General features: G+C 44.8%; 55 protein-coding genes, 1 riboswitch and 1 other annotated feature (2 of these 57 running past the window's edge). Of the genes, 40 read left to right on the top strand and 15 right to left on the bottom strand.

Annotated elements, in window-relative coordinates; all coding sequences use genetic code 11:
- Positions 1–508, bottom strand: the 5' portion of a protein-coding gene (locus tag ACTHPA_RS02250; protein ID WP_440498430.1) for a class I SAM-dependent methyltransferase. It extends 242 nt beyond the left edge of the window; only the first 508 of its 750 coding nucleotides appear in the window; its start codon is at positions 506–508; the stop codon falls past the left edge of the window.
- Positions 509–631: 123 nt separating this feature from the next.
- On the opposite strand from ACTHPA_RS02250, the gene ACTHPA_RS02245 reads away from it, so the two are divergent.
- From ACTHPA_RS02245 to ACTHPA_RS02235, 3 genes are read left to right on the top strand one after another with little or no spacing between them, the layout of a single operon-like run.
- Positions 632–1132: a GNAT family N-acetyltransferase gene (locus ACTHPA_RS02245; protein ID WP_440498429.1), complete on the top strand. Its 501-nt coding sequence runs from the start codon at positions 632–634 to the stop codon at positions 1130–1132.
- A gap of 1 nt (position 1133) precedes the next feature.
- Entirely contained in the window at positions 1134–2003 is an 870-nt protein-coding gene (locus ACTHPA_RS02240) for a phosphotransferase (RefSeq protein ID WP_440498428.1), read from the top strand.
- Positions 1993–2196 carry a hypothetical protein gene (locus ACTHPA_RS02235; protein ID WP_440498427.1) on the top strand — a complete coding sequence of 68 codons (204 nt, stop codon included), beginning with the start codon at positions 1993–1995 and terminating at the stop codon, positions 2194–2196. Before ACTHPA_RS02240 ends, ACTHPA_RS02235 begins: the two co-directional genes overlap by 11 nt.
- Positions 2197–2199: 3 nt before the next feature.
- Here the strand turns inward: ACTHPA_RS02235 and ACTHPA_RS02230 are convergent, their stop codons facing one another.
- A complete protein-coding gene (locus ACTHPA_RS02230; RefSeq protein ID WP_440498426.1) occupies positions 2200–2406 on the bottom strand; it encodes a hypothetical protein in 207 nt (68 codons plus the stop codon).
- Positions 2407–2748: 342 nt separating this feature from the next.
- Between ACTHPA_RS02230 and ACTHPA_RS02225 the strand changes: the two genes are divergently transcribed.
- From ACTHPA_RS02225 to ACTHPA_RS02190, 8 genes are all read left to right on the top strand, one after another.
- Complete coding sequence (locus tag ACTHPA_RS02225) at positions 2749–3726, top strand: phosphotransferase enzyme family protein (protein WP_440498425.1); 978 nt, start codon at positions 2749–2751, stop codon at positions 3724–3726.
- Positions 3727–3800: 74 nt separating this feature from the next.
- Entirely contained in the window at positions 3801–4262 is a 462-nt protein-coding gene (locus ACTHPA_RS02220) for a DinB family protein (protein ID WP_440498586.1), read from the top strand.
- 87 nt (positions 4263–4349) lie between these two features.
- Positions 4350–4763 carry a cytidine deaminase gene (locus tag ACTHPA_RS02215; RefSeq protein WP_440498424.1) on the top strand — a complete coding sequence of 138 codons (414 nt, stop codon included), beginning with the start codon at positions 4350–4352 and terminating at the stop codon, positions 4761–4763.
- 23 nt (positions 4764–4786) lie between these two features.
- Positions 4787–5101: a hypothetical protein gene (locus ACTHPA_RS02210; protein ID WP_440498423.1), complete on the top strand. Its 315-nt coding sequence runs from the start codon at positions 4787–4789 to the stop codon at positions 5099–5101.
- A gap of 13 nt (positions 5102–5114) precedes the next feature.
- A complete protein-coding gene (locus ACTHPA_RS02205) occupies positions 5115–5639 on the top strand; it encodes a GrpB family protein (protein ID WP_440498422.1) in 525 nt (174 codons plus the stop codon).
- Between the two features lie 5 nt (positions 5640–5644).
- Positions 5645–6148, top strand: a complete 504-nt coding sequence (locus tag ACTHPA_RS02200) for a hypothetical protein (protein WP_440498421.1) — start codon at positions 5645–5647, stop codon at positions 6146–6148.
- Between the two features lie 217 nt (positions 6149–6365).
- Positions 6366–6716 (top strand): isochorismatase family protein, encoded by a 351-nt coding sequence (locus tag ACTHPA_RS02195; RefSeq protein ID WP_440498420.1) that lies wholly within the window; start codon positions 6366–6368, stop codon positions 6714–6716.
- A gap of 64 nt (positions 6717–6780) precedes the next feature.
- Complete coding sequence (locus ACTHPA_RS02190; protein ID WP_440498419.1) at positions 6781–7551, top strand: class I SAM-dependent methyltransferase; 771 nt, start codon at positions 6781–6783, stop codon at positions 7549–7551.
- 243 nt (positions 7552–7794) lie between these two features.
- Here the strand turns inward: ACTHPA_RS02190 and ACTHPA_RS02185 are convergent, their stop codons facing one another.
- Complete coding sequence (locus tag ACTHPA_RS02185) at positions 7795–7971, bottom strand: hypothetical protein (protein ID WP_440498418.1); 177 nt, start codon at positions 7969–7971, stop codon at positions 7795–7797.
- 274 nt (positions 7972–8245) lie between these two features.
- Here ACTHPA_RS02185 and ACTHPA_RS02180 point away from each other — a divergent pair, with 274 nt between their 5' ends.
- Entirely contained in the window at positions 8246–9259 is a 1014-nt protein-coding gene (locus ACTHPA_RS02180; protein WP_440498417.1) for an NADP-dependent oxidoreductase, read from the top strand.
- 93 nt (positions 9260–9352) lie between these two features.
- Here ACTHPA_RS02180 and ACTHPA_RS02175 read toward each other — a convergent pair whose 3' ends face one another.
- Both ACTHPA_RS02175 and ACTHPA_RS02170 read right to left on the bottom strand, forming a co-directional pair.
- A complete protein-coding gene (locus ACTHPA_RS02175) occupies positions 9353–10873 on the bottom strand; it encodes a CoA-acylating methylmalonate-semialdehyde dehydrogenase (RefSeq protein WP_440498416.1) in 1521 nt (506 codons plus the stop codon).
- A complete protein-coding gene (locus tag ACTHPA_RS02170; RefSeq protein ID WP_440498415.1) occupies positions 10874–12244 on the bottom strand; it encodes an aspartate aminotransferase family protein in 1371 nt (456 codons plus the stop codon).
- 221 nt (positions 12245–12465) lie between these two features.
- Here ACTHPA_RS02170 and ACTHPA_RS02165 point away from each other — a divergent pair, with 221 nt between their 5' ends.
- From ACTHPA_RS02165 to ACTHPA_RS02140, 6 genes are all read left to right on the top strand, one after another.
- Positions 12466–13713, top strand: a complete 1248-nt coding sequence (locus ACTHPA_RS02165) for a Zn-dependent hydrolase (protein WP_440498414.1) — start codon at positions 12466–12468, stop codon at positions 13711–13713.
- A 78-nt stretch (positions 13714–13791) separates the two neighbouring features.
- Complete coding sequence (gene hydA / locus ACTHPA_RS02160; RefSeq protein ID WP_440498413.1) at positions 13792–15195, top strand: dihydropyrimidinase; 1404 nt, start codon at positions 13792–13794, stop codon at positions 15193–15195.
- A 28-nt stretch (positions 15196–15223) separates the two neighbouring features.
- Positions 15224–16567, top strand: coding sequence for an NAD(P)-dependent oxidoreductase (locus ACTHPA_RS02155; RefSeq protein WP_440498412.1), 1344 nt, complete (start codon positions 15224–15226; stop codon positions 16565–16567).
- A 13-nt stretch (positions 16568–16580) separates the two neighbouring features.
- Positions 16581–17843: an NAD-dependent dihydropyrimidine dehydrogenase subunit PreA gene (gene preA / locus ACTHPA_RS02150; protein WP_440498411.1), complete on the top strand. Its 1263-nt coding sequence runs from the start codon at positions 16581–16583 to the stop codon at positions 17841–17843.
- Positions 17844–17928: 85 nt separating this feature from the next.
- Positions 17929–19386 (top strand): NCS1 family transporter, encoded by a 1458-nt coding sequence (locus ACTHPA_RS02145; protein WP_440498410.1) that lies wholly within the window; start codon positions 17929–17931, stop codon positions 19384–19386.
- A 17-nt stretch (positions 19387–19403) separates the two neighbouring features.
- Positions 19404–19607 carry a hypothetical protein gene (locus ACTHPA_RS02140; RefSeq protein ID WP_440498409.1) on the top strand — a complete coding sequence of 68 codons (204 nt, stop codon included), beginning with the start codon at positions 19404–19406 and terminating at the stop codon, positions 19605–19607.
- Between the two features lie 136 nt (positions 19608–19743).
- Here the strand turns inward: ACTHPA_RS02140 and ACTHPA_RS02135 are convergent, their stop codons facing one another.
- Positions 19744–20313, bottom strand: a complete 570-nt coding sequence (locus ACTHPA_RS02135; RefSeq protein WP_440498408.1) for a uracil-DNA glycosylase — start codon at positions 20311–20313, stop codon at positions 19744–19746.
- Positions 20314–20445: 132 nt separating this feature from the next.
- On the opposite strand from ACTHPA_RS02135, the gene ACTHPA_RS02130 reads away from it, so the two are divergent.
- The 4 genes from ACTHPA_RS02130 (at position 20446) to ACTHPA_RS02115 (ending at position 23148) form a co-directional block, all read left to right on the top strand.
- On the top strand, positions 20446–20973 hold the full coding sequence (locus ACTHPA_RS02130) for a cysteine hydrolase family protein (RefSeq protein WP_440498407.1): 528 nt from the start codon (positions 20446–20448) through the stop codon (positions 20971–20973).
- Positions 20973–21764, top strand: coding sequence for a nucleotidyltransferase domain-containing protein (locus ACTHPA_RS02125; protein WP_440498406.1), 792 nt, complete (start codon positions 20973–20975; stop codon positions 21762–21764). The genes ACTHPA_RS02130 and ACTHPA_RS02125 overlap by 1 nt, the downstream gene beginning before the upstream one ends.
- Positions 21761–22114 carry a VOC family protein gene (locus ACTHPA_RS02120; protein ID WP_440498405.1) on the top strand — a complete coding sequence of 118 codons (354 nt, stop codon included), beginning with the start codon at positions 21761–21763 and terminating at the stop codon, positions 22112–22114. The genes ACTHPA_RS02125 and ACTHPA_RS02120 overlap by 4 nt, the downstream gene beginning before the upstream one ends.
- A gap of 125 nt (positions 22115–22239) precedes the next feature.
- Positions 22240–23148 (top strand): nuclease-related domain-containing protein, encoded by a 909-nt coding sequence (locus tag ACTHPA_RS02115; RefSeq protein WP_440498404.1) that lies wholly within the window; start codon positions 22240–22242, stop codon positions 23146–23148.
- Between the two features lie 429 nt (positions 23149–23577).
- Here the strand turns inward: ACTHPA_RS02115 and ACTHPA_RS02110 are convergent, their stop codons facing one another.
- The 3 genes from ACTHPA_RS02110 to ACTHPA_RS02100 are packed head-to-tail and all read right to left on the bottom strand — an operon-like array spanning position 23578 to position 26254.
- Positions 23578–24468, bottom strand: coding sequence for a glycine betaine ABC transporter substrate-binding protein (locus tag ACTHPA_RS02110; protein ID WP_440498403.1), 891 nt, complete (start codon positions 24466–24468; stop codon positions 23578–23580).
- Entirely contained in the window at positions 24465–25124 is a 660-nt protein-coding gene (locus ACTHPA_RS02105; protein WP_440498402.1) for an ABC transporter permease, read from the bottom strand. Before ACTHPA_RS02105 ends, ACTHPA_RS02110 begins: the two co-directional genes overlap by 4 nt.
- Positions 25121–26254 carry a betaine/proline/choline family ABC transporter ATP-binding protein gene (locus ACTHPA_RS02100; protein ID WP_440498401.1) on the bottom strand — a complete coding sequence of 378 codons (1134 nt, stop codon included), beginning with the start codon at positions 26252–26254 and terminating at the stop codon, positions 25121–25123. The genes ACTHPA_RS02105 and ACTHPA_RS02100 overlap by 4 nt, the downstream gene beginning before the upstream one ends.
- Before the next feature lie 444 nt (positions 26255–26698).
- Here ACTHPA_RS02100 and ACTHPA_RS02095 point away from each other — a divergent pair, with 444 nt between their 5' ends.
- From ACTHPA_RS02095 to ACTHPA_RS02070, 6 genes are all read left to right on the top strand, one after another.
- Entirely contained in the window at positions 26699–27385 is a 687-nt protein-coding gene (locus ACTHPA_RS02095; protein ID WP_440498400.1) for a response regulator, read from the top strand.
- Positions 27386–27395: 10 nt separating this feature from the next.
- Positions 27396–28418 carry a sensor histidine kinase gene (locus ACTHPA_RS02090; RefSeq protein WP_440498399.1) on the top strand — a complete coding sequence of 341 codons (1023 nt, stop codon included), beginning with the start codon at positions 27396–27398 and terminating at the stop codon, positions 28416–28418.
- Between the two features lie 101 nt (positions 28419–28519).
- Entirely contained in the window at positions 28520–29296 is a 777-nt protein-coding gene (locus tag ACTHPA_RS02085; protein ID WP_429918641.1) for an ABC transporter ATP-binding protein, read from the top strand.
- Complete coding sequence (locus ACTHPA_RS02080; protein ID WP_440498398.1) at positions 29274–31214, top strand: FtsX-like permease family protein; 1941 nt, start codon at positions 29274–29276, stop codon at positions 31212–31214. Before ACTHPA_RS02085 ends, ACTHPA_RS02080 begins: the two co-directional genes overlap by 23 nt.
- Before the next feature lie 340 nt (positions 31215–31554).
- Positions 31555–32940, top strand: a complete 1386-nt coding sequence (locus tag ACTHPA_RS02075; protein ID WP_440498397.1) for an alanine/glycine:cation symporter family protein — start codon at positions 31555–31557, stop codon at positions 32938–32940.
- Between the two features lie 157 nt (positions 32941–33097).
- Positions 33098–35200, top strand: a complete 2103-nt coding sequence (locus ACTHPA_RS02070; RefSeq protein WP_440498396.1) for a methyl-accepting chemotaxis protein — start codon at positions 33098–33100, stop codon at positions 35198–35200.
- Between the two features lie 51 nt (positions 35201–35251).
- Here ACTHPA_RS02070 and argS read toward each other — a convergent pair whose 3' ends face one another.
- On the bottom strand, positions 35252–36916 hold the full coding sequence (gene argS, locus ACTHPA_RS02065) for an arginine--tRNA ligase (protein WP_440498395.1): 1665 nt from the start codon (positions 36914–36916) through the stop codon (positions 35252–35254).
- Positions 36917–36963: 47 nt separating this feature from the next.
- Positions 36964–37180, bottom strand: a binding site (T-box leader).
- 94 nt (positions 37181–37274) lie between these two features.
- Between argS and ACTHPA_RS02060 the strand changes: the two genes are divergently transcribed.
- The 5 genes from ACTHPA_RS02060 (at position 37275) to ACTHPA_RS02040 (ending at position 44172) form a co-directional block, all read left to right on the top strand.
- Entirely contained in the window at positions 37275–38426 is a 1152-nt protein-coding gene (locus ACTHPA_RS02060) for a DUF3221 domain-containing protein (protein WP_440498394.1), read from the top strand.
- Positions 38427–38801: 375 nt separating this feature from the next.
- Complete coding sequence (locus ACTHPA_RS02055; RefSeq protein WP_440498393.1) at positions 38802–40058, top strand: erythromycin esterase family protein; 1257 nt, start codon at positions 38802–38804, stop codon at positions 40056–40058.
- Between the two features lie 114 nt (positions 40059–40172).
- A riboswitch (cobalamin riboswitch) is annotated at positions 40173–40353 on the top strand.
- A 164-nt stretch (positions 40354–40517) separates the two neighbouring features.
- Positions 40518–42731: a ribonucleoside-diphosphate reductase subunit alpha gene (locus ACTHPA_RS02050; protein WP_440498392.1), complete on the top strand. Its 2214-nt coding sequence runs from the start codon at positions 40518–40520 to the stop codon at positions 42729–42731.
- Positions 42716–43165, top strand: a complete 450-nt coding sequence (locus tag ACTHPA_RS02045; protein ID WP_440498391.1) for a flavodoxin — start codon at positions 42716–42718, stop codon at positions 43163–43165. Before ACTHPA_RS02050 ends, ACTHPA_RS02045 begins: the two co-directional genes overlap by 16 nt.
- Positions 43111–44172 carry a ribonucleotide-diphosphate reductase subunit beta gene (locus tag ACTHPA_RS02040; RefSeq protein ID WP_440498390.1) on the top strand — a complete coding sequence of 354 codons (1062 nt, stop codon included), beginning with the start codon at positions 43111–43113 and terminating at the stop codon, positions 44170–44172. Before ACTHPA_RS02045 ends, ACTHPA_RS02040 begins: the two co-directional genes overlap by 55 nt.
- A 50-nt stretch (positions 44173–44222) precedes the next feature.
- On the opposite strand, the gene ACTHPA_RS02035 is transcribed toward ACTHPA_RS02040, so the two are convergent.
- From ACTHPA_RS02035 to ACTHPA_RS02015, 5 genes are all read right to left on the bottom strand, one after another.
- The gene (locus ACTHPA_RS02035) at positions 44223–44906 is read right to left on the bottom strand and encodes an MOSC domain-containing protein (RefSeq protein ID WP_440498389.1); all 684 of its coding nucleotides are present in this window, start codon (positions 44904–44906) and stop codon (positions 44223–44225) included.
- 27 nt (positions 44907–44933) lie between these two features.
- Complete coding sequence (locus tag ACTHPA_RS02030) at positions 44934–46061, bottom strand: M50 family metallopeptidase (protein ID WP_440498388.1); 1128 nt, start codon at positions 46059–46061, stop codon at positions 44934–44936.
- Positions 46062–46159: 98 nt separating this feature from the next.
- A complete protein-coding gene (locus tag ACTHPA_RS02025; protein ID WP_440498387.1) occupies positions 46160–46867 on the bottom strand; it encodes an ABC transporter permease in 708 nt (235 codons plus the stop codon).
- Complete coding sequence (locus ACTHPA_RS02020) at positions 46864–47712, bottom strand: ATP-binding cassette domain-containing protein (protein WP_440498386.1); 849 nt, start codon at positions 47710–47712, stop codon at positions 46864–46866. Before ACTHPA_RS02020 ends, ACTHPA_RS02025 begins: the two co-directional genes overlap by 4 nt.
- A 246-nt stretch (positions 47713–47958) precedes the next feature.
- Positions 47959–48975, bottom strand: coding sequence for a LytTR family transcriptional regulator DNA-binding domain-containing protein (locus tag ACTHPA_RS02015; protein WP_440498385.1), 1017 nt, complete (start codon positions 48973–48975; stop codon positions 47959–47961).
- Between the two features lie 249 nt (positions 48976–49224).
- Between ACTHPA_RS02015 and ric the strand changes: the two genes are divergently transcribed.
- The 7 genes from ric to ACTHPA_RS01980 all read left to right on the top strand — a co-directional run.
- On the top strand, positions 49225–49923 hold the full coding sequence (ric, locus tag ACTHPA_RS02010) for an iron-sulfur cluster repair di-iron protein (RefSeq protein WP_440498384.1): 699 nt from the start codon (positions 49225–49227) through the stop codon (positions 49921–49923).
- A gap of 187 nt (positions 49924–50110) precedes the next feature.
- Positions 50111–53782, top strand: a complete 3672-nt coding sequence (locus ACTHPA_RS02005; protein WP_440498585.1) for a nitrate reductase subunit alpha — start codon at positions 50111–50113, stop codon at positions 53780–53782.
- On the top strand, positions 53772–55370 hold the full coding sequence (gene narH, locus ACTHPA_RS02000; RefSeq protein WP_440498383.1) for a nitrate reductase subunit beta: 1599 nt from the start codon (positions 53772–53774) through the stop codon (positions 55368–55370). Before ACTHPA_RS02005 ends, narH begins: the two co-directional genes overlap by 11 nt.
- Positions 55363–55932: a nitrate reductase molybdenum cofactor assembly chaperone gene (gene narJ / locus ACTHPA_RS01995; RefSeq protein ID WP_440498382.1), complete on the top strand. Its 570-nt coding sequence runs from the start codon at positions 55363–55365 to the stop codon at positions 55930–55932. Before narH ends, narJ begins: the two co-directional genes overlap by 8 nt.
- A complete protein-coding gene (gene narI, locus ACTHPA_RS01990) occupies positions 55925–56617 on the top strand; it encodes a respiratory nitrate reductase subunit gamma (RefSeq protein WP_440498381.1) in 693 nt (230 codons plus the stop codon). Before narJ ends, narI begins: the two co-directional genes overlap by 8 nt.
- A 26-nt stretch (positions 56618–56643) precedes the next feature.
- Positions 56644–57120, top strand: a complete 477-nt coding sequence (locus ACTHPA_RS01985) for a GAF domain-containing protein (RefSeq protein WP_440498380.1) — start codon at positions 56644–56646, stop codon at positions 57118–57120.
- Positions 57104–57671, top strand: partial view of a sensor histidine kinase gene (locus tag ACTHPA_RS01980; protein ID WP_440498379.1) — the 5' portion only. The gene runs 500 nt beyond the window's last position; the window shows 568 of its 1068 coding nt (coding positions 1–568); the start codon lies at positions 57104–57106; the stop codon falls past the right edge of the window. Before ACTHPA_RS01985 ends, ACTHPA_RS01980 begins: the two co-directional genes overlap by 17 nt.

The raw sequence follows: 57671 nt of genomic DNA, 5'->3' as shown, positions 1-57671 counted from the left end.
ATTTATTGAAGTGAAGTTCTTCATCTCTCAAGCTTGCCCGGCTGTGCAATGGATGCTCCCAGCTGAAAACGAAAATACCGCCCGGTTTCAAATAGTCGTGTACATTAGTGAGCGTCTGGCGTAAATCGGTCGTCCAACCTAGTGCATAAATAGAATAGACAATATCAAAGTATGCATGAGGCAGTCCGGGATTTTCTTCCATTGGAGATTCGAATAAATGAACTGGAGCCTTGCTGTCCATCAGCAACTCTTTTGCCGTTTCGATCTGTGTCTTTGAAAGGTCCACTCCCCAAAGTTCCTCGACACCTCGAGAATCCATATATTGCAAAGAATGCCCGCTACCGCAACCTATATCCAACACCTTCGCACCAGTGACGTCTCCAAGTAAATTTAAATTCTCTTCCCGTGGCGCAAGCGGTCCGTACTCTGGCAACGGATTCCGCCCGAAAAACCGAGGCGCTACCTCATCCCAACTTTTTTTATTCAACACTAGTGATTCATTTCCCATGTTCATCCCTCCAAAAATCGCATGCGAATATACATTCGACAACGGAACCTTTTTCTCCTTCAATTTATAAAAAGGAATTTACCGTCTACATAACGAATGAATAATTAGAATGGGGGAGATAAAATGAATACTTATCAAATTCGAAAGGCAGACGAGAAGGAAGCCGCACTAATCATTGAGTTACTAAAAGAAGTTGCTGCTTGGCTGCAAAATAATAACATCAACCAATGGGGATTTTTATTGGAAGGCGGAGAGGATGAGGAGATAACAGAAGCGGTTATCAATGGAGATACTTATGTCGCCTGTCAGGACGATGAAATCATTGCGACTGTTACGCTCTACTCGCAGAAGAGTGAGTGGGATCAGCATGTTTGGGGAAATGAAGACAATCCTGAAGTCCTCTATCTCCATCGGTTGGCTGTCCGGCCTCAATATATGAAAAACGGGATTGGAAAAGAAATTATAAATTGGGTAGATGAAAATATAAAAAACACAATTCGGCTTGATTGTGTAGCGCATAATTCTAAGTTGTGTGCGTACTACGAAAAGAATGGATATTCACTGACCGGAACGACAGCGGATGGACATTGTAAATTTCAGAAGGTGTTTGGGGAAGGAATGTAACATGTATCAAACAATTATTGATTTACAAAACAAAGGACTCGTCGGAGACCAAGCAGAAATCAAGCAACTGACGAGTGGAACAACCGATGGGCAAGTGTATGTAGTAGAAGAAAGTAACAATCCTTCTAGCATTCTAAAATACGATCACCCTATAAATATTGGAGCCGCCGAGCAATTCTTTAAAACGTATAAAGATATTGAGCTTTTGCCTTACGTTTATTATGTTGATCCTGAAAAGAGATTTTTTCTCTATGAATATGTTGAAGGAACAACTCATGTCAATCGCGGAAATAAGGCGGATTGGATGAAGCTTCTCGTTGAAAGACTGTTCAATCATTATGAAAAATACGATTCACAAGCTCCGTGGGGTCGATTAGGGGGAACGCCTCGGCAAAACTGGGTTGAGTTCAACAGAATTAGCTTGGAATATGCTTATGAAAATATCGGGGATTTGTTGCCGCATGAGGATTATTTACTAATGAATAAGACGGTTGAACGACTTGCAGAGTATGAAAGACAGCCGGATAAGTATTTACTCCATGGCGATACGGGTGTACATAACTTCGTTTTTCATCAGAATCAACTTGTCGGTGTAATTGATCCAGATCCAATGGTGGGACCGGTAATCTATGATTTTACATACGCGTTTTGTTCTTCACCGGATGACTTGAATATGGAGACATTGCTAGATGCATTTGATTTATTGAACAAGGTGGAGATGGATACGCCGCGTCTAGTCGAAGAAGTTGTTTTTCAGTTATATACCCGGATCGGCATTTGTAAGAAAGTGCATCCCCATGATTTAGATGAGTATTTGAAGGCATGGGAGTATTGGAAACATAAATTGAAGGAGTATGAGGATGCGTTCTAATGATAAGTTTAGTACATTTCTAGAGATTGCAAAGGATTTAAATGCGATCAATATCATTCCGTTATTAATGGGGTCGGTTGGATTAGAAGTTGTCACGAAAAGAAGTTGGGATGCAAGTGATTATCAAGCTTCTTCTAAAGATAGTTATAGGGCAGAAAATAATAACTTCAAGGACTTTGAAAAGATTCATTAAGAATTAGCCTTTAGTCAATTTTCTCCTTCTTTTATGAAATAGAAACCAAGCACCAAAAATTGCCCAAGAACCTGTTGAATAGGTTAAAGAAATATAAGATCCAGGGATGTTAGTTAAAAATAAAAGAAGCGTCGCAAGAATGAAAGAAGGCACCATGATGATTACCCATGCACGAAGTACAGGATTTTTAAAGCTTACTTCAAACTCCATGTCCATCCTCCTAGTGATAGTCGTTTGATTATTATAACAATAACAGTCAAACGATACAAAGAAGTAAAAGTCTATTTACTATTGTCTGAATGTCTAGTAGAATTTAAGTAGTTGGGAAATTCGTGTAAAAAGGAAGGTGATATCATGAGTCGGCTTAAAATTCATACGAGAACAATAAGATTCACGATGTCCAATTATGTGCCTTCCTTTGGTGATGAGATATGACTTTACTTCATCCAAGACTATCGTAGATGATAGTCTTTTTTTCATCCACAGAAGGCTGTTGAATGGACTCGTTATCCTGACATCTTTGTTCTTGCAATTATAGGAGGAAGAGAAAAGATGATGAAGTTGTCCATTATGAGAGATTTTCTTGAGTCGGATGAAAGCAAGGCCCTCGTTCATGGTTTGTTAGAAAAATGGGGATTTGATCATGATTCAGTCCAGTTTTTAAGGGCAAGCAGTAATTTCGTTTTTGTATTTGAAAGAAACGGCGAAAAGCATATTTTAAGGATAACTCCTAACGGTGATCGAAATAAGCTGATGGAGGAAGTTTCGTTTTTATCTTTTCTATCAACAAATGGAGTTAGCGTAAACATTCCTGAACGATCGAAGAATGGCAATATGGTTGAGGAAGCGAAGAATGACTTGGGTATTTTCCAGGCTGTTGTATTCCGCTTTCTATCGGGGGTTCATTACGAAATTGAGGAACTATCGGATAGGCGATTTTACTTGTGGGGAGAAGCTTTAGGGCATCTTCATAATTGCTCAAAGCAGTTTGTGAAAATGGATAGTACGAGTAATGATTATGTTCAACAACTTGCCGAGCTGGATAGTTTTTTGCCTCAAAGTGAAAGCTTGGCGCGTAAGGAGCTTGAAACAATCAAGGCATTGTTAATGACCCTTGAAATAAATGAAGACAATTATGGAATCATTCATTTTGATTTCGAACTCGATAATCTGATTTGGGATGACGACAATGTCCAAATGATCGATTTTGAAAGCAATTTGGAACATTGGTACACGGCAGATATCGCATTTGCCTTGCGAGATTTATTTAATGGGGATGTTGATTTGTCGAACAGTTCATTTCAACTATTTCTTGAAGGTTATAGAAGTAAAATGCATGTGAAAGATGAGGAAATCGATACAATCCCAATGTTTTTAAGGTTCCATAACTTGATTACTTTTGCCGATCTGCTTCGCACAGTAGATGTTGAAAAAGATTTGCATAATCCTCAATGGATTGAGGGGTTGCGTAAGAAGCTGGATTCCAAATTAGACGAATATCGAGATGGATTTACACGCAGGGGGGAATAACAATGGGAAGCGAAGGATTATATGTAATCGATTAAAAAGATGGCTTGAGTCTGGAGTTTAGCAAATTGGCAACCATGATGGAATATACAAGGGTGACAACATTGGCGGAAGTGAAAGATCTAACAGTGGACCAATTGGATTTCCTCATTAACGACGAGGCCAATTCCATCGGCATGCTGCTCGCCCATATGGTGTCAGTTGAAAAAGCATATCAAATCGATACATTTGAAAATCGGGATTTCACGGAAGAGGATATCCAACTGCTGAATCCAGCATTGGAACTTGGCGAAGCAGCACGGGAACAAATTAAAGGGAATCCAATTGAATACTACCTTGAAGAGCTGGAGCAAACGAGTAAAAAGACAATCGACACTTTCCAGACATTGCCCGATTCATGGCTATTCGAAACAGCCCCTTATTGGGGAGGAGAGCCTATGAATAAGTATTTTAAATGGTTCCATGTGTTTGAGGATGAATTGAATCACCGTGGGCAAATTCGGTTGATTAAGAAACTGATGCGTGCTTCGGAAAAATAAGTATGAGGCAATGGAAGGGCTAACAATTATGAAATCTGTTAGCCCTTTTTCTATGAAGGTTATATTGAATTGATAGGTGGAGTGTATATGGGCTTTGAAAAAGCGTTATATGATGCAGCTGTTGAATTGATTAAGAAACGATATCCTACAGGCTGGGGCGGGGCAGCCGCTATGGGCTTGGAAGATGGCACGATTTTAACAAGTGTTGCCCCAGAAGTTATTAATGCATCGACGGAATTGTGCATGGAAACGGGTTCGATTTTGGAGGCACATAAGTTGAATAAAAGGGTTACTCACTCCATATGCGTCGTCCGGGACGATGAAACTTCCGATTTCAAGGTGCTTTCACCATGTGGAGTCTGCCAAGAGCGGCTGTTTTATTGGGGGCCTAGTGTGAAAGTGGCAGTCACTTTGCCGGGGCAGGAATTAACGTTCAAAAAGCTGTCCGATGTACAGCCATATCATTGGACTGCAGCTTATAAGGAGTACGAGGGGAATTGAGTAGATAGGTGGGTGGATTTATTATGAATTCAATTGTAATCGTCATCTTGTTATCCACTTTGATAGTATCTACATATCTATGCCTAGTGATGCCTAAGAAATGGGGTAGGGCAAGGGTAGTCGTTTTTTCTTTCTTACTAAATACGGTTGTACTGAGTTCGGCGTTTTTCATACTACACAAAATTGATGCCCGTACATTCCTTAAAGATGATCAAGGTTTATTTGGAAGTTTAGGGATTACAGTGATATTCATTTTCATTCCAATCATTACGTGGATGAATATGATTATTGTTCAAATAAGGAATTATGGATTGAAAAGGTCGGACATGCGTAAATAACTGGGGGTGCGTTATGCGGAAAGTAGAAGTAATACCTTTTTCTGAAATATGGAGCGTTGATTTCGAAAAGGAAACAGCTGTATTACAGAAGATATTTGACGCGGAAGTAATCGAATTCCACCATATCGGCAGCACATCCATACACGGTTTGTCCGCAAAGCCTATCATTGACATTATGCCTGTCGTGAAAGATATTACGCAAATCGATCAGTATGACGGAAAAATGGCCGCCATTGGGTACGAAGCAAAGGGTGAAAATGGAATCGTGGGGCGCCGTTATTTTCAAAAAGGTGGGGATGAGCGGACGCATCATGTCCATTTTTATGAGAAAGGCTCTTCGGAAATCCATCGCCATCTTGCATTCCGTGACTTCCTGCGAGAGCATCCCGAGAAGGCGAAGGCATATGGGGATTTGAAAGAGAAGCTAGCGCAGCAATTTCCTTATGATATTGAATCATACATAAAAGGGAAAGAGCAGCTTGCAGCAGAGATTGAAAGGGAAGCGATGGAATGGTATGAGAAGCGTAAATGGGGGTGAGGAGAATGAAAATCTTCATCATGGGCATTGTTGCAAGTGGGAAAACGACATACGCAAAAGAATTGTCGAAGGAAATGGGTTTGCCCTTCGTTGAACTGGATGCGGTTGTTTATTATAACGTGGATGGCGAGCGGATCAAGAGGAAGCCTGAGGAACAAGTAAAGATCATTCGTCAAATGGATGCAAGAGGAAGTTGGATCGCAGAAGGAGTATATCGCCCGTCCTATCATCTTCTTTTGGACATGGCTGACATTGTCATATGGCTGGACCCGCCATTATGGAAACGGAAAATCAGGATTTTGAGTAGACATGTGAAGCAAATGATCGGCGTGGAAGAATGTGCGTATAAACCGGATTTTCAAATGCTTCGCAATATGTATAAATGGACAAAGCAGTTTGAAGGAGAACGAGCAGACCTTGATGAGATCCTTCAACCATATGTGGATAAGTTGATCATTGTTCGGGGTGACCCGGCCAATAATCGAGCACTTTCGAAGATTATTTACTAATAGATTCAAAATATAGTAACGATAATATTACGGAATGTGGGTGTATTATGAGGAATGGTTTACTAATCATTGATGTGCAAAAAGGGATGTTTCAAGAGGGAGATACTGTGTTTAAGGGAGATGAGCTGATTTCCACTTTACAAGGAGTGATAAAGAGAGCACGAGCATCCAACACCCCTATATTTACATACAGCATAATGCTCCAGTGGGAAAACCTTTGGAATATGGTAGCGAAGGCTGGGAGATACACGCTGAAATAGAGCCTCACCTAAACGATGTGATCATCCAAAAAGCAACTCCTGACTCATTCTTGAATACAACATTGGAAGAAGAACTGTATAAGAAAGGGATAAAAAATATTTATATTTCGGGCATCCAAACGGAAGCATGTGTTGATACGACTTGTCGCAGGGCGTTTAGTATGGGTTATAAGGTAACTTTGCTATCGGACGCTCACAGTACATGGAACTCCAGTGAAATTTCAGCTCAACAAATTATTAACCATCATAATGGCGTGTTACGGTGGTTTGCGGATGTTTATCCATCTGAAGAAGTAGAATTCAGATAAAAAGAAGAATTATATCGTATGACAGCAATAAATTGTTAGAATAAAAAAGGAATGAGAAGTATTTATGAACCAAAACATATTTGAAAAAAACCTCGAAAAATACGCTGATCCTGAAATGTACGATCATTTATATGACAAGTATCAGAAGGACTTAGGCATCATTCTGAAATGGGCTAATCAGGATCATCCTATATTGGAACTAGCTTGCGGAACAGGCAGATTGACGATTCCAATGGCACAGCGTGGATTCCAAATGGTTGGAGTAGACCTTCATGAAGGCATGTTGGAAAGGGCTCGACGGAAAGCCGAACAAACGGAAGTGATGATTGAATTTATGCAACAAGATTGCACGAATTTGAATCTTCCCGTCAGAAGTTCGCTAGCTTTCATGACGGGAAATTCCTTTCAACACTTTCTAACGAATGAAGCACAGGACGCTCTATTCCAATCTGTCCGCCGGCATTTGGTGGATGGAGGCATCTTTATTTATGACACACGGAATCCAGTATTGAAGGAACTTTCTGCTGTCGATGAGTACGAGGAAAAATACGTCGATAAAAATGGCGATCGGGTGATTGAAAGCCATCGTGATGTGTACGATCATTTAACACAGATCTTAGATTGCCGGACACATCGTCGAATTTATCGAGATAATACGTTAATTGCTGAGGAGCAGGACGGCATTTCCCTTCGCTATTCATTCCCGCAAGAAATGGAAAGGCTGGTAGCCGCAAATGGGTTTGAGATTGTGCAAGTGTACGGCGATTGGGATGAAAATGAATTACATGCGGAGAGCATTTCAATGGTGTATATATGTAGAGTGAAAACGGAATAAGTCAATAAGATGCAGATCATTAGGCGCTTCAAGTGTGCAAAAAGTTTTGCTCGGATTTGAATAAGAAATGCTTGAGTTAAGGTTCATTTTGTTCAAGTTCTGACAGGTTTTACTCGATTTTGACGTAGTTAAGGCACAATCTCCGTCAATTATGCTCGACTCGTGACTTTAGAATCACCTCGTTACACAATAAAGGGCTTTCCATAAAGTCGGTTTGACTTTCTGGAAAGCCTCTTTATATACTTATCCTTTGTATTTATCTCTCTCGGCCGTTTCCCGATGATTCGGCGTCATCTTCTCATGGTTTGGTTGAAGATTGCCGAGTTCAGCCAATTCCATCGAAATTTCTTCTTTAACTTCCTTGCGATTTCCTGGTGTCTTCGGATTGGAATATAAATTGCTGTGCGCTCCTTGTTTCATTATGCAACCTCCCATATTGTAATTACATTTTTAATATGGTCTGTTTTATTCGTTTTAATCTATAGCGTTAGACCTTTTCTCTATCTTCTTCAATTATCTCGCCCGATTACGATAGTGGGTTATGGAAACTGTTTATACTTATTGTATACTAAGAAAATTACAGGGTATTCTATTTTTTGACATGGAAAATGGTAATACTATACGTTGAACAGTTGTTCAAAATGAATATTGTACTTTAAGATGGATAATCCGTTTTCAGGATGGAGGAGGAATAATGAATCAAATGCAAAAGCAAATTAAGCTTGCAAAACGTCCTATCGGGACACCTGTGATGGAGGATTTTGCTTTTATTGATGCACCAATCGGAACGCCTGCGGATGGTGAAGTGTTGATTCGTGCTATATATGTTTCGGTTGATCCGTATTTACGTGGAAGGATGCAGGATACAAAATCCTATATTCCTCCATTTCAAATAAACGAGGTTATTACAAGTGGGATAATTGGCCAAGTAGTCGAAACAAAATCGGAGCATTTTACGAAAGGCGATATCGTACTCGGTACGCTTGGCTGGCAGGAATATTCAGTTGTGAATGAGAAGGGAATTCGAAAAATTGATCCGAAGAGTGCTCCCGTAACAGCACATCTAGGTATTATTGGAATGACGGGATTAACAGCATATTTCGGCTTGCTTGATATCGGGAAGCCAAAAGCAGGGGAAACGGTTGTCGTGTCCGGAGCTGCTGGTGCAGTTGGATCTGCCGTTGGACAAATTGCCAAAATTAATGGAGCCCGCGCTGTGGGAATAGCCGGGACAGATGAAAAATGCCAGTATCTATTAAATGAACTCGGGTTTGACGCAGCGATCAATTATAAAAAGGAAGATGTTCCAAGAGCACTAGAAATAGCATGTCCAGACGGAATTGATATCTATTTTGATAATGTCGGCGGCTCTATTTCTGATGCTGTATTCCCACTTCTTAATAAGTTTGCCCGCATTCCGGTTTGCGGTGCAATTTCTTCCTATAACAGTGTTGAACTGGATATGGGTCCTCGTGTTCAAACGGCACTGATCAAAACAAGTGCCCTTATGAAAGGATTCACGCTTGGGGATTATGCAAGTCGCCTTGAAGAAGGCAACATTGCACTCGCTGCGTGGTTAAATGAAGGAAAACTTAAATATGAAGAAACGATTACGGAAGGTTTCGACCATATTATTGACGCCTTCCTTGATCTTTTTACAGGAGCAAATGTAGGTAAATCACTCGTCAAAGTGGCAGATATTATTTAAACTTTGGTGGGCCAAGGCTTTGTATGGCAAAAGATTCGAAAGAAAAAACAGACCCTAGGCATCGAGCCTAATGGGTCTGTTTATACGGTTTCCTTAGCCCTCATTACTCGGGAAAGCAAAGGTTGACGCGGATTCGCTGTTTTCTTCAAACCACTTTTCTGAAATGGTTTTGGTTTTGGTGAAGAAGCGAACATGCTCGGGCCCGAACATATGCCCCTCGCCGAATCTGGACCGTTTCCACCCGGCAAAGTTATGGTAACCGACAGGAATGGGAATCGGCACATTAATCCCGACCATCCCGACGTCAATTTCCATTGAAAATTTGCGTGCGGCTGCCCCGTTATTCGTGAAAATTGTCACGCCGTTTCCAAGTTCATGTGCATTGATCAGTTCGATTGCTTCCTCTAAAGAATTGACCCGGACGACATTGCGGGCAGGACCAAATACTTCTTGCTCATAAACTTCCATGCCGGGTTTGACATTGTCCAGCAGAGTAGGGCCGAGATAGAAACCGTTGGAGTTTTTAGCGATGTCCGGGTTACGGCCATCACATACAAGCGTAGCACCTTCCTCCACGCTGCGGTCGATATAGCCGATGATTGTATCCTTTGACTGCTTAGTTATAACGGGCCCGAAGTCGACATCTGCATCTGTGTATGGTCCCACTTTTAACTTTGCAATTTTTTCAGCTAGTATGCCTACAAGCTTGTTCGCTGTTTCTTCGCCAACAGGAATGATTGTCGAAATGGCCATACAGCGTTGGGAAGCGGCCCCATAAGCAGCGCCTAAAAATGCGTTTGCCGCCTGTTCTAAATCCGCATCGGGCATGACGATCATATTGTTTTTACCGCCGCCTAAAGCCGTAACGCGCTTTCCAAATTTAGAACCGGTTTTGTAAATATACTCGGCGACTGGCGTGGATCCGACAAACGAAACGGCTTCAATAGCAGGGTTTTCCAATAGTTCGTTGACCGCATCCTTGTCGCCATTGATGACTGTCCAAACACCATCGGGCAAACCCGCTTCTTTCCACAGTTCCGAAAAGAATAATGCAGAGCAGGGTACACGTTCGGAAGGCTTTAAAATGACGGAATTACCGACTGCGACCGCCATACTTGTCATGGCTAGCGGCACCATCACGGGAAAGTTGAAAGGGGAAATCGCAGCCACGACGCCGAGTGGAACTTTTGCCGAATAAGCATTAATATTCCCGCCGACATTAACGGAGTACTCGCCCTTTAATAAGTGAGGGGCGTTTATGGCTAAATCTACAGATTCTAATCCGCGTGTAATTTCACCCCTCGCATCGTCGACTGTTTTCCCGCTTTCAGTACATATGGTTTCGATGAGCTCATCCATACGTTCGGTCATCAATTGACGGAACTTCATGACAATCTCAACACGTTTGCTAACTGACAGAGCGCGCCATGCTGGAAAGGCAGCTTGAGCAGTTGCAATGGCTTCCCGCACTTCCTCTTTTGACGCAATAGGGACATGTGCGATTACTGCACCTGTACTTGGATTGAAAACATCTGAGAATTGACCACTTTTGCCAGCTACGATTTCACCATTAATAAAGTGCCCCAGTTCTTTTACTTCTGTATTCGTCACCATTCATTCATTTCCCCTTTGTGGCAGTAGTTCTTGCAATGCGCGAGTGAGTTTGTCAACAATAAAATCTTTTTCTGCCATCGAAATAATTAGTGGTGGTGCGATTGTTAAAACGTTGTTGAAACCTGCAACCGTGACTCCATTTTTCCCGATGATTAGCCCTTTTTCTTTACATAAAGCAATGACTTTGTTGACAGCAGTTACATCAAGTGGAGCTCTGCTGTTTTTGTCACTTACAAGCTCAATGCCGATTAGTAAGCCTTTTCCGCGGATGTTGCCGACATTTGGATGTTCCTTTAAGCTTTCTTGCAGTTCCGCATGGAGAACAGCTCCCATTTCTTCTGAGCGGGAGAATAAGTTTTCACTTTCCATGATTTCAATATTTTTAAGGGCTACTGCACAAGCCGCTGGAGAACCGCCGAATGTGTTGACATGTCGGAAAAAGTCGTACTCCTCGCTTCCAATAAAGGCTTCATAGATTTCTCGGCGCACTGCAGTAGCAGATAACGGCATATATGCGCTAGTTAAGCCTTTTGCCATTGTGACAATATCAGGCTGAATGCCGTAGTTCTGGAAGCCGAATGCTTTACCGGTACGTCCGAAGCCACAAATGACTTCATCGGCAATGAGCAATGCCCCATGCTTTTCACAAACGGCCTTTACCCCGCGTAAATAGTCCTCGTGCGGCATAATCACGCCGCCGCCCGTAATTATGGGCTCGAGAATAACGCCAGCAATCGTATCGGACATTTCCCACGTCATGACATTATCAATCGCCTGAACGGACGGCAAGGCAGTCGGCTCTGTAATATGATCTTCATTTGCACGGTAGGTATCCGGCGGTGCGACATGAATGAAGTTGGGTGCTAACGGTTCGTATTTATATTTACGCTGGGCTTGCCCTGTTGCCGCCAACGCCCCCATTGTACTGCCGTGGTAGGCCCGGTAGCGGGAGATAAATTTCGTGCGATTGGTATGACCTTTCTGTTGATGGTACTGGCGTGCGATCTTGAAGGCGGCTTCATTCGCCTCCGAGCCGCTGTTGGAGTAGAAGACAACATAATCATCACCTAATAATTCGCTGATCTTTTCGCTTAGTTGGATGGCAGGGACGTGTCCTATGGATAGGGGTGTATAGGCGTTTTCCAGTAACTGGTCGTAAGCGGCTTTGGCGAGTTCCTCCCGACCGTAGCCGACGTTCACGCACCACAAACCGGACATGGCATCCAAGTACCGTTTCCCGTCAATGTCCGTTATCCAAGCGCCTTCCGATTTCTGAATAATTGACGTAGCATTCGGGTTGTACGGCTTCATGGCATGCCATACATACTGCTCATCTTTTACTTGCCAATTTTGACTTGTCAAGTTCGTCATGGAAATCATCACTCCTTCATTTATCTTATGCCAATAAATCCACTATTCAACTCCCATAAAAAACAGCGTTATACACACAGCCCCTTATTATATAAACAACTTCCCTAAAATATGCGCTTGCCCCTATTTTGTAGTCTTATATCCTCCCCCTCCGAATACACTTACTCTATAGTTTTTTAATTAGTAGATAGTTCAATAACTATGAAAGAGAGGACTTGCATATGTATGCATGTAATAGGAGTCGATTGCAGGCATTAGTTGAACGGTTCAGTCAGTTCGGTGCCACTGCCAATGGGGGGGTAACCCGTCTGTCCCTGTCAAAAGAGGATATTTTGGCAAGAGATTGTTTTATTGAAATATGCAAAGAGCTAGGCATGGATAGTAAAACAGATGATATGGGCAATGTCTATGCAACATTGCCGGGGAAAAAAGATTGTCCGCCAATCGTAATCGGATCGCATCTGGATTCTGTTGAAAAAGGCGGCAAGTTTGATGGTGTGTTAGGTATTTTAACAGGAATAGAAGCGATACAGACGTTAAAGGAGAACGACATTGAGCCTGAGATTCCAATCATGCTTGTGAATTTTACGAATGAAGAGGGTGCGCGCTTCGATCCGGCGATGATGAGTTCCGGTGTCCTTGCTTCCAAGTTCAGTAGAGAAAAAATGCTGAGTTCTTCCGATAAAAACGGTATTACTTTTCAAGAAGCACTACAGGCGAGTGGCTACGCAGGGGAGCAAGGAAATCGATTAACAGAGGCCCTTGCGTATATTGAGCTGCATATTGAACAAGGACCGGTGTTAGCTGCTAAGCATTGTGATATTGGAGTGGTCGAAGGCGTTTTAGGCATGGTGTGCTATGAAATTACTGTAACAGGTGAATCAAATCACGCAGGTACAACGCCGATGCAGATGCGTAAAGATCCGATGATTGTGGCATCTCGATTAATTTCGTCATTGCACGAGCAGTTGGGCAAGATCGACGAAAAGCTAGTTTTCACTTTTGGACGTATGCATGTGACGCCTAATATCCATACAGTTATTCCAAATGAAGTAGTGTTTACGATCGATTCACGTCATCAATCTCCAGAGGTGATGCATCAAGTGGAGGAGCTATTGACGGGAATAGTTACAGAAGAAAACGACTGCCGTATTCAACCAGTGAAGCTATGGGGACGGGAGACAGTATTATTTGACGAAGCTATTTGCGATGAAGTGGAAAGATCGTGTGCTGACTTCGGTTATTCCCACCATAGGATGTTCAGCGGGGCGGGACACGATGCACAATATATTGCGAGTTTCATACCTTCTGCAATGATTTTTGTGCCAAGCATTGGCGGGAAAAGTCATTGCGAAGAAGAAGAAACGACATTTGAAGACTGTGCAAAGGGAGCAGACGTATTATTGGAAACCGTATTGGCACTGCAAACGAAATTCAGCATGAGCGATCGATACACACTAAACCAATGATGAATGAGGTACTTCGTCGTAATGAACATGGGGCAAATCTAAAAAACTTACAGTCATTAATGGAAAGGTGAGGTTAATATGAAAAAAATGATTACAGGCGGACTCATCGCGACAGCTTCAGATTTGTATGAGGCAGATATCTTAATCGAAAATGGCAAGATTGTGCAAATCGGCAAAAACTTATCGGCTGATGGAGCGGAAATTGTGGATGCAGCGGGCAAATACGTTTTCCCTGGCGGAATTGATCCGCATACGCATTTGGATATGCCGTTCAACAACACGGTAACAGATGATGATTGGAAGTCGGGTACAATTGCCGCTGCCTTTGGCGGGACAACGACCATTTTAGATTTCTGCTTAACTGCGGGTGAAGAAAAACTAGCGCCTGCCGTGGAAAAGTGGCATGAAAAAGCAAATGGAAATTCAGTCATTGATTATGGCTTCCATTTAATGATCACCGATTTAACGCCCGAAACGGAGGCCGAGTTGCCTTTGTTGCTTGAGCGTGAAGGGATTACGTCTATTAAAGTGTTCATGGCATACGCGAAAGAATTCCAGGCGTCGGATCGTACGCTGTTTAAAGCCTTTAAAATCGCAAAAGACATGGACGCTGTAGTCATGGTGCACTGTGAAAACGGCTCAGTTATCGACGAATTAGTAGAGGAGGCGAGGCAAGCCGGCCAGACGGCGCCAATCTATCACGCACTGACGCGTCCTGCGGAAGTGGAAGGTGAGGCGACGAAACGGGCAATTGAACTGGCGCATATCGCAGGCGCGAAGCTTTACGTTGTCCATGTGACGTGTAAAGAGGCATTAGATGAAATTATCAATGCGCGTGAAAAAGGCTATGACGTATATGGGGAAACATGTCCACCTTATTTAACGCTCGATCAATCAGCGTTAGCGCAGCCAGGCTTCGAAGGGGCGAAATATGTTTGGTCACCGCCACTTCGGCCGAAATACCATCAAGAGCACTTATGGAATGCGTTAAAAGCCAAGCAGTTGCAAACAATCGGATCGGATCAATGTTCATTCAGTTTTAACGGAAAAAAGCGATTAGGGATAAATGACTTTTCAAAAATTCCAAATGGTGGACCGTTCATCGAAGATCGTTTTAGCATTTTATATTCTGAAGGTGTGGCGAAAGGACGGATTTCCATTCATGACTTCGTCGATATGATTTCGACGAGTGCTGCAAAGATTTTCGGCCTTTATCCGCAAAAAGGAACGATTGCGATTGGTTCTGACGCGGATATCGTGATTTTCGATCCTGCAGTAAAACGTGAAATTTCTGCGGACACCCACCATATGAATGTCGATTACAACCCGTACGAAGGATGGGAAGTGACGGGGGAGCCCATCAGTGTACTTGTCCGTGGTGAATATGTCATTAAAAACAGACAATTTGTAGGCGCACTAGGCAGTGGCCGTTATATTAGGCGTGCCGTACAGCCGGCAACTGCAGAACAGATCAACGTCTGAACATCAATTCATTAGGGGGAATGATTAAATGAGTTCTCAACTCAAACGTAATTTTGCGGAAATGACGGTCAGAATGACGAAAAATGAAGCAATGGAAGAAGCTAATCGCTGTCTGTACTGTTATGACGCACCCTGCATTACCGCTTGTCCGACAAGTATTCAAATTCCGAACTTCATCAAAAAAATAGCTACTAGCAATATGAAAGGTTCGGCCATGACGATCATGGATGCCAATCCGATCGGTGCAAGCTGTGCGCGTGTATGCCCAACCGAGATATTGTGTGAAGGGGCATGTGTGCTGAATTCATCGACCAAACCTATTAAGATAGGACAATTACAACGTTATGCAACAGACTGGGCGATGGAAACAGACGTCGAACTATTTAACAAAGGTGAAGCAAATGGAAAAAGGATCGCGATTGTGGGGTCTGGTCCAGCTGGCTTATCGGCAGCGCGTGAGCTTAGTCGCTTCGGGTATAGTGTCACAATTTTCGAAGCGGAGGCGAAGGCGGGTGGCTTGGGTGCTTATGGCATCGTGTCCTTCAGATTGCCGAATGAAGTAGTGGATTGGGAAGTGGCTCAAGTTGAAAAGCTTGGTGTAGAAATTAAAACAAACACTAGAGTAGGCGTAGATATTTCTGTTGAGGACATTCTAACGCAATATGACAGTGTTATTTTAGCGGCTGGAATGGGATCTGTACCTGACCTAGGCATTGAAGGTGAGGAACTAGAAGGCGTCCATGATGCCATTGAGTTTGTCAAGCGTACAAAAGTAGGTGAACTGACAGAAGACTTAATCGGGAAACGTGTTGCAGTCATCGGTGCTGGCAATACAGCCATAGATGGAGCGACTTGTGCTGTACGGCTAGGTGCGGATCAAGTTGACATTCTTTATAGAAGAACGGAAAAAGAGATGACTGCCTATCAATATGAATATGAATTTGCCAAGCAGGACGGTGTTGGATTCAAGTGGCTGACAGCACCGAAGCGAATTATTGGTGATGAGGCAGGGAAAGTGGTAGGCCTTGAATGCATCAAGATGAAGCTTGGAGAGGCTGGAGCAGACGGTAGGCAAAGACCTGAAGCAATAGAGGGATCTGAGTTTGTCATAGAGGTAGACGCGGTTATTAAAGCAATTGGGCAAACGCGTTTTGTCCCGCTCATTGAAGCGTTTGGTTTGCAGCATACGAACGGAGTCGTAGACATTGACGAAACGACTATGCAAACGTCGAATGATAAAGTGTTTGCCTGCGGGGATGTCGTTTTCGGCAACGGCCAAGGTGAAGCTATGGTCGTAACAGCTGCACAGCAAGGAAAAGATGCTGCTTACATCATTCATGAGCGTTTTAGAAAACAGAGCGGGATTGCATAAGGGGGGATAACACATGGCAGACTTACGAATTGACTTAGCGGGGATTAAATCACCGAATCCATTTTGGTTAGCATCAGCACCACCGACTAATTCAGGTTATCAAGTGCAACGGGCATTTGAAGCAGGGTGGGGCGGTGCAGTATGGAAAACGTTGGGCGAACCTATTTTAAATGTTTCATCGCGCTTTGCGGCCGTCAACTTCAACGGACAAAGAGTAGCGGGGTTCAATAATATTGAATTGATTACGGACCGTCCATTGGAGGTTAATCTGAAAGAAATTGTTGAAACGAAAAAAAGATTTCCCAATCACGCTATTATCGCTTCCTTAATGGTAGAGCCAAAGCAGGAAAAGTGGCATGAGATTGTAAAAAAAGTAGAAGCTGTTGGAGTTGATGGACTGGAGCTGAATTTCGGTTGTCCACATGGAATGGCAGAACGGGGAATGGGATCCGCCTCTGGTCAAGTCCCTGAATTGGTTGAAAAGCAGACATATTGGGTGAAGGAAGCTGCACGCACACCAGTCATCGTCAAGCTGACGCCGAACATAACGGATATTACGATGACAGCAGAAGCGGCAGTGCGTGGCGGGGCAGATGCCGTCAGTATGATCAATACGATTAACAGCTTGGCAGGTGTCGATCTGGATACATGGAATACCGTCCCACATGTTGGCGGGAAAGGGGCACATGGCGGTTATTGCGGGCCGGCAGTCAAGCCGATCGCCCTGAATATGGTCGCGGAATGTGCGCGAAATCCGCTCGTCAATGTCCCAATATCAGGGATTGGCGGGATCTCAAACTGGCAGGATGCTGCGGAATTCATGCTAATGGGTGCAACAGGCGTACAAGTTTGTACAGCAGCGATGCACCACGGATTCAGTATTGTCGAAGATATGATAGATGGGCTAAATAATTATTTGGACGGGAAGGGCATTGCCTCAGTGATGGATTTAGTCGGTCAGTCCGTGCCGCGCTATTCTAACTGGGGTGACTTGGACTTGAACTACAATATTGTTGCTCAAATTAATAATGATGTATGCATTAACTGCAATAAATGTCACATCGCGTGTGAAGATACGTCACATCAATGCATTGACCTGTACACAGAGAATGGTCGCCCGATGCTGAAAGTACGTGAACAGGATTGTGTTGGTTGTAATTTATGTGCAATTGTATGCCCAGTTGACGGTGCGATTTCGATGATCGAAAGAAAGTCTACGATTCCGCCGATGACCTGGAACGAACGTCAATCACTTATCAGCAATTTTACACGATAAATAAGCAGACCAAATTTGGTGCTAAGTGAAAAGCAAAGAGTTAGTTGTGTATTAACTGGAAATCTACTAAAAAGGAGAGACATGTATGGCGAATGGCGGAGATTATTTAAAATCCCCAGATTTACTTCCAGTGACACATCAAAATAGAAGCGTTGGCACATTTGGTTTTGCAGTGATTTGGATAGGGATGGCGATCGTCTTAGCCGCATTTGCTATTGGCGGTTCGGCTATTATGAGTTTGTCATTGCCGATGGTAATTCTAGCGACGTTAGCCGGTTCTGTATTAATCGGCGTATTCATGACGTTGATCGGTGATATTGGCGTTGAGCATGGCTTGTCCTTCCCCGTGTATATGCGTGCCCCGTTCGGCACAATCGGCACACATATACCTTCGCTCGTCCGCGGAGTGACAGCAGCTTGCTGGTTCGGACTTAACACCTATTTTGGTGCGATGGCCATCAACGGGATTTTGAATTTATTATTCGACTTCAATAATTGGTTTTTATGTTTCCTAGTGTTTGCGGCATTACAGTTATTCAACACAGCGCGCGGCATTAAATCCATTGAGCGCTTTGCGGATTTTGCAGCGCCGGTAATTATTTTAATATCGTGCTGGATGTACGTTACGCTTGCCGATAAAGCGACGGTTCAAGGGAAAGATGTGTGGACTTGGGTAGAATCCCCGACAACAGGGATAGCGGCTTTTACAGCTTTCATGGTTGTAATGATGGCGAATATGGGGTTCTGGGCGACATTGGCAGCTGATATGCCGACACTGTCACGTTTCTTTAAAGCACCAAAAAATGAACGCAATTGGTTCAAACGTAATAAAACACAATTAGTCGGCTCTTTGATCGTGATGCCGATTACGAATACATTTATCGTAACGATAGGGGCAGTGGCTTACATGGCAGTGGCCTCTGCTGATCCGATAAATGCTTTGATGCAAAGTGCAAGTGGAATTGTGCTGGGGGTTTTATTGCTAATGATCGTGTTGGCGCAATGGTCAACAAACACATCCGCAAACGTTATTCCTGCAGCAACGATTTTCTCGAACATCGGTGGACCGAAAGTGCCATTCTGGGCAGCTGTCATCATTGCGGGAGTAATCGGGGTTTTGGCACAGCCATGGAGTCTGTTTGGCGTGTTGGTAGAGGCGCTATTAATCATTGGCGGTATATTAACGGCAATTGTGGGGATTCTGTTCGCCGATTATTATTTAATCCGTAAACGTCGTGTGAACGTAAAAGATCTGTATGAGTTAGACGGCCAATATGAGTATATGAAAGGCTTTAACTTAGCAGGGCTATTTGCTTGGGTCATTGGTGGAGTGTTAGCGAATATGTTCCCGACTTATTCTTCATTGGTCGGCTTCGTCGTTGGGGCGGTTGTCTACTATGTGCTAGCAAAATATTGGTGGTTTAAGAAGTATCCGCAAGCAGAACTGGTTAATCCGAGTGATGCGGAATATTTAGGAATTACAGCCGGTCACGACTGGGATGATATCGTCACGCAGGAGATGGAAGAAAAAGTTGCTAAGTAGAAAAGCGGGGTGTTTGTATGTCGGATTACTTGTTAGGTTTGGATGAAATGAATCAAGTTGATGGCTATTTAGCCAGTGGCTTTAAGGTCCATTCTGTTCGTGAAAACTTGAGTGGCATGTTCGTTGAGTTTAAACGGCAGGAAGAAGAAGTTTGTTTGCAGATTACGACTGCCGAAGCTCGCAAATATTTTTCGGCAAAGCTCTTGGAACAAACGCTGTAGCTAGAAATAATGGGAAGTGGTATAGACTCTATTCTGGTACGTACTAGAATAGAGTCTTTGCTATGAAGCTTGATTGGCCTGATACACGTATTCTCCTTCTCTCTTGGCAGCACAGATGAAGCAGATCCCCGAATTGTTATTGAATCGCAGCTTTTACGATTGCTAAATCCTCCACTAATAATCGATACAAATTCGGCCGACGCCTGACAGCAAGCGGGTGGTAGGCGACTGTTGTCGGATACCCTTGAACGTCGTGCCAGCTGCCGCGCAACCCTTTCACGTCCGCATCTGGATTTTGAAAGAAGGCTTGTACAGCTACATTTCCTAGACATAAGATAAGTCGGGGTTTTTGGAGCTGCAGCTGTTCTTCCAAATGGCGACGCATGCAGATTTCACGGGTCCGTTCTTTATCGTATTTTCGGATGGGTCTCCTCTTTAAGATATATGTAACGTAAATAAGTTCTTTATTCAGCCCAACGTCATGAACGGCTTGCTGCAATGTATGCCGCGTTCCGCAAACAAACGGGTTTCCTTCACGATCCTCACGGGCGCCCGGATTATCAAGAACGACCATGATAGGTGCGTTCGGATTCCCTTCTCCCCATACCATCCTTGTGCCTTGTTTATAAAGTCCGCACTCCTCGCAGTTGATCTGACTCATCGGTGTCGGGTCCTCCGGCCAACTTTCTGGGCAAAACGGTTTCATGTTCATCACCCTCCTAACAGTTTAGAATACCCCTTATTGAATAAAGCATGCGGTTCTTCCATTCTATTTTTTCAATTAATAAAGGAGAAACGGCCGTTGGTATAGAACATAATTTTGAAAAGGGGTGTGAGTATGGAAGCTTTGTTAGTAATTGATGTGCAAAATGGGATTGTTGATTCTGGTGATTTCAATGCTGAATTAAACTTGATTACAAATATAATCGGAGACTTTACAGGGAAAGGGAAGCCGGTTATTTTTATCCGGCATTTTGATGATATAGAGGAAAGTCCACTTTACAGGGGTTCTGTAGGTTCAGAACTACATCCATCCATTAAAAGGTTTGCGGAAGTTGTTGTTGAAAAGCAAACACCAAGTTCATTTTTTAAAACCAAATTGGCGGGTTTGTTAGAAGAGTTGGAAGTGGATCATGTATTCATTACTGGCTTCAATACTGAGTTTTGCTGTTTGTTTACGGCAATTTCCGCTTTTGACCGTGGTTTTAAGGTGACATTCATTGAGGATGCAACAGGAACTGCGAATACAGATGAAACGTACGAAATGCCAGGACTGGATATTCGGGATTTTGTTGGGACGGTGCTGCATTGGTCAGAGGTAATCGAAGTGCTGGATTATGAGGAGTACGTGGAGGCGTATAAGTAATGTTGCCGCAAGAGTTGGCTGTTGAAAAGATTGCTGCGAGTTTGAAGGGTGACCCGCTTGTACAGGCGATTTTTCTGAAAGGATCGATGGGGAGGGGAGAGCATGATGCGCATTCTGATGTTGACCTTTATTGCTTGGTGAAAAAGAAGGATCAGAAGGGGTTTCTTGCCGGTCGGATGGAACATTTGCGAGCGTATCGTGACATTATATTGGTCGATGATATTTTCATTGTCGCTCCCCAAATTATTGCGGTGTTTGATGATCTGTTGCATATCGATTTATTCACTGTGACGAAGGAATCGTTCGTTGGCGGTGACCATTTCAAGGTGCTGTATGATCCGCATCGGTTATTGGATGAATTTATGGAGACGCAAGGGTTGGCGCTGTCCGAGAATGAATATCGGGATGATGTAATGGATGTGGGTTGGTTTTTATTCCAACACTCGAAGACGGCTGCACGAGGAAATGACATTTGGGCGGTTAAGATGCTGACGAATGTTGTGCACCATTTAGGGAGGGTGCTGCTTTATCGATATGCGCCGGAACGCGCGAAGTTAGGTTTGAAGACGATTGAACGGTCGTTGCCGGATTCCGTTGTAGCGGAGCTGACGGAAATTCTTGAGGCCATTACGCCTGGAAACCATGCGCAGGCGGTTATTCTGATAAGCCGATTGCTTGAACGGGAGTATGAATGGATTCAACTGCAAATTAATGTGGAAGATCAATCGATGAGATTTTTACGAAAAATGATTGATATGTACATAGGGGAAAGGGAGGGGGAAGAGGTATGACACAAGTTTGTGTAATTAGCATTTATGTACCGGATATGAAAGTTGCGGTTGAATTTTACACCGGAGTGTTAGGGTTTCAGGTGAATAAAGAATACAGTCCTAAAATTGTAACGCTTGTCCATGGGGAGCTGCCGATCGTGTTAGAGGAAATGGAGAATGCGGGATATGATAAAACGTCTTCAGGGGTTGTGCTCACGTTGAAAAGCGATGATATCCATCAATCACTTGCGGTGCTTAAAGAACACCATGTGGAATTAATCATCGGAGAGCCTGCCGACTGTCCGCCGGGAAAATATATTAGTTTCCGCGATCCGTTTGGAAATGTGTGGGAGTATTTGGAGTTTGATTGAATAATTAGACTAACATGCTAAACTAGTAAATAGCGGAATAAATAGAAGAGGAGCTGAGACTATTCATTCATAAAGAAAGACAAGCACCACTATTGTTAGAAGGGCTGGAGGCGGCGATTAAGCGATTGCCAGTTCACCATGAAGCGATTCCTGTTTTGCGCTCGAAGTATGCGGCCGTACAGGCCGGATTTGGCGGAGAGCAGGAATTGGACAAAGTGTTTGAGAGCTATGCTTTTTCGATGAAGCATGGCATTTTCCACGATTTATCGCTAGCCTCCAGTACAAATTTTCAAGTGGACACGCTATTCATCACTCCTTGGTATGCGGTTTTGTTTGAAGTGAAAAACATTGCGGGTGAATTGACGGTGACGGAAAACCCGCCACAAATGATCCGCGTGCTCGATTCAGGTCAAGTGAGCGGCTTCAAAAGTCCAATTGCCCAATTGGAAAGCAACTGTGAATTGTTTCAAGACTGGCTGTACAGCCGAGATCTATCATTGCCGGTATACGGAGCAGTTGTGCTCGCCTATGCCAGCCAACGCATCGAAGTATTCGATACGAAAATCCCTGTTTTATTTCCAAGTGCGGTCCCCACATTCATCCGCAAACTCCCAACAACCTCCCCATTGTTGGATGACGAAACGTTTGCCACCCTTTTAGCGCAGCTTAACAGCGGCCATCGTTTTTTTATTCCATCTCCAATTTGTGAAACTTATTCGATCAGACGCAGCGACATCCGCACGGGCGTGATCTGCCCGGGGTGTGGGTTTATTGGCATGGAAAAATATATGGGAGGGTGGCGCTGTCTGTCTTGTGAAGGGAGAAGCAGGGATGCGCATCAGCAAGCGATTCGTGACTGGTTTTTATTATTTGGCGGAGGAATGAGGAATAAGGATTGTCGAGAGTTTCTCAGGGTCGACCGCCAGCAGACCGCGCATCGGCTTTTGGCGTCTATGGATTTAGAAGTAGAAGGGGCTAAGCGAAACAGGTCGTACACTCTAAAATTTCATATGGAAAGCAAAAAGCGCACATAATTTGTGCGCTTTTTTGCTGGGAAAATGTCCAGTCGGTGATAAAGTGCTAAGAGTCGGTGATAACTCCCTAAAGGTCGATGATAAATAAATTCACCTATGAAAAGGGTGCTTGTGATCGGCGCTGTTTGTTGAAAAATGGAGAGTCGGTGATAAAGTGCTAAGAGTCGGTGATAAACTCGCTCAAGTCGGTGATAACGGATCGAGAGTCGGTGATAAACCTATCTGAGTCGGTGATAACTCCCTAAAGGTAGATGATAAATAAATTCATCTATGAAAAGGGTGCTTGTGATCGGCGCTGTTTGTTGAAAAATGGAGAGGTGGTGATAAAGTGCTAAGAGTCGGTGATAAACTCTCTCAAGTCGGTGATAACGCATTGAGAGTCGGTGATAAACCTTTCTGAGTCGGTGATAACCGGCTCAGCTCACTCAATCATTCCACCTCAATCAACCCACTCTCCACCAAAAACTCCTTCGCGACCTTTTCGACCATCATGCCGTCGTTGTCGACTTTGGCATTCATTTTTTGCATGGCTTCTTCGTCAATCATGCCTTCGAGCTGCTTTAGGACTTCTTCGATTTCAGGATATTCCTCAAGCGTTTCTTCCCGCACTAACGGGAGCGCGTGGTACGGTGGGAAGTACGATTTGTCGTCTTCCAAGACGCGTAAGTCGAATTCCTGCAATTGGCCATCTGTCGTGTAGGAGTTAATGACGTCTACTTCGCCTGCATTGATCGAACGGTACATGATGCCGTGATCCATGCCTTTTACAGCATCGAACTTCAGCCCATATTCATTCTGAAAACCAGGCAGGCCATCTGGGCGGTCGATGAATTCAAAGACAGCGCCTAATGTGAAGTCTTCCGAGTAGGCAGCAAAGTCGCTGAATGTGACAACGCCGAGTTCTTCGGCTTTTGATTCATCTAATGCGAGCGTGTACGTATTGTTGAAGCCGAATGTGTTAAAAGCGACAATGCCGTCTTCAGCAACGAGACGCCTTGTCGCTTCCAACGTTTCATCGGCTGTCCCCGGCTCTTCATGATAATACGTCACGACAATCGTCCCCGTGTAATCGGGAATGACGTCAAGATTACCGTTCAGCATTGCATTCCACACCACATTAGATCCGCCGAGATTCTCTTTATAGATCACTTTTATGTCTGTTTTATTCTCAATCAACTGCCCCATGACGTGCGACAGGATGATGCTTTCTGTGTTGTTCCGTGAACCGAGCGTCAACGAATCTGTTTCAATTAAAATGCAGGCCGATAGCATACTTGCAACAACTGCAATAAGCAGCAATGAAGTGAGTTTCTTCCTCATTCCGCTTTCAATCCTTTCGGTGTCGTCCAGCGCTCAACCGAGCCGAAGAACACTTCCAAAATAATAGCTAGTAGTGCAGCAGGGATTGCGCCAAGTAGGATCAGTCCGTCGATACCACGCGTGATTCCTAGGAAAATGAAATCGCCAAGGCCACCTGCGCCGATGAATGCGGCAAGAGTAGCGTTACCGACGTTAATGACAGCGGCAGTTCGAATTCCGGCCATGATGACGGGAATCGCGAGTGGTAATTCCACTTTGAAAAGAATTTGCATGCTCGTCATTCCCATTCCCTTTGCAGCTTCCCGCGTAGCCGGGTCGACGTCGTTGATGCCCGTGTACGTGTTTCGGATAATCGGCAATAAGGAGTATAGGAAAAGTGCTGCAATCGCTGTTTTAACGCCGATACCGAAAATTGGGATCATAAAGCCAAGTAACGCAAGGCTAGGAATTGTCTGCATGACGCCACTGCCGCCAAGTACGAGTGTCGCAAGTTTAGGCACCCGCGTGACAAGAATGCCGAGAGATACACCGAGAACGATGGCGATCAACATGGAAAAGAATACAAGCTGGATATGGATGGATGTCGCTTCGAGAACTTCTCTCCACCGCATCTGTGATTGTTCAGTCAATTGTTGCCAGATGGATAAGTTATTCATATGGCGACCACCTCAGTTTCTGTCCACTGAGCCGACAATGCGGATAGCAACGAGCCGCGTGTTACGAGTCCGACAACCTTGTTCGCTCCATCGACAATAGGAATCATGCCGAACGGCGTTTCGTCCATCATAATGATAGCGTCTTTTGCGGAAGCGGAATCACGTAAATAGTGCCCGATTGGTTGCATGATTTCTGCAATCGTCCGGATGCTGTTTACACTCTTGATCACATCATAGGCAGACACTATACCTAACAAAGCTTTTGATTCATCCACAATAATGAGATCTGTGATTTTCCTCTGGCGGATAAGTGAGATTGCCTTTTCGGGAGAACTTTGAGGAAGTGAAGTGACGACAGATTCTGACATAATGTCAATGACAGGCATCAGTTCAGGGTTTTGAATGATTCGATGCTTGCCAATGAATTCTTCGACAAAACCGTGGGCGGGTTCATGAAGTAACTTCTCGGGAGTGTCCAGTTGTAGTAGTTTGCCGTCTTTCATAATTGCGATACGGTCACCCATTTTGAGTGCTTCGTCCATATCATGAGTTACAAAAATGATTGTCTTATTCAATTTTTTCTGCAGTGAAATGAGTTCACCTTGCAATTGTTCTCGTGTAATTGGATCCAATGCGCTGAACGGTTCATCCATTAAGATGATTTCAGGATCGGATGCAAGTGCGCGAGCGATACCGACCCGCTGCTGCTGTCCACCGGAAAGTTCTTTCGGATAGCGATTTGCGTAGATTTTTGGATCCAGTCCGACCAATTCCAGTAGTTCGTGGACTCGTGGTTTGATTTTATCTGGGCTCCATCCGTTTAACTGGGGAACAATGGCGATGTTTTTTTCGATTGTATAGTGGGGGAATAGCCCAATCTGTTGAATGACATAGCCGATGCCTCTTCGCAGCTCGGAAGCGACATATGAGTTATTGTCCTTTCCGTTTATCGAAATTTTCCCGCTTGTATGCGGTTCCATCCGATTAATCATTTTCATCGTTGTCGATTTACCAGAACCACTCGGCCCGATGAGAACGAGCAGCTCTCCTCTTGGAATCTCAAAGCTGATAGAGTCAACAGCCTTGAACCCATCTTCATACACTTTACTTACGTTTTCAAACTTAAGCATACGTACCTCCTATTGTTTTTTTACAACATTGTATTCCGTAAAAAATCGAATGAAAAAATAAAACAACGGTAAAAAAAAGAAAGCGATTTGCCGCCTGAATTTGGTCAGGAGCAAAGCCTCTGTGAGATAGTATAACATACTTCGAGAATTGAAACATCAAGAATTCGATTTTTCTGTTGATTGCAATCGTTTACACGGAGGGAAATGATTGTTGTGAGAGCTTGCGAGGTAAGGGATATAACCCTTTGAGAAATAGTTTTCTGGCCAGCTTAAATTATTGAAAATTAGCGAGTCGGTGATAACGAGTCCAGAGTCGGTGATAAACTCTTTTAAGTCGGTGATAACACACCGAGAGTCGGTGATAAACTCACTCAAGTCGGTGATAATCTTTTCCAAGTCAACCTCACACCATTATAATGAGGAAAGAAAGGGTGTGCAGCGGATATGGATATGAATATTTTCATCGTGGAGGATGATTCTGCGATTTACAATTCACTTAAAGAGCGACTTGGCCAGTGGTCGCTTCATGTGTCAGGTCCAATAGATTTTCATGATGTGATGAAGTCTTTCATCCAGGAAAAGCCTCATCTTGTCATACTCGACATTCAACTTCCTGCGTTTGACGGGTTCCATTGGTGCCGGGAAATCCGGGCGGTTTCAAAAGTGCCAATCATTTTCTTGTCGTCGCGGGATCATCCGATGGATATGGTGATGGCGATGAATATGGGGGCGGATGATTATATTCAGAAGCCGTTCCATACGGATGTGCTTCTTGCAAAGATCCAGGCGACGCTTCGCCGAACGTATGCGTATACGGCGGATGAGGCGGCGGATGTGCTTGAATGGAATGGCGCGATGATCGATATGAAGCGCGGCATCATTCGGCTCGATGGCCATGAGGTGGAGTTGACGAAAAATGAGTTTTTCATTTTGGCGGTGCTCGTCCAAGCGAAGGATGAAATCGTGTCACGTGATGAGCTGATTCGCAAATTATGGGATGATGAGCGGTTCGTCAACGACAATACATTAACGGTCAATGTGACGCGGCTGCGCCAAAAGCTTGCGGACATCGGACTTGGTGACGCGATTCTTACAAAAAAAGGTATGGGATATATGGCGGTCAGCCTATAGGGGGAATTCGATGTTCATTCAATATGTAAAGGATATGAAAAGCTGGATACTCCTCTTTGCCGCTTCACTCGTATTGACAGATTCACTTATTTGGATTGATAAAGGTCTTGCGATGAGGTTGAGTTCTCTTGTTTACCTCAACATGCTTCTAATTGCTATTTTCATGTTATTCCTCATCTGGCGTTATAAAAAAGAGACGCATTTCATGAGAGAACTTCTTCGTATTTCCGAAGATCCTTCAAGGGATTGGCAGGAGGGGTTGCCGGAGCCGCTTTTCACGAGGGACCAGACGACGAATGATCTGTTGCGGCAAGTGGCAAATGATCATTTGAAAAAGCTGTCGGAAATGAAAGCTGTAAACCTTATGGAAAGCGATTATACTGCGGCATGGGTGCATGAAGTGAAGGCGCCGCTCACCTCGATGAAAATGACGATTGATGCGAATCGGCAAGATACGGCCATCCGGAAAATCGAGTCGGATTGGCTGCGAGTACACTTGCTTATCGACCGGCAGCTCTATATTTCACGATTACCGTCGCTCGGAACGGATTATGTGTTGGAGAAGATTAAAGTACATCAGCTCATTACACCCGAAATACGTGAGCTTCGATCATGGTGCATCGAGAAAAACATTGCTGTGGATATTCAAGGCGAGGAAATGGAAGTGCTCACGGACAGCAAGTGGTGTCGCTTCATCATCCGGCAATTGCTGACGAATGCGGTGAAATACAGTCCGGACGGGGGCACCATTTGTATTGCGGCACACCGTTCGCCAGGGGGACATCCGGTTTTATCAATTAAAGACGAAGGTCTGGGAATCCCGGCTCACGATCTTCCCCGTGTTTTCGACAAAGGGTTCACCGGGGGCACGGGAAGACTGCATAATGCAGCGACAGGGCTCGGTTTGTATCTCGCCCAGCAAGTATCTGAGAAAATCGGGATTTCCTTATTAGCCCACTCCGAAATAAACAAAGGAACGACGATGAACATGACGTTTTCTACAGAAAATGAGTTTGACGCAACACGAACGTGACAACATTGTCACATTGACCGACCTGTTTGTCATCTAAATCAAACGACCAAAAGAAGTTCGCACATTAAGATAAGGATATAGCAAACAGGGAGGGTACAATGATGGACCAACATAAAACAGTTTTACATGCCCAAAACATCCGGAAATCGTACGGAACGCGGGGCAATGTGCAACAAGTATTGAAAGGGATCGACTTGCGAGTGATGGAAGGGGAGTTCGTCGGAATTATGGGGGCTTCTGGAGCAGGGAAAACAACGTTATTGAACGTTCTTGCGACGATTGACCGCACGACGGAAGGCTCGATCCTTATTGGAGATGCTGATATTTCGAAGATGAAAGACCGTGAGCTGTCTGCATTCAGACGTGATAAATTAGGATTCATCTTCCAGGATTATAATCTTCTTGACACGCTGACGGTGAAAGAAAATATTCTATTGCCAGTGTCGCTAGGCAAAATGAAAAAGCGGGTGGCGGAGGATCAGTTCAAGTCAATAGCTGATATATTAGGCATTAAAGAGCTCGCCGATAAATATCCACATGAAATTTCAGGCGGTCAAAAACAAAGGACATCTGCTGCGCGCGCACTCATCAACAAGCCATCGATGGTATTCGCAGATGAACCAACAGGCGCGCTTGACTCCAAATCGGCGTCTTCCTTGCTTGGAACGTTGGAGGATGTCAATAAACAGCGTGGCGTCACGATCATGATGGTCACACATGACCCTGTCGCGTCGAGCTATTGCAGCCGGGTCGTCTTCTTGAAAGACGGTAATATTTATTCGGAGCTGTACCGGGGCGACAAAACGAGACAAGCCTTCTTCCAGGAAATCCTGAAAGTCCAAGGTGTCCTCGGGGGTGACAGCGTTGACGCTCTTTGATTTCGTCATCCGCAGCATGCGGAAAAACATTAAGCATTATTATTTATACTTTTTCGCGCTTATTTTAAGTGTCGTCCTGTACTTCGTCTTCGCGACGTTGCAGCATGATCCTGCAGTAGTGGCGCGTTCAGGTGGCAGCATGGGTGCGGCGTTTAAAGTGGCTGGGTTTTTATTATTATTCATTGCGGGCATTTTCGTCGTCTATGCAAATGCGATTTTCCTGAAAAGAAGAAGCCGTGAAATCGGGCTGTATCAATTGATTGGCCTGACGAAAGGCTCCGTCTCGCGTCTGTTGATTATCGAAAACTCCTTGCTTAGCGCCGGGGCGTTGGCCATTGGGATCGGCGTAGGAATTCTCGTATCACGCGTATTTTTATTGTTGCTAATGAAGCTAATCGGCTTTGATGGGTTTATCGAAGTGGAGTTTTCGACGGCCGCAGTCATCCAGACAGTGATTGTATTCATTGGAATCATCATCCTCACATCGATTCAAATGATCGTCTCCGTTTACCGAAATACATTGCTTGGATTATTCAATGCGGAAAAGAAGGGCGAGCATCCGAAAAAGCCGAAAGCATTCAGATCAGCATTCCTTGCCATTTTAGGAATGGCGCTTATCGCCTTTGGATATTGGCTATCCGCTCATATGATGAATGCTTTGCTATTCATTAATATGATCGTCGTTTTGGCTACGACCATTTTAGGAACTTATCTTGTCTTCCGCGTGACGATCAGCTGGTTATTTTACCAAATCCGCAAAACGAAACAAGGTCATCTCGGGTTAAATAACAGTTTGTCGATTGCGCCAATCATGCATCGGATGAAGGGCAACGCAAATTCACTGACAATCATTACGGTATTATCCGCAATGACATTGACGATGTTGGCGGGTGCGTATTCCCTCTACTATTCGACCGAAAAGGAACTTCGCCTAGTATATCCTTTTGATTTTTCTTTTGATAATTTTTGGTACGATGATAGTCAAAAAGCGTCCGCGCAATTTGTCAGTGAGCTGGATAAGCATAATATAACGTATACGTATTCAACAGTTGAAACCTTGCAAGTCGAGGGCGAATTTGAAGACGGAAGTGCGCCAGAAATGATACCTACATCGTTTGGAGCAAATATTATAAGCGACAAACAATTGCAGGAAGCAGGTGCGGACATTAAAATTCCTGATTCCGATGCCGCTTACCTTTATGATGCAGGCATTTACTGGTTATTGAAATCGATTGATGTCCCATTCAATGTTGAGTTATCAAATAGTGAAATAACATCTAACATGAAAGTTGTGAAAGTGAGCGAAGGAAATGCATTAAACTCTTCGGCGGCAACACAACTTGTTGTGAAAGATGCGTTCTATCAACAATTAAAAGATCAATTTGCGAATGATGGGAACGGTTGGCGAATTTCAAACACCTATGCCATCAATGTGCCGGATCAAGATCAGCTTATTGAGGCTTCTGATATCTTTAAGCGCATTAATGAGGAAAATGATCTGCATGGATTTGATTACTATTCGCAATATGTTCGTTCTATGGAAAACAACGGATTGCTCATTTTTATCTCTGGCTTTTTAGGTCTTGTGTTCCTCATTTCGACAGGCAGTATTTTGTATTTCAAGCAAATGACGGAGGCGGAACAGGAAAGAAGCAGCTATGCAACATTGCGTCAATTGGGCTTTACAGTGCAAGAGATTATGCGAGGCATCGTTCGTAAGCAAGTGTTCGTCTTCGGCTTACCATTGTTGATTGGCTTGTTGCATTCGATTTTCGCGATAAAAGCAGCATCGTTCATGTTCATGTCTGATATTACGTTGCCCGCTTCTTTCGCAATGGGCATTTATGCATTGATTTACCTCGTGTTCGCTTTCCTGACGGTCGGATATTATCGGAAGACGGTGAAAGCTGCGCTTTGATTGGCGAATTGCATGCGAAAAAGGGCGGGTCGGTGATAAAGTGCTGAGAGTCGGTGATAAGCTACCGAGAGTCGGTGATAAATCGCCTCAAGTCGGTGATAACCAATACTTTCCGGCAATATTCGATACTTTTTTTCGAAAATAGGTTGAAAAATACGGAGTCGATGATAAAATATTCAAATCAGAATAAATATGAAGATGAAGCACTTTCACGAAAGCTTCTATACCGTCTGAGCCCATGTTGGCTCAGCGGTTTTTCATTTTTCAAAACGTGAGTTTTTTTAGCATGACAGGGTAAAGATAGTAAGAGAGTTACTATGATAAAGAGGGAGTGAACAGTGTGGGAGTATTAGAGTGGCTCGTCGGACCGGCGAATGATTTTATTTGGACATACATACTGATCGGGCTTTTATTGCTCATTGGTCTTTACTTTACGATTCGGACGAAATTTGTACAGTTCCGTTTGTTTGGAGAGATGTTCAGACTTATTTTTGAGAAAAAAGAAGGCGACCATGGCGTTTCAGCATTCCAGGCGTTTACAATCAGTGCGGCTTCGCGAGTCGGTACGGGGAACGTAACTGGCGTTGCGCTGGCAATTGGAATTGGCGGACCGGGCGCTGTCTTCTGGATGTGGGTCATCGCCGTTATCGGCATGGCGACAGCGTTCATCGAAAGTGCACTTGCGCAAGTATATAAGGTGCGCGATGGCAATACATTCCGCGGAGGGCCAGCATATTACATGGAGAAGGCGTTAGGCCTTCGGAAGTTAGGAATCGTGTTCGCAATTTTACTGACATTGTGCTTTGGTTTTATATTCAACTCTGTCCAATCAAACACGATCAGCCAATCGTTCCATGATGTTTTCAATCTTCCGTATTGGGTTGTCGGACTAGTTCTTGTCGTACTTACAGGGATAATCATTTTCGGCGGCGTACAGCGGATTGTCAAAGTAACGCAATCCATCGTTCCGATCATGGCGGTATTCTATTTGCTTATAGCGCTTTACGTTGTTGCCATTAACATTACGGAAGTTCCTGCAATGATTGCCCTTATTTTTGAGCATGCTTTTGGTATTAAAGAAATGGCTGGCGGCGGTATTGGTGCTGCCATGATGCAAGGGATTAGACGTGGTTTATTCTCAAACGAGGCGGGTATGGGGAGTGTGCCGAACGCTGCAGCGACGGCGACTTCTTCGCATCCGGCGAAACAAGGGCTTGTTCAAAGTCTTGGTGTATTTTTCGATACGATCATCATTTGTTCTGCGACGGCTTTCATCATTATCCTTGCTGGGCTATATGATAAAGGGGAAGAGAGCGGCATTTTGCTGACACAAAGTTCGATGGCTGTTCACGTCGGTTCTTGGGCGCCTTATTTTGTCGCAATTGCAATCTTGTTCTTCGCGTTCAGCTCGATTGTTGGAAATTACTACTACGGTGAAACGAATATCGAATTCATTAACGCGCATAAGTCTTGGATGATGCTTTACCGCATTTTGGTTCTCGTCATGGTCATGTTCGGTGCAATGGCAAAAGTGGATATCGTCTGGAGCATGGCGGACTTATTCATGGGCTTAATGGCGATCATAAACCTCCTCGTCATCCTAGCTCTTGGAAAAGTTGCTTTCCGCGTTTTGGATGATTATACGAAGCAACGGAAACAAGGGAAGAATCCTGTGTTTAAAGCGGATTCTAGTTTGAAAGGTGCCGACTGTTGGAGGGAAGATTAATATTATCATTATAGATAAAGGATGGTCTCGCTGGAATTGGCGAACCATTCTTTTTTTATTATGTTTTTTGAAATATGGGACTTTACGACTGTTCTTTATTTGTGTGTTTTGGTCTGCTATAATTCTATTAATCTAGTACTAATGGAGGTATTTGAGGTTGAAGAAACAGAAAAGTATTGCTTGGAAGTTATCCGGTTTAATTATCGGATTGTTTTTGCTTTTATTTATTGCCTATACATTGATAACAAGTACAATTTTATATGGGAAAACCGTTGCAGAAGCTGAAAAGTATACGGTAGAAAGTACAAAGTACAATGCCCAATTGATCAGTTCCAGGTTTGGCAAAACGGACGAAATGCTACATACGACAAAGCGTATGTTTGAGACGTTGCATGCACAAGGGAATCTTACAACTGAGGAAATTGTCAGTGTTATGGAAAGGAATTTGAAAGATAATGCCGACGCAATCGGTTTGGCTGCTGTGTTCGAAAGTGGTTCAATTCCGCTAGACGATCAGGTGGATAATAAACTGGTTGATTCGACTAAAAGGTTTATTCCTTACCTATTCAAAGAAGACAACAATATCGATTTGAGAGGTCTTGTTGGATACGATAATGCTGGAGTTGAAAATTGGTATTCGATACCTAAAAATGAAGGACGAGCTGTCCTGGCAGAACCTCACGTCTTTGATTCGGGTAGCGAATTGGTGTTAATGACGACTATGTCTGTGCCGATTGTAACCGAATCTGGTGAGTTGATAGGTGTATTGGGAGCAGACTTAACCATTGACTTCCTGAATGATTTGGTGACATCGATTCAACCGGACGGTGGGTATGCCTCTATCATAACTGAAGCTGGCAACTTGACGGCGAACAGCTTGAAAGAAGAAATGATTGGAACGAATATGAAAGACTCAATTGATTGGGACAACATGAAGGAGCAACTGGATCGTGGAGAGATTGGAACATTGTATGTGGATTCTAAGAGTCTGAATGAGAAGTCGTTTAATACATTCGCGCCAATTATGCTGGATAACATAGATGATGTCTGGTCTGTGCAAACTGTGTTGCCGCAATCGAACATCCTATCGACTTTCAACTCTATATTAATCGTCACGGTCATTGCAGCCATTGTCATGGTAATTATAATGGCAGGAGTGACTGCGTGGTTCATCTATAAACAATTAAAGCCGCTTTCGTACTTGCAAAGGTCCATCGAAACGGCTGCAACTGGCGACATTACACAATATGTAGACGATAAATACATCCATAATGACGAAATCGGTGCTGTTGCGAGCGCTTATAATAATATGCTGCGACAGACAAACGAAGCAATTGGCGCGGTCCTTTCTTCGTCAAATGAGTTAAGTGATTCCACTGCGCATGTTCACCACGCTTTTGAAGAAATTGTGGCATCCAGCGAGGAAGTTTCATTGGCGACGAATGAAATTGCGACCGGAGCATCAAACCAATCCGAAGATACCGAAGTGACTAGCAATCGTATGGCCGAGTTGGCAGAGCAGATTAATGCGCTATCCAAGCTTGCAGACGGGATGCTTATGCTATCCAAGAAGACTGTTGAATCAACAGATATAGGTATGGTACAGGTCGGAAAATTACGGGAGCATAATGCTTCTGCAAATGAAATGAATACGAAAGTCCAGCAGCAAATAGACGCACTTTCGAATAAAATTACCGCAATCAACAATGTGATTGCTTCTATCCAAGATATCACTGCACAAACTAATCTCCTTGCATTGAACGCCAGCATCGAAGCGGCCCGTGCCGGAGAACATGGCAAAGGATTTGCTGTCGTTGCAGAAGAAGTGCGAAAACTTGCTGAACAATCAAGGAAGGAAACAGAGATTATTCAGCAAACTGTTCACGAGATAATCGAAGAAACACGACAAACCGTGTCTGTCATTGACTCTAATCTTCAAATGATGGAAGGACAAAATGAATCTGTAACAAATACGGAATCGTCCTTTAAACAAAACGCGGAATTGACTGAACAGATGAGCCAAACGATTATGGAATTGACAGCCGAGTTGACTGAAATGCTTACGCATAAAGATCAAGTCATTCTGTCCATCCAAAGTGTGTCTGCCGTTTCAGAGGAGACCGCTGCTTCAGCAGAACAAGTCAGCGCCTCATCGATTGCCCAGCAAGCCGAATTGGAGCGCGTTGCAGAATCGACAACCCGCATGAAGAATATCGCTTCTGAATTGCAGGAAATTGTAGAGAAGTTTAAATTAGCATAAGAAAAAGCAATCGTCCGCCAGTGGTGGAACGATTGCTTTTTTATATCTAATTCACATTTCCTCGGGTGCCTTCATGCCGAGCAATCGCAAGGATTCCTTCAACACGATGATGACGCATTCCGTTAGCGCAGTCCGATACGCCTTGTTTGCAGAGTCGGACAACACTTGCACATTGCCGTAAAACGAGTTGAACGCTTGGGCGAGGTCGACCGCATATTTTGCGATTACGGAAGGGTCCAGATCGTCGTTTGCTCGCTTAACCTCTTGCGGGAATCGGCTAAGCAGCTTGACGATATCCCATTCGTGGTCGTTTACTTCGCTAATCGCGAACGTGTTGGGTGCTCCCGCTTTGCGCAAGATGGAGTTCGCCCGCGCATGCGCATATTGGACGTATGGCCCAGTTTCGCCCTCTGTCTGGAGCATCGTTTCAAGATCAAATTCGATGTCATGCTTCCGATGCTGCTTCAAGTCACTGAAGAGGATTGCGCCTACACCGACTGCTTCAGCCACTTCGGATTTATTGGCCAATGCAGGGTTCTTCTCCTCGATATTTTTTTGTGCAAGTTCGATCGCTTCCTTCAGTACTTCCTCAAGCAAGACAATCTTTCCTTTACGCGTCGACATTTTCTTGCCGCCTTGCAAGATGAGTCCGAATGGAACGTGTGTGATGTCGTTAGCCCAGTCATGCCCCATTTTGCTAAGCACATTTTTGATTTGCGTGAAGTGGAGGCTTTGTTCATTCCCGACGACGTAAATGGATTTGACGAAATCATATTTGTTTTTTCGATCAATGGCAGCAGCCAAATCACGTGTTGCGTATAACGTCGCTCCATCTGATTTTTTAATCAAACACGGAGGCATGCCTTCTTCTAGCTCCACGACCATGGCTCCGTCCGATTCGACCAATAGGCCTTTGTCTTCGAGTTCTTCGACGACAGGTTCCATCTTGTCATTGTAATACGCCTCGCCATTATAAGAATCGAAGGAGACGCCAAGCAGATCATAAATCCGCTGAAATTCATTCAATGACTCGGTTTTGAACCATTCCCACAGAGCGAGAGCGTCGGCGTCGCCGTCTTCCAACGCTTTAAATGCGGCACGTCCTTCGTCGTTCAAGGAAGGGTCCGTCTCCGCTTCTTCGTGGAAACGGATGTACAGTTTCAGCAATGTCTTGATTGGCTCTTTACGAACATCCTCTTCGTTGCCCCATTTCCGGTACGCAGTGAGCAACTTCCCGAATTGCGTGCCCCAATCACCGATGTAATTGATTTTCACCGGTTGATAGCCACTTTTTTCTAGCAATAAAGCGATCGAATTTCCGATGACCGTAGATCGGAGGTGGCCCATGGAAAACGGCTTTGCAATGTTTGGTGACGAAAGGTCGATCGTCACGACACCGCCGTTTCCTTCAGTAGATGAACCGTAAGCAGCGGATTTGTCTAAAACTATATGCAGAAGATCATCGGTAATCGCATGGCGGTTCAGGAAAATGTTCACATACCCATTGACAGCTTCCACTTTTCGAATAGATGGATGTGTTAATGAACTTGCGATTTCCTCCGCGATCGAGACGGGAGATTTCCGTAAAATTTTCGCGAACGGAAAACAAGGCAATGCAAAATCGCCTAGCTTCGAATTTGCTGGCCGCTCCAGCATATGCTCCTCCAACTGGATCGGGCTAACTGTCTGTAAAACTTGTAAAATACCCTTTTTCATTTACACGAACCCCTTTTTAGGAAAAATAAAAAGCCTTCAATCTCAATAAATGAGACGAAAGCTTGTTCCGCGGTACCACTCAAATTGCCCCTAGAATTATGGATAGAGGCCCCTTTCTCCTAACGGCGAGACACCGGCTTCTCCTACTTCATTCAGAAAAGCATCTCCGAAGTGCGCTTCACGAATCCACTCCGCCAGGCTCCCACCAACCCCCGGCTCGCTACAGAAGTGATAATCCATTACTCTCTTCATCATTGATATTGTAGTTGAATGTACCAAATCGGTGGTGACGTGTCAATGGGCGTCACGAAACTTTTGTACGAATCGTCCGTCTAATCCGTTGATGGGAGGTTTTGACATGAATTATAGAATATCAATCTTATTAGGTGCTGCTTTATTGTTAGGTGGATGCGGAACGGATGCATCGCCGAAAAATGTCGCGGTTGAAGATAGTGTTGAATGGAAAACGTTGAAGACGGTGAGTGGGCGAGAAATCATTGCGGAATTAAAGAAAACCGCTCAAGAGACGCCTAAGCGAGACAAATCTGCCACTATAGAAACGCCCCCTGAGTATGAGGTGCCAACAAAAGAATTGGCAGAGGACTTGGCAGTCAAAGGAATTGAGGCACCTGCTGCAATCCAAGCGGTTGAGAAAGTTTATGGTGAAGGTGGGATTCATAGTGAGGGGGTCATCTTCATTGAAAACCAGACGAAGGGCGCTGCGCAATCCGGCGTGTGGATCGGCCTGAAAGAGCCCGATGAACGCGTGCAGCAATTACTAGATTTGCTGCAACCGAAAGTGGATGCGGGCGAAATACTAGCGGAACCGATCTATATTTTCCGCAGCCCTCATACGGAAAAGGAGCTGAATGAATTGCAGGATGAAGTTGCGGAGGCATTGAAAGGAATGGGATCGCAACGAGGATCATTCGGCCTGTACGTCGATGTCATTACCGGCACAATTGAAATTACCCATGATTATCTCAAGCCGAAGCAACAAGAGGAGCTGCGGGAGCTATTCGCCGGCCATACGATCAATTTTACGCAAGAGGGAAGGATGGTCGCGGAGCCGGGGGAATCAACCGTCATTGTTCCTGAACAAACGTACACGAATACCCCGGCGACGGAAGGCGGATTCATATTGGCTGCAGGTGACGGAAGAATTTTTGTGGGAGGCGGAACTGAGAGCGCTGTGTTTTACAAGTTCGCCGAAGCTGACAAGTTGAAAGTGGGCCAGCGTGTGGAAGTGGAAGCTACAGGGATGATTTTAGAATCGTATCCTGGGCAGGGTAGTGCGAAATTTGTGGAAATCATGCCAGACTATAAGCCGGTCGGCGCCGTGCTTTCTGAGTCGCAGGCCGTTGCGAAAGCATTGGATATGGCGGGTGAAAGATTGTCCAATGGCTTTGTCCTCATTGATGAAGTTATCTTTGATGAAAATGAAAAGAAGTGGGTATTCACAGTTCTGCCGGACGACGGAGAAGGCGTGTTGGAAGTTGCGGATCAATAAGAGTAGAGCAACCGTCGTATGTGGGCGGTTGTTTTTATGAACGGAGTTAAATCTCGTCTGAGCTGTGATAAACCCCTTCTAAGCAGTGATAACGTATGTCTATGTGGTGATAAACATTTTTGGCATGGGTAAGTTCATTCTGAGAGTCATCGAATTATAGTGATTCGGTGATAAATTTGTGCGAATCGGTGGTAATGTGCGCCAAGTCGGTGATAAACACTTTAGAGTCGGTGATAACAGCCCGAGAGTCGGTGATAACCTATCACAAGTCGGTGATAACGTTTTCCCCCCCCCCTTCGAAAATCACTTCAAGTCCCCCTCCCCCGGTTTCCATCCGCTGCCCATGGGTATGCTATCAACAGAGGAGGGATTGATTTGTCGAAAAGGCTGGTTTCTGCTATTCAAGAGAACGCTTTCCCGTTAAACGATAAAGCATTTGATTCTATTTTGGACGCAATTGGTGATGCGCGAATTGTCCTGCTAGGTGAGGCGACGCATGGAACTTCAGAGTTTTACAAAGTTCGCGCGGCATTATCGAAACGGCTAATTCAGGAAAAAGGGTTTACAATCATTGCGGTAGAGGGCGATTGGCCATCCGCGCAGGCGGTCAATCGCTATGTGAAAGGTTTCGACAAGGAAGGAAAATCCGCTCGGCAGGTATTGGTAGAATCTTTCAACCGCTGGCCGACGTGGATGTGGGCGAATGAGGAAGTAGCGGAACTTGTTGAATGGTTAAAACATGACAATGACGGAAAGGACGCGGCGGATCAAACAGGATTTTACGGCATCGATATGTATAGCCTCTATGAATCGATTGATGAGCTACTGCGGTTTCTTCAGGAGAATCCGCAGTTTAAGGCGGACTTGGAGTTGGCGAAAAAGGCATTCTCCTGTTTCGAGCCGTATAACCGGATGCCGGAGCATTATGCGATGTCGACTGCCCATTTCACGGATGAATGTATAAGTGAGGTATCCAGATTACTAACGACTATCCGAAGTCATGTAGATCTTTATTCGAATGAGCAGGAGAAGGACTTGAATATGACGATGAATGCATTAGTTGCGAAAAACGCCGAGTCCTATTACCGGGCGATGATGCAGGACGACGCCATCTCCTGGAATATTCGCGACATGCATATGGTCGAGGCGGTCAGTGAAATTTTGAACTATCATGGGGCTGATGCAAAAATCATCATTTGGGAGCATAACACCCATGTCGGCGATGCATCGGAAACGTCGATGGCCGACCATAAAATGATCAACGTCGGACAGCTCATCCGTGAGAAATATGGCAGGGAGGACACGTTTGCCATCGGTTTCGGCACGTACGAAGGAACTGTTATTGCGGGAGAAGGTTGGGGAGAACCGTATCAAAAGATGGATGTTCCGCCCGCTAAATTCAATTCATGGGAAGGGCAGATGCATGCGGCGGCCGCCGAGGATCAAGTTATTCTCTTCACGGAAGAAAACCGGCATTTATTCAATGAATGGATCGGCCATCGCGCCATCGGAGTCGTCTATAATCCGGAATTCGAGGCGTATGGGAACTATGTGTCATCGAGAGTCGGCAGCCGGTATGATGGGTTCGTATTTCTAGATCGAACGGAAGCTTTGAAGCCCTTCAACAAGTAAGAGCCATGCATCGATTGCACGGCTCTTCAAAAAAAATCTTACAAAATACTTTCTACCTATTTACTGTTTAAACACTACATGTTAGGGTATTAAAAGTACATAACACACAACATATAGTATCGAACGATGGAATGGTACCGTTATCGGTTTAATAGGGAATCCGCAAATCGGAGCTGTCCCCGCAACTGTAAACGCAGACGACCGTCTCAAAAACCACTGCAGCATAATGCCGCGGGAAGGGGAGATGGAAGGAGGAAGCGTGAGCCAGTAGACCTGCCGTCCATCGTCAAGCGACACTTTCTTCGGGGGTTGAGAGGTGGGAGCGAGCGGGTTCTTTGCTTTCATTTTTCTATTGCCCGATCTGTTTCCTACATTACAATCCATGAGCGATGACTCTACCGAAGAGGTAGAATCATCGCTTTTTTCATTTTTACGTTACCTAAAAGGAGATGGATTAGTATGACTATCATTACTGAAAGAACAGACATTATGGACAAACTGCAATCTGAATTCGGAGCGGACAAGCTGCAACCGCTTCTAACGGCGAGTGCTCGCTGGAAGGAGCGCCATCCTGAAGGGAGCGATTCTGAATGGTCGAAAGCAATGATTTTGGAAGTGCTCAGCAATCTTGACGAAGCATCTGCCTACTGGACATTCGTAGCTGCGCGTATTTATTTGCAGGAAGTTTATTCCCGTCAGGAAAGCGTAAGAGGCTCAAAAGCGTATACAGATTTTGCCGACAATGTAGAGCGGCTCGTGAAGAAAGGTCTTTATACATCCGTTTTACTAGAAAAATATTCACGTGAGGAACTAAAAGAGATTGGAACTTTCTTAGAGCCGGAAAGGGACAAGCTGTTTACGTATATTGGATTGAAAACGCTTGTAGATCGGTACGTGGCGGTTGATTTCAATAAACAGCCCGTTGAATTGCCGCAAGAACGTTGGCTCATCATCGCGATGACGCTTATGCAAAATGAAACAGAGAACCGTCTCGGAAAAGTGGCGGAAGCGTATTGGGCGATGAGCAATCTGTATATGACTGTTGCGACGCCGACATTAGCGAATGCGGGCAAACCGCATGGTCAGCTGTCGAGCTGCTTCATCGATACGGTCGACGATTCGCTCCAAGGAATATACGACAGCAATACCGATATTGCGAATCTATCAAAATACGGAGGCGGCATCGGCGTTTACATGGGCAAGGTTCGTTCGCGAGGATCGTCCATCCGCGGATTTAAAGGGGCTTCGAGCGGCGTCCTTCCGTGGATTAAACAACTGAACAATACGGCCGTCAGTGTCGATCAGCTCGGTCAACGTCAAGGGGCGATTGCCGTTTATCTTGATGTATGGCATAAAGATATTTTCACATTCCTTGATCTTAAGCTGAACAACGGCGATGATCGCTTGCGTGCCCATGATATTTTCACCGGAGTCTGCTTGCCAGATCTTTTCATGGAGCAAGTCGAGGCTCGAGGTGATTGGCATTTATTCGACCCGCATGAAATCCGGACTGTAATGGGGTACTCATTGGAAGATCATTATGATGAAACGAAGGGGAGCGGTTCATTCCGTGAGAAGTATGAGGAATGTGTCAATCATCCTGAATTGTCGAAGGAAACGGTACCTGCGATTGAAATTATGAAGCGTGTCATGCGCAGCCAGCTCGAAACCGGGACGCCGTTCATGTTTTACCGTGATGAAGTGAATCGCGCAAATCCAAATAAGCATAAAGGTATGGTGTATTCGAGTAATCTCTGTACAGAAATCACTCAAAATATGAGCCCGACCGAATTTGAATCCGTCACACTTGAAGACGATATCGTCGTAACCCGTTCAAAGCCAGGTGATTTTGTCGTCTGTAACTTGTCGTCCGTGAACCTTGGAAAAGCCGTTCCCGCGGATGTATTGGAACGCCTCATTACGATCCAAGTGCGTATGCTCGACAACGTTATTGAATTGAATAAAATACCGGTCGTTCAAGCGCAACGGACGAATGCTCGCTACCGTGGCATTGGACTCGGGACGTTTGGATGGCATCATTTGCTCGCTTTGAAGAATATTCAATGGGAGTCGGATAAAGCGGTCAATTATGCAGATGAACTGTATGAAAGAATTGCTTATTTGACGATTAAGGCTTCGATGGAATTAGCGATTGAAAAAGGGGCGTATCCTTTATTCGAAAAATCGGATTGGCAAAGTGGAGCTTATTTCGAGAAACGCGGATATGATTCAAAGAAATGGCGTGAACTGCGTATCGATGTAGCGATGAACGGTATTCGTAACGGCTATTTGATGGCGGTCGCGCCGAACAGCTCGACATCGGTTATCGCAGGATCTACCGCTTCCATCGATCCGATTTTCAAACCGTTCTATCATGAGGAAAAGAAAGATTACAAGCTGCCGGTCATTGCACCTGATCTTGATCACAACACATATGATGTGTATCGCCGCTCTGCGTATATCGTCGATCAGCGTTGGTCCATTAAGCAGAATGCGGCAAGGCAGCGCCATATTGACCAAGCGATTTCATTCAATATATACGTTCCGAACAACATCCGCGCATCCGTCCTACTCGATTTGCATATACAAGCGTGGAAATCGGGCATGAAATCGACATACTATACGAGGTCTACAGCTTCTGATATCGAGGAGTGCGAATGGTGTCATTCCTGATTGCGTATGCATCGTGGAGCGGCAATACGGAAGAAGTGGCGGAAATCGTGGAGGAGACGCTGCTGTCAGAAGGAATGAAAGTGACGGTGCATCGGATTGGAATCGGTCCGATGCCGGATCCGCGCAGGTTCGATGCGATGATCATCGGTACGTTCACATGGGACAAGGGCTCCACGCCTTACGAAGTAAAGGATTTCGTCGCGGATGTTGGGTACAAACCGAAGAATGTTTATGTCTTCGGAACGGGAGATACACAGTTTGGAGGGGACTATCTCTTTTGCCATGCCGCTGTCAAACTGGCACGGTTTTATGAATCTGCAATTACCCCTCTTAAAATCGAACAAAGCCCACGTGGCACGCAAGAGAAGAAAGTCATCGAATGGTCGAAAGGAGTAGTTCAACATTGGCAACACTTACACGCGTTAAAGTACTGAATCCAGCACAACCAAATAAATCAACGGCGATTTTCGGCGGGAAAGCGAGCGGCATTTTGAATTGGAACGACCTTGCCCACCCACATTTCTACACATTGCGACAAAGGATTCGTTCCCTTTTCTGGACAGCGAATGAAGTCGATATGACACAGGACGTGAAGCAATTTCCGAATTTGTCAAAAGCCGAACAGGAAGCTTTCCTAAAGATTATTGGACTGCTTGCAACGCTAGACGGGCCGCAAACCGTCGTCGCCATGAAAATTGCGGACTTTGCAACCGACCCTTCGGTGAAATCAATTATGGCGACAATCGCAGATCAAGAAAGTGAGCATAATCATAGCTACGCGTACGTACTATCGTCCGTTACGACGCTCGACAAGCAGATGACTTCATTTGAAATGGGTCGCACTGATGAAGTGCTCATGAAAAGAAACGAACGGATCGTAGATATTTACAACGAATTCGCGGAGAACCCGACGATTGAAACGGTGTTAAAAGCGATGGTGTACACGACGTTGCTGGAAGGTTTGTTCTTCTATAGCGGCTTTGCATTCTTCTATAATCTTGCGCGTCATCAAAAAATGGTCGGCACATCGACGATGATTTCCTATATCAACCGCGATGAGCTCCAGCACGGCAAGGCGATCAGTGATATTTTTCGCGCTGCGCTTGCTGAAAATCCTGAGTATAATACCGAAGCATTTACAGAATGGATTTATGATCAATTCCGCCACTCCGTCGAACAGGAAATCATTTGGAGTCGCTACGTGTTAGGGGAAATCGACGGAATCGACCTCGATGAAATGACTGGCTACGTGAAATATCGGGCGAATAAAATGCTGCGTATGCTCGGACTAAGCGAAATCTATCCGGAATTTACGGACAATCCGATGAGATGGATCCGCGCCTACGTCGACAATTTTGATGACACGAAAACGGATTTCTTTGAGCAGACGTCTAGGCAATACGTGAAGACGAGTGATTTGAACGGGTTTGATGATCTATAAGAACGAAAAAAGAACGCTGGCCATGTTCACTAGCCATGCGTTCTTATTGATTACTCATTTCCTTTCAACGTTGCGCTTGTAGCAGTTGCATTCTTATCGAGCCTTTTTTGAAATGTTTTTCTCCAGCCTTCCGATAATTCATCGACTTCCAGCAAAGTCCGCATCCCATCCAAATCGTTTTTATCATGATGCATAAGTCGATTCGCCTCCGTCACGGTTATGGCCAGATCCGGACGCGAAATATGTACTAACTCGTCGGAGGGGGAGACGATACCTTCCTTCAATACACGGAAATAAAAGCCGGTATAGCCTAAGTCTTGTATGAGCAAAGGCATGTCTTTCCGTCCGTGGATCAGCGATAGCTTGAAGCAGGGCTCGCGTGGCTGGCTCACTTGGACGACCGCTTCGCCCATTTGGAATGAATCCCCGATGCATAACTCATCCTCCGTCAATCCACGAAGTGTCAAGTTTTCGCCGAATGCGCTAGCATCCAACGGCTTTCCTAACTCCTTCTCCCAATGCGGATAATGCTCAGAAGGATAGGCGCATACGGCTTTGTCTCGACCGCCATGATTAACAAGATCGGCCTGTCCATCCCCTTCAAAATTTACTAAGGATAAATAAACGGGTTCCGCAACCGGTTTTTTATTAATCCCCGTCGTTACTTCCTTTCTCCCGAACTGCAAGTCACGCGGTTTGCCGACATTCAATGATTGAATTTGGATTTTATGCATGATCCATTCACCCCTGTATTTTCTTTCTTATAAGTATATATCATTTGGATGATGAGCGGACGGGGAGAGATGATCATTATTTCTTTTCATCTTATCAATCATTACTTGCAGTAATTCCCGCTCCATCTCTCCACGCAAATAAAGAGGATGCCATTTGCCGAGTGCTGCCTTGGCATTTTCTAGATGCTCGATAGCACTTGCAACATCTCCTTCTATGTAAGAAAGCAAAGCATGCCGTTTCAATTCCATAACGGTCTCTGTTTTGCCGATTTTACTTAGTTCTAACTCGATTTCCGGATACTCCTTCAATTTTTCAGTAAAGAAAAGGGCTGTCGCGAATGTGATATCTGCGCAATCCGCATAATAATCATGTGAAGCCGATTCCCGCGTAAATGCTGATGTCCGTCCGATATCGAGCACTTTTTCTGCGTCTTCCGGCAAATAGTAATAACCTATTGTAGTAAGGAAGCTTTTCGCAGTCGAATCCTCGGAATGTAGTAACCTTTCCAATTGTACGATCAGATCCACATTCCACTTTTTTGTGTCTGTCGTCTTCATGTCTTCCGTTAATGCAGAATAACCTGCCATGATGACGGAATCTTCTAAGGGGACAGTCCTAAGCCTTTGGATGACCAAACCATCCGTCATTGCACTTTTGGACATTGCAGGCTGCAAGTTTGTGATGCCGAGAAGGATATTTATCAAACCGAATAGGATGAAAAACGGTTGATGCGATATAGTGAAAGCGATTCCTATCGATAGGACGCCTACTACGCCATTGATCAACGGTCCGCCATATATATAGCGGATCAGCTTATCTCGCATCACTTTCTTCTCTAAATGTTCAGGGAATCCCATCATTGCCCTTCCAAGATAGCCGAGAACGGATTGGACAACATGGAAATGAAGCTTTCCCTCATGCCGTTCGATGACGAAGGGACCGACGCTTACATTGAGCATCCGCATCCCTTGAAAACGGCCAGCGAGGAAGTGTCCCGCTTCATGAAGTAAAATACATAAAGGAAAGCTGATTATGATACTTGCCACAATGATAAGTAAGGTGCGCATCGACATTGGCTCCGGAAATAAGATGAAATAAAGGACTCCGGATAGGCCGATGAACCCACCTAAAACAAAAGAACGAATTTCTTTCAAAACAAACACCTCAAATTAGTTAGAAGAGTGCCTTATAGATGAAAACGGCAAGTATGCCGATACCGACAGCGAGTAAAAATCTAAGCGCTTGTTTCATATTAATCTACCATCCTTTTTCGATACATGATAACCGTCAAAATGACAGCGGCAATGACCCATCCTAAAATGATAGCTAATTCACCGATTACACCCGCAAAACTGGCTCCTGCCTCCACTTTTGTCGCCAATTCGATTAATTGCAGGTTCGGCAAGTAATTAGCCACTTGTAAAATTGGATATTTCTCTGCGGCAATCGTAAGAAACGATCCGAGTGAAAAGACGATAATGACAGGCATTACGATAACGGACGCTTCCATAACAGACTTCGAATAAAGGCCGAGCAATGTTCCTATCGCGATATAGAAGAGTGATGATAAAATAATCGCCACAGCTATTACAGCAATGTTGATAGGTTTATATTCCGCCAAGAACATAGTGAAAAAGACGACAACCATCGTCATAATAAATGTCAGCAAGCTTTTCCCGCCAAGAATCTCAGTCGTACTTGCAGGCGAAAGCATCAGTCCGCGCAATGTGTTCTTCTCCTTTTCTTCAGCGATCAAACAACATTGAACAAATGTCGCCACCATTCCAAACGCCATATTAATAAGCAAAAAATGAGTTTCGATTGATTCAACGCCCATACGGCCATAAAATGCTCCTAAAATAATTGGGAAAAAGATAACTGAAGATACAGCCAAGTTCCTTGAAAAATCTTTAAAGTCTTTTTGCAAAATCGCGTTTACACGTTTCCATGAAATCATCATGCCAATTTCCTCCCTGTCACTTGCACAAAAATATCCCCTAAAGTCGGTTCGTTTGAATGGATTGTTACGATTTGATCCTTATTCATATACTCGAATAGCTGTTTAGCACCTTCGGAACCTGCAGGTAAAATCACTTTTTCTTCGTTCGTCAATTCCACTGTAATCGTCGAATCCGAGTAGCTCTTCTTTAATTTGTCTGGCGTATCCAAAAGTTGGATTTTACCTTTATTTAGGAAAGCGACTCTGTCACATAATGTTTCCGCCTCGTGCATATCGTGCGTCGTCAAAAATATCGTTGTTCCTTTTTCGTTAAGCGCCCGTAATCCCTCATGGATATGAAGTGAATTTGTCGGATCCAGGGCAGAGGTCGGCTCATCGAGGAACAGCAATTCGGGTTCGTGGATCAAAGCCCGTGCAAGTGTCACACGCTGCGTCATTCCTTTTGATAAGGAAGAAACTTTTTTCGATTTCTCTTCTTTCAAATTAACGGTATCGAGCACTTCATCGATTTTTGAGTAGGCTACATCATATAAATCGCAATAGAGTTTCAAATTATCGTAGATTGATAGCCTTCCATATAAGCTGCTATTATCTGTAAGTACTCCGAAACGCTTACGGTACTCCGATTTCTTTAGCTGAGACACAGATTCCCCAAAAACGTTTGCGGTCCCGCTAGTAGGTGTTAATTGCCCGGTTAAAATTTTAATCGTTGTCGTTTTTCCTGAACCGCTTGGTCCGAGAAAGCCGAAAATTTCACCCTTTTTAACGTGGAAGTCGACACTTTCAATTGCTGTTTGATTCGCAAAGACTTTTGCTAAGCTGCTCACCTCAATAATGTTTTCCATTTCCATCCTCCTGTCGGTTTCGTACATTTCGTATTTGCACCTTCAGAATAAGTGAAATCGGAATGTAGCACATTATATTTCGGACGAAAAGAGTGAAATAAAGGGTGAGTAGAGCAAATTCCACCGTGAGTGAACCGTATTTAAATGTGGATTTTCCGCTCCGTGTCATGAACGGAGTATTTCCCGAGCTGAAACGTCGGATACTGTCAAAATATTTCCGGGGAAATAATACAATTTTCTACAAATTTATATGCCAAGCATCTCTTTTAACTCCACCATCTTTGTTTTTGACAATGGTATTGTCGATTTTTCGGCATCATCCAAAACAAGGCTATAGCTGTTCCTCGTCCAAGTGATGACTTCTCGCACTTTCTGCAAATTTACAATGTACGAACGGTGGCAACGGAAGAAACCGAATGGGAGTAGTCGTGATTCTAATTCATTCAACGTAGAAACAGAAGGGAAGGCTTCTCCTTTAATATGCAAAAAGGATTGTCCTTCATTGCTTTCAATATAATCGATCTCAGGTGGGTCAAATAAAACAATCTTTTCATTAACCTTCGTTGGTATCTTTTCTAATCGGACAGGTACGATCGATTCGGCCGCGGTTGGTGAATCTTCTATTTCTTTATCTTCATCCGTTGCAGTATGTACTGGATGCAGTCCGTTTTCATCCAAACGGAAGATTTCGTCGGCAGCTGTTACAGCGCTTTCCATATTTCCCGTCAAAATGAATGCGCTGCGACCGTCTAGTTTGAGTTTTTGAAGAACAGAAATGAAAATCCGTTTTGATTCCAAATCAATATTTTGATCAGGTTCCTCGAAAATGCAAATAGTTGGGTTTTGCATTAGTAAAAGGGCAAGTTGAACTCGTTTTCGTTCCGAAAAGGACAAGTTCTTTATTTTTACACGGCGTTTTGAATCCAATTGAGCAGTCTGAATAGCGTCCTCGATGGATTGATTTGATGTATAAAGCTGTTTTGTGAAACGTACCATTTCCTCCACTGATAAACGTTCATATAGTCCGTCATGAAGAAAGTAAAAACCGATTTTTGTTTTGTTTTCTGAAATGCCGCTGTCCCCAATACGTATTTCGCCGTTCGATAGCTTGGATTTTTCAAGCAATAGCTCAATCAGCTGCTCGCGCACATTGACGCTCGAATAGACGGCAACGACTTTTCCTAAGTCGATTGATAAATCAAATGAAGGGAAAACGACAGAATCATGAATTCTCTTTTCCGCGTTAATAAATTGAAGTGACACCTAAAATCCCCCGTTTTAAAAGTCTATTTATTAAAAGTAGTATACCAGTTATTTCTATTGTGAATGAACCCTCTAACCTTTTTGAACAATTTATGACACCTGTAAAACTGTGATATACATCACATCTTAGGCTCGAAGAGTCATCTATGATGGAGTAGACGGAAGGGAAATAGGCAATTCCCTAATATCGCTTCCGCAGTCCATTCATTAACATGTAAATCGAAAAGAAAATTCGGGGAGGAATTCATTATGTCTTCACTTACCATCGATACTCGCGTCTCGGATATTGTCACGGCATTGCCTCAAAGCGCAGACTTGTTCAGAAGTCTTCGCATCGACTATTGTTGCGGCGGAAAGATTCCATTGAAGGATGCGGCAGAGCAGCGGAACTTGAATCCTTTAGAAGTTTTAAACAGCATCCATTCAATAGAAGAGAAACGGGAAAACCGTCTGAGCATGGAAGCTTCTTCATTTGGGGAAAAGACATTGATCGCCTATATTCAGGAGAAATATCATGAAAGCTTGCGTGAGGAGCTGCCGATGCTTGCGCCTTATATTACGAAGGTAGCCCGGGTGCATGGTGAAAATCATCCGCATTTACTGCGAGTGCAAGAGATTTTCAAAGCGTTGCGCGAAGAGTTGCTGAACCACACGTTTGATGAAGATCAAAATGTTTTCCCTCTTATTCTAGAGTTTTTAAATAATCCGACTGCCGAAGTGAAAGAGCAATTGAAGACTCACGTATCTGAGCTGGAAGCGGAGCATGACAATGCGGGGCGCCTGCTTTATGAACTAAGGGAAATTACTGACAACTTTACGCCTCCAGAAGGGGCTTGCGGAACATATCGACTCGTTTATGCAAGGCTTGAGCAGCTTGAAAAAGATACATTTGAACATGTGCATCTTGAGAATAACGTTTTGTTTGAGCGAGTTGCGAAAGCGTTGTAATTAAAAAAGCTGCCAAAACGGCGGCTTTTTTTTTAAATTAGTGGATTACCTGGACGGATATAGGGAAAACCCTAATGGAACTATTCCGATTAATCTATAACATTAAGGGTATAAGGTAAAGGTAGGTATGTCGATTTCCCCTATCTGCACGTCATTCTGATTAAAGGAGTGAAAATATTCAATGTCCATGAACAAGTTTAGTATGAAGTATTTCAAACCGGTTGAACGTTATTCTGGAAACTGGTCTGTACTCGAAGAGAAAAGCAGGGATTGGGAGAATATGTATCGCCAAAGGTGGTCCCATGACAAAGTTGTCCGCACGACGCATGGCGTTAACTGTACCGGTTCCTGCAGCTGGAAAGTGTTTGTGAAGAACGGAATTATTACGTGGGAGAACCAGCAGATCGATTATCCTTCATGTGGTCCCGACATGCCTGAATTCGAGCCGAGGGGTTGTCCGCGGGGAGCATCCTTCTCATGGTACGAGTACAGTCCGTTGCGGGTGAAATATCCATACATACGGGGGAAGTTGTGGCGTATGTGGAGCCGGGCGCTTTCAGAACATAAAGATCCGATCAAGGCGTGGGCAAGTATCGTGGAAGACCCTGCGAAGACTGCTGAATATAAGAAAGCGCGCGGCAAGGGCGGACATGTGAGAATCCATTGGCGCGATGCGAAAATCTTGATAGCCGCTCAATTGATTTACACTATCCAGAAATATGGACCTGACCGTATTGCGGGCTTTACGCCGATTCCTGCGATGTCAATGGTCAGCTATGCGTCGGGCGCGCGTTTCCTATCGCTGTTAGGCGGGGAAATGTTGAGCTTCTACGATTGGTATGCGGATCTTCCGCCATCTTCACCGCAAATTTGGGGCGAGCAGACAGACGTTCCGGAATCTAGCGACTGGTTCAACGCCGGCTATATTATCATGTGGGGCTCGAACGTTCCGTTGACGAGGACGCCGGATGCGCACTTCATGACAGAAGTCCGTTATAAAGGGACGAAAACCGTATCCGTCGCACCGGATTATGCGGAAAGCGTCGTCCATGCAGATGACTGGATCGCGCCGAACCCTGGCTCTGATGCAGCGGTTGCTCAAGCGATGACCCATGTCATTTTGGATGAATTTTATGAACAGCGGAAAGAACCGATGTTCCTCGATTATGCGAAGCAATATACGGATATGCCATTCCTCATTACGCTTGATGAGCATAACAATGCTTACAAAGCAGGGCGCTTCGTACGTGCGAGCGATTTAGGACAGGAGAGCGAACACGCCGAATGGAAGCCGGTCATCATTGATGGTGCGAAAAATGAAATCATCGTTCCAAACGGGACAATGGGGCAACGCTGGGAAAAAGATGCAAAATGGAACCTGATCCTTGAAAACGAAGATGGAACGAAAGTGGATCCGGTGTTATCTGTACTTGACCAAGGCGCTGAATGGAGAGAAATCCAATTCCCTTACTTCGATAATGCGGGGAATGGAGTCTTCACACGTGCAATTCCTGCGAAGAAAGTAAAATTTGCGGATGGCACGGAGCGACTTGTTGCAACTGTATATGACGTCATGATGAGCCAATATGGAATTAGAAGATCGGGCAGCAAATGGGATGCAAAAGGCTACGATGATACAGACTCACTTTATACGCCTGCCTGGCAGCAAAAAGTGACGAACGTCAAACCGGAGCTCGTCATCCAGATCGCTCGTGAATTTGCACAGAACGCCTTGGATACAGGCGGACGTTCAATGATCATCATGGGAGCAGGCATCAATCACTGGTTCAATAGCGACACGATCTATCGAGCCATACTTAATCTAGTTACCCTTACTGCGTCACAAGGAAACAACGGAGGCGGATGGGCGCATTATGTCGGACAGGAAAAATGCCGTCCGATCGAAGGATGGAGCACAATCGCTTTTGCTAGAGACTGGCAAGCTCCTCCACGTTTGCAAAACGCAACGTCATTCTTCTATTTTGCGACAGACCAATGGAAATACGAAGAAGGCGGCACAAGTGCATTGGCATCTCCGCTAGGTAAGAAATCGCGTTATGAACATCCAGCGGATTACAATGTGCTTGCCGCAAGACTTGGATGGTTGCCATCCTATCCTCAATTCAACAGGAACAGCTTGCAGTTGACTGAGGAAGCACGACAGGCGGGCAACACGACGACCGAAGAAATCGCAAAATATATGGTCGATCAATTGAAAACCGGTAAACTCAATTTTGCTATCGAAGATCCGGATGCACCGGAAAACTTCCCAAGATCACTTTTCGTTTGGCGTTCGAACCTCGTTTCGAGCTCCGCGAAAGGGCAGGAATACTTCATGAAGCATCTATTCGGGGCTTCCTCAGGGTTGATTGCACAGCCGAATGAAGATATGAAGCCGGAAGAAATCGTTTGGCGCGATGAAGTGGAAGGGAAGCTGGACCTTCTCGTAGCACTCGATTTCAGGATGACAGCAACACCATTATACGCCGATATCGTATTGCCAGCGGCGACTTGGTACGAAAAAGTGGATTTATCCTCAACCGATATGCATCCATTCGTCCATCCTTTCAATCCTGCTGTCGATCCGCTATGGGAATCGCGTTCAGACTGGGATATTTTCCGTTCACTTGCCGAATCGTTTGCTGAAATGGCGAAAACACATTTGCCTGGTGTCTACAAAGACTTAGTGACAACGCCGCTCGGACATGATTCTATGCAAGAAATCGCTCAACCTTACGGGGAAGTGAAGGATTGGAAAAAAGGAGAGGTCGAGCCGATTCCAGGCAAGACGATGCCGGGCATGACAATTGTCGAACGTGATTATACGAAGGTGTATGACAAGTACATCACGCTCGGTCCAATGCTTGCTACTGGAAAAGTGGGCGCTCACGGCGTCTCATTCTCGGTTGCGGAAGAGTATGAATTAATGAAAGGCATTAATGGCGTGTACACAGACGGAACGATCAAGGACGGCTTGCCAAAATTGTATACGGCGAAAAATGCAGCGGAAGCGATGCTCACCCTTTCATCCGCAACGAACGGACGCGTTTCACAACGTGCTTTCGAAGCGGCAGAACAGGATACAGGCGTAGAGCTGAAGGATATTTCAGCAGACCGGGCAGCGGAACGGTTCACATTTGCCAATATTACAGCCCAGCCGAGAGAAGTCATCCCGACACCTGTCTTCAGCGGCTCGAATAAAATGGGCAGACGCTATTCGCCATTCACGACGAACATTGAAAGGCTCGTGCCGTTCAGGACGTTGACGGGAAGACAGCATTTCTATCTTGACCATGAATTGTTCATGGATTTCGGAGAATCATTGCCGGTTTACAAGCCGACATTGCCGCCGATGGTATTAGGTCCGCGGGATAAACCGATTGTTGGCGGACAGGATGCACTCGTCCTCAGATATTTGACGCCGCACGGCAAGTGGAACATCCACTCGACGTACCAAGATAATCAGCATATGTTGACGTTGTTCCGTGGAGGTCCGACCGTCTGGATTTCTGATCTCGACGCAAAGGAGCATGGCATCGACGACAATGCATGGCTTGAAGTGTACAACCGGAACGGTGTCGTGACAGCGAGGGCCGTTGTCAGTCACAGAATACCTAAAGGCACGATGTTCATGTATCATGCGCAAGATAAGCATATCCAAGTTCCAGGCTCTGAAATTACGGAGGAGCGGGGCGGAAGCCATAATGCACCGACTCGTATCCATATGAAACCAACACAAATGGTCGGCGGTTATGCTCAGCTGAGTTACGGATTCAATTATTACGGACCGATCGGAAACCAGCGTGATGAATACGTGGCGGTCCGCAAGATGAAGGAGGTCAACTGGCTTGAAAATTAAAGCACAAGTAGCAATGGTCATGAATCTGGACAAATGCATCGGCTGCCATACGTGCAGCGTGACATGCAAAACGGCATGGACGAATCGGGAAGGCGCCGAATATATGTGGTTCAACAACGTGGAGACAAAGCCGGGCATCGGTTATCCAAAACGTTGGGAGGATCAGGAAATTTACAAAGGCGGCTGGAATCTACGAAATGGAAAGCTTGAATTGAAATCAGGTTCGAAGCTTTCGAAAATCGCATTAGGGAAAATCTTCTACAATCCGGATATGCCGGAAATCAAAGAGTTTTACGAGCCGTGGACATACGACTATGAAAAGTTGACGATGGCTCCTGAAAGCGAACATACGCCAGTTGCACGTGCGAAATCAGTCATTTCCGGAGACTATATGGACTTGGAGTGGGGGCCGAACTGGGAAGACCAGTTGGCTGGCGGCCATATTACCGGTCCAAAAGATCCGAACATCGAAAAAATTGAAGAAGAAGTCAAATTCAATTTCGAGCAAGCATTCATGATGTATTTGCCTCGTCTTTGTGAACACTGCCTCAACCCGAGCTGTGTCGCTTCCTGTCCTGCTGGAGCGATCTACAAGCGGGAAGAGGACGGCATTGTGCTCGTCGACCAGGAAGCATGCCGCGGATGGCGTTATTGCATGACGGGCTGCCCTTACAAAAAAGTATATTTCAACTGGAAAACGAACAAAGCGGAGAAATGTACATTCTGCTTCCCGCGCATCGAATCCGGTTTGCCGACAGTCTGCTCGGAGACGTGTACAGGAAGGATTCGCTATTTGGGCGTTCTGCTCTATGACGCTGACCGTGTGCTTGAAGCGGCATCAACTCCAGATCCGCAAGACTTGTACAAGGCGCAATGCGATTTATTCCTCGATCCAAATGATCCTGAAGTGATCGAGCAGGCACGGAAAGATGGCATTTCAGAGGACTGGATCAATGCAGCGAAAAATTCACCGGTCTATAAACTGGCGATCGAATACAAACTTGCATTCCCGCTTCATCCGGAATACCGCACATTGCCGATGGTTTGGTATGTGCCGCCACTAAGCCCGATCATGAACTACTTTGAAGGAAAAGATTCAATTAAAAATCCTGATATGATTTTCCCTGCAATCGAAGAGATGAGAATTCCGATTCAATACTTGGCAAATATGCTAACGGCAGGTGATACGGAAACCGTGAAAGAAGGACTTCAGCGAATGGCGATGATGCGCTCCTATATGCGTGCAGTTTCGTCCGGCAAGGAATTTGACGAATCCAGACTTGACCGTGTCGGCTTGACGGCCCAACAGACGAAGCAAATGTATCGATTGCTCGCAATTGCGAAATACGAAGATCGCTTCGTTATCCCGACTTCCCATAAGGAAGGAACGATGAACGTCTATCGTTCACAAGGATCTGCTGGTTATAACGAACAGATGGGCACATATGGCGAAAGCATTACACAAAACCAATTCAGCTACTCGATGGTGGGCGGTACCGATTGTGACGGATGCGGACCTGTCTCCCCAGGAAAAACAGGCAAGGAGATTTACGAAGAAAACTTCTATGGAGGGATCTGGCGTGATTAATCTAGACCGCTTATACGAAGAAAAAAGCGTCTTTGGCTTTTTCGCCAGCCAGTTGTCCTACCCGGAAAAAATCACATATCATCCGTCGGTATTGGAAGAGTCGATCGACTCTTCCGATCCCTCCTATCCCGAAGTAAAGCGTTATTGGGATTTAATGCATGAACATAGTCTAGAAGAAATTCAAGAGATGTATATTAATACGTTTGATTTTCAAAAAGATTGTACGCTTTTTATGACCTATGTGAAATATGAAGACTCGAAGGAACGCGGGCAAATGCTAGCCCGGTTGAAAGTGCTTTACGAAATGTTCGGGCTTGTCATGCCGGATAATGAATTATCGGATTTACTTCCGCTCATGTGTGAATTCATCTATGCAGCGGAATGGAGAGGGGATCCTCGTGCCCAACAAAGTTTTTCCATGCTGTTGGCTGTGTTGGAGGACGGATCCTATCATTTGATGAAGGCTCTTGAAAAGTATGAGAGCCCATACTTCCACCTCATCAAAGGGATGAGGGAGGTATTCAAGTCTTGTATCCAACAGGAGGTTCCTGCCAATGAGTAACCAATTTTTGTGGGTGATTTTCCCTTATATTTGCATGGCAGTATTCGTCGTAGGCCATATTTTCAGGTATCGGCACGACAAGTTTGGATGGACCGCAAAGTCGAGTGAATTTATCGAGAAGAAACAACTGATGATCGGCAGCTTGCTTTTCCATATCGGTATTATTCCCGTTATTCTCGGGCATGTTGCGGGTCTTGGCATACCGAAAGAGTGGACGCGTGCGCTTGGCGTCAGTGACCATATGTATCATATGGGAGCAATTTGGGGCGGGGGATTTTTCGGCGTCGTCACACTTGCCGGAATGCTGATCCTAACAGCACGGCGTATTACCCACCGGAATGTACGGAAGCTCTCCTCGGCTTCTGACATCATCGTCAACTGCCTACTTCTATTCATCGTATTTATCGGTTGTTATGCTTCTTTAGTGACGAATAACTTGAACCCAGGATTCGATTATCGTGATTCCATTTCGGTTTGGTTCCGATCCTTGCTGATCTTCAGGCCTGAAGCAGGGTATATGGCTCCCGTTCCATTGACATTCAAGCTGCATATTTTGACGGGTTTCCTCATTTTCGCGATGTGGCCGTTCACAAGACTTGTCCACGTATGGAGCGTGCCATTGAATTATGTCGGCAGGAGCTATATTCTGTATAGAAGATCGCCTGTAAAAACAGGCAAAAGATAAACGGTTTTCCATAGGGAGCAATGGTGATGAAAGAACGGTCGGGATTTAATTACGAGCAAGAGATTGAGCGTTTAAAAGAATTATTCGGATTCGATTTCGTTGGCATAGCGCTCGTCCAATCGCCGGAACGTCGATTTGAATTGAGATGGGTGTATGTGACGGGAAATCGCAGCGAGCGCTATCGGCGCATTACATTGCAATCGGGTAAAGGGATAGCAGGAATTGTCTTTAAGACGGGCAAGCCGATGTATGTCAAAGATGCAGATGAAGAATGGAGTGCAGGCGACCTATTCAATTATCCGATTGTTTCTATTGAAGGGCTCAAAAGTTTAGGAGCGATCCCCCTCTATCAAGACAATCGTGTGAAAGGCGTCATGCTTGTCGGATACCGTTCTGGCGGGCAGCTGACCGAAGAACAGTTCGGGCAGTTCCGGCAAGAGATCGGGACGGAATTCGGCCCATTTTACAATAAGGAGATGGTGAAGGATGAGTCGAAACAGTAATATGCATTTGTCGGATTTATTAATGAAACTCTACGGCAATTCCGATGAAGCCATCTTCTTCTTCGATCGGCAAGGGAAGACGCTAGCGATGAATTCCGCTGCGGAAGAAATCATCGATAAAGATGTTTATGACCAAATGATGGCGGGCAGCACGAAAGCCATCTGCACAGTATGCAAAGGCTTTACAAGCTCAGATGAACCACGGACTTGCGTCTCTTGCTATATGTCTAATCCGGATGAGGATATTAGCTCCTTCCAAGTGTATTTCGAGACAAAAGGCAGGGGACTCATCCCTTATACCGGAAGCATCCAGACAATTGATGAAGAAACGGGAACCCGGGTCTTCATGCTGAGAGATTTGACGCAGCAAATTAAGACACAAGAAGAACTGAATCAGAAACTGATGATGAAACGAGTGATCAAAGCTCAAGAGGACGAGCGGAAGCGGCTTTCCCGGGAGCTTCATGACAGCGTAGCACAGGAAATGCTTAGCTCGTTAGTCGATTTACGTGTCTTGAAATATATGAATATCGAAGAGGATGTTTTGAAGA

The organism is Sporosarcina sp. SAFN-015 (assembly GCF_051966875.1).
In the GTDB taxonomy this organism is placed as follows: domain Bacteria; phylum Bacillota; class Bacilli; order Bacillales_A; family Planococcaceae; genus Sporosarcina.
The sequence above is the reverse complement of the archived record's forward strand: the minus strand, read 5'-3'. Positions and strand labels throughout refer to the sequence as shown.

Excerpts from the sequence above, each read along its gene's own strand:
- ACTHPA_RS02060 (WP_440498394.1), top strand. The coding sequence starts at position 37,275 with ATGAATTATAGAATATCAATCTTATTAGGTGCTGCTTTATTGTTAGGT.
- ACTHPA_RS02185 (WP_440498418.1), bottom strand. The coding sequence starts at position 7,971 with ATGAAACAAGGAGCGCACAGCAATTTATATTCCAATCCGAAGACACCA.
- ACTHPA_RS02100 (WP_440498401.1), bottom strand. The coding sequence starts at position 26,254 with ATGCTTAAGTTTGAAAACGTAAGTAAAGTGTATGAAGATGGGTTCAAG.
- ACTHPA_RS02220 (WP_440498586.1), top strand. The coding sequence starts at position 3,801 with ATGATGGAATATACAAGGGTGACAACATTGGCGGAAGTGAAAGATCTA.
- ACTHPA_RS02245 (WP_440498429.1), top strand. The coding sequence starts at position 632 with ATGAATACTTATCAAATTCGAAAGGCAGACGAGAAGGAAGCCGCACTA.
- ACTHPA_RS02145 (WP_440498410.1), top strand. The coding sequence starts at position 17,929 with ATGGCGAATGGCGGAGATTATTTAAAATCCCCAGATTTACTTCCAGTG.
- ACTHPA_RS02120 (WP_440498405.1), top strand. The coding sequence starts at position 21,761 with ATGACACAAGTTTGTGTAATTAGCATTTATGTACCGGATATGAAAGTT.
- ACTHPA_RS02225 (WP_440498425.1), top strand. The coding sequence starts at position 2,749 with ATGATGAAGTTGTCCATTATGAGAGATTTTCTTGAGTCGGATGAAAGC.
- ACTHPA_RS02190 (WP_440498419.1), top strand. The coding sequence starts at position 6,781 with ATGAACCAAAACATATTTGAAAAAAACCTCGAAAAATACGCTGATCCT.
- ACTHPA_RS02140 (WP_440498409.1), top strand. The coding sequence starts at position 19,404 with ATGTCGGATTACTTGTTAGGTTTGGATGAAATGAATCAAGTTGATGGC.
- ACTHPA_RS02205 (WP_440498422.1), top strand. The coding sequence starts at position 5,115 with ATGCGGAAAGTAGAAGTAATACCTTTTTCTGAAATATGGAGCGTTGAT.
- ACTHPA_RS02035 (WP_440498389.1), bottom strand. The coding sequence starts at position 44,906 with ATGCATAAAATCCAAATTCAATCATTGAATGTCGGCAAACCGCGTGAC.
- ACTHPA_RS02170 (WP_440498415.1), bottom strand. The coding sequence starts at position 12,244 with ATGACGAACTTGACAAGTCAAAATTGGCAAGTAAAAGATGAGCAGTAT.
- ric (WP_440498384.1), top strand. The coding sequence starts at position 49,225 with ATGTCTTCACTTACCATCGATACTCGCGTCTCGGATATTGTCACGGCA.
- ACTHPA_RS02050 (WP_440498392.1), top strand. The coding sequence starts at position 40,518 with ATGACTATCATTACTGAAAGAACAGACATTATGGACAAACTGCAATCT.
- ACTHPA_RS02155 (WP_440498412.1), top strand. The coding sequence starts at position 15,224 with ATGAGTTCTCAACTCAAACGTAATTTTGCGGAAATGACGGTCAGAATG.
- ACTHPA_RS02235 (WP_440498427.1), top strand. The coding sequence starts at position 1,993 with ATGCGTTCTAATGATAAGTTTAGTACATTTCTAGAGATTGCAAAGGAT.
- ACTHPA_RS02020 (WP_440498386.1), bottom strand. The coding sequence starts at position 47,712 with ATGGAAAACATTATTGAGGTGAGCAGCTTAGCAAAAGTCTTTGCGAAT.
- ACTHPA_RS02210 (WP_440498423.1), top strand. The coding sequence starts at position 4,787 with ATGAATTCAATTGTAATCGTCATCTTGTTATCCACTTTGATAGTATCT.
- ACTHPA_RS02125 (WP_440498406.1), top strand. The coding sequence starts at position 20,973 with ATGTTGCCGCAAGAGTTGGCTGTTGAAAAGATTGCTGCGAGTTTGAAG.
- ACTHPA_RS02200 (WP_440498421.1), top strand. The coding sequence starts at position 5,645 with ATGAAAATCTTCATCATGGGCATTGTTGCAAGTGGGAAAACGACATAC.
- argS (WP_440498395.1), bottom strand. The coding sequence starts at position 36,916 with ATGAAAAAGGGTATTTTACAAGTTTTACAGACAGTTAGCCCGATCCAG.
- ACTHPA_RS02005 (WP_440498585.1), top strand. The coding sequence starts at position 50,111 with ATGAACAAGTTTAGTATGAAGTATTTCAAACCGGTTGAACGTTATTCT.
- ACTHPA_RS02085 (WP_429918641.1), top strand. The coding sequence starts at position 28,520 with ATGGACCAACATAAAACAGTTTTACATGCCCAAAACATCCGGAAATCG.
- ACTHPA_RS02215 (WP_440498424.1), top strand. The coding sequence starts at position 4,350 with ATGGGCTTTGAAAAAGCGTTATATGATGCAGCTGTTGAATTGATTAAG.
- ACTHPA_RS02040 (WP_440498390.1), top strand. The coding sequence starts at position 43,111 with ATGGTCGAAAGGAGTAGTTCAACATTGGCAACACTTACACGCGTTAAA.
- ACTHPA_RS02025 (WP_440498387.1), bottom strand. The coding sequence starts at position 46,867 with ATGATGATTTCATGGAAACGTGTAAACGCGATTTTGCAAAAAGACTTT.
- ACTHPA_RS02110 (WP_440498403.1), bottom strand. The coding sequence starts at position 24,468 with ATGAGGAAGAAACTCACTTCATTGCTGCTTATTGCAGTTGTTGCAAGT.
- preA (WP_440498411.1), top strand. The coding sequence starts at position 16,581 with ATGGCAGACTTACGAATTGACTTAGCGGGGATTAAATCACCGAATCCA.
- ACTHPA_RS02105 (WP_440498402.1), bottom strand. The coding sequence starts at position 25,124 with ATGAATAACTTATCCATCTGGCAACAATTGACTGAACAATCACAGATG.
- ACTHPA_RS02175 (WP_440498416.1), bottom strand. The coding sequence starts at position 10,873 with ATGGTGACGAATACAGAAGTAAAAGAACTGGGGCACTTTATTAATGGT.
- ACTHPA_RS02045 (WP_440498391.1), top strand. The coding sequence starts at position 42,716 with ATGGTGTCATTCCTGATTGCGTATGCATCGTGGAGCGGCAATACGGAA.
- ACTHPA_RS02135 (WP_440498408.1), bottom strand. The coding sequence starts at position 20,313 with ATGAAACCGTTTTGCCCAGAAAGTTGGCCGGAGGACCCGACACCGATG.
- ACTHPA_RS02180 (WP_440498417.1), top strand. The coding sequence starts at position 8,246 with ATGAATCAAATGCAAAAGCAAATTAAGCTTGCAAAACGTCCTATCGGG.
- ACTHPA_RS02240 (WP_440498428.1), top strand. The coding sequence starts at position 1,134 with ATGTATCAAACAATTATTGATTTACAAAACAAAGGACTCGTCGGAGAC.
- ACTHPA_RS02165 (WP_440498414.1), top strand. The coding sequence starts at position 12,466 with ATGTATGCATGTAATAGGAGTCGATTGCAGGCATTAGTTGAACGGTTC.
- narI (WP_440498381.1), top strand. The coding sequence starts at position 55,925 with ATGAGTAACCAATTTTTGTGGGTGATTTTCCCTTATATTTGCATGGCA.
- hydA (WP_440498413.1), top strand. The coding sequence starts at position 13,792 with ATGAAAAAAATGATTACAGGCGGACTCATCGCGACAGCTTCAGATTTG.
- ACTHPA_RS02230 (WP_440498426.1), bottom strand. The coding sequence starts at position 2,406 with ATGGAGTTTGAAGTAAGCTTTAAAAATCCTGTACTTCGTGCATGGGTA.
- ACTHPA_RS02090 (WP_440498399.1), top strand. The coding sequence starts at position 27,396 with ATGTTCATTCAATATGTAAAGGATATGAAAAGCTGGATACTCCTCTTT.
- ACTHPA_RS02095 (WP_440498400.1), top strand. The coding sequence starts at position 26,699 with ATGGATATGAATATTTTCATCGTGGAGGATGATTCTGCGATTTACAAT.
- ACTHPA_RS01985 (WP_440498380.1), top strand. The coding sequence starts at position 56,644 with ATGAAAGAACGGTCGGGATTTAATTACGAGCAAGAGATTGAGCGTTTA.
- ACTHPA_RS02130 (WP_440498407.1), top strand. The coding sequence starts at position 20,446 with ATGGAAGCTTTGTTAGTAATTGATGTGCAAAATGGGATTGTTGATTCT.